General features: G+C 68.8%; 43 protein-coding genes and 2 pseudogenes. 17 read left to right on the top strand and 28 right to left on the bottom strand.

Annotation, left to right across the window (positions count from 1 at the left end; genetic code table 11):
- Window positions 1-635: 635 nt before the first annotated feature.
- Complete coding sequence (locus ACFVS6_RS38385) at window positions 636-1091, bottom strand: lamin tail domain-containing protein (protein WP_389711168.1); 456 nt, start codon at window positions 1089-1091, stop codon at window positions 636-638.
- A gap of 682 nt (window positions 1092-1773) precedes the next feature.
- The gene (locus ACFVS6_RS38390) at window positions 1774-1971 is read right to left on the bottom strand and encodes a hypothetical protein (RefSeq protein ID WP_389711169.1); all 198 of its coding nucleotides are present in this window, start codon (window positions 1969-1971) and stop codon (window positions 1774-1776) included.
- A 36-nt stretch (window positions 1972-2007) separates the two neighbouring features.
- Between ACFVS6_RS38390 and ACFVS6_RS38395 the strand changes: the two genes are divergently transcribed.
- The gene (locus tag ACFVS6_RS38395) at window positions 2008-4827 is read left to right on the top strand and encodes a hypothetical protein (protein WP_389711170.1); all 2820 of its coding nucleotides are present in this window, start codon (window positions 2008-2010) and stop codon (window positions 4825-4827) included.
- Window positions 4828-6197: 1370 nt separating this feature from the next.
- Here the strand turns inward: ACFVS6_RS38395 and ACFVS6_RS38400 are convergent.
- From ACFVS6_RS38400 to ACFVS6_RS38415, 4 genes and pseudogenes are all read right to left on the bottom strand, one after another.
- Entirely contained in the window at window positions 6198-7544 is a 1347-nt protein-coding gene (locus ACFVS6_RS38400; RefSeq protein ID WP_389711208.1) for a zinc-ribbon domain-containing protein, read from the bottom strand.
- 48 nt (window positions 7545-7592) lie between these two features.
- Window positions 7593-8489 (bottom strand): annotated as a pseudogene (locus tag ACFVS6_RS38405) (zinc-ribbon domain-containing protein); the annotation flags it as partial.
- Between the two features lie 360 nt (window positions 8490-8849).
- Window positions 8850-9110, bottom strand: a complete 261-nt coding sequence (locus ACFVS6_RS38410; RefSeq protein WP_389711171.1) for a hypothetical protein — start codon at window positions 9108-9110, stop codon at window positions 8850-8852.
- Window positions 9111-9186: 76 nt separating this feature from the next.
- Complete coding sequence (locus tag ACFVS6_RS38415) at window positions 9187-9618, bottom strand: peptidase inhibitor family I36 protein (RefSeq protein ID WP_389711172.1); 432 nt, start codon at window positions 9616-9618, stop codon at window positions 9187-9189.
- Window positions 9619-9837: 219 nt separating this feature from the next.
- Here ACFVS6_RS38415 and ACFVS6_RS38420 point away from each other — a divergent pair, with 219 nt between their 5' ends.
- Entirely contained in the window at window positions 9838-10191 is a 354-nt protein-coding gene (locus ACFVS6_RS38420) for a hypothetical protein (RefSeq protein WP_389711173.1), read from the top strand.
- 476 nt (window positions 10192-10667) lie between these two features.
- Entirely contained in the window at window positions 10668-11117 is a 450-nt protein-coding gene (locus ACFVS6_RS38425; RefSeq protein ID WP_389711174.1) for an SRPBCC family protein, read from the top strand.
- 153 nt (window positions 11118-11270) lie between these two features.
- Here ACFVS6_RS38425 and ACFVS6_RS38430 read toward each other — a convergent pair whose 3' ends face one another.
- The 3 genes from ACFVS6_RS38430 to ACFVS6_RS38440 form a co-directional block, all read right to left on the bottom strand.
- Window positions 11271-11636 carry a hypothetical protein gene (locus ACFVS6_RS38430; protein WP_389711175.1) on the bottom strand — a complete coding sequence of 122 codons (366 nt, stop codon included), beginning with the start codon at window positions 11634-11636 and terminating at the stop codon, window positions 11271-11273.
- 491 nt (window positions 11637-12127) lie between these two features.
- Window positions 12128-12424 (bottom strand): DUF6233 domain-containing protein, encoded by a 297-nt coding sequence (locus ACFVS6_RS38435; protein WP_389711176.1) that lies wholly within the window; start codon window positions 12422-12424, stop codon window positions 12128-12130.
- 38 nt (window positions 12425-12462) lie between these two features.
- On the bottom strand, window positions 12463-12807 hold the full coding sequence (locus ACFVS6_RS38440; protein WP_389711177.1) for an STAS domain-containing protein: 345 nt from the start codon (window positions 12805-12807) through the stop codon (window positions 12463-12465).
- Window positions 12808-13159: 352 nt separating this feature from the next.
- Between ACFVS6_RS38440 and ACFVS6_RS38445 the strand changes: the two genes are divergently transcribed.
- On the top strand, window positions 13160-13549 hold the full coding sequence (locus ACFVS6_RS38445; RefSeq protein WP_389711178.1) for a hypothetical protein: 390 nt from the start codon (window positions 13160-13162) through the stop codon (window positions 13547-13549).
- A gap of 299 nt (window positions 13550-13848) precedes the next feature.
- Window positions 13849-14880: an ATP-dependent DNA ligase gene (locus ACFVS6_RS38450; protein WP_389711179.1), complete on the top strand. Its 1032-nt coding sequence runs from the start codon at window positions 13849-13851 to the stop codon at window positions 14878-14880.
- 133 nt (window positions 14881-15013) lie between these two features.
- Here ACFVS6_RS38450 and ACFVS6_RS38455 read toward each other — a convergent pair whose 3' ends face one another.
- The 4 genes from ACFVS6_RS38455 to ACFVS6_RS38470 all read right to left on the bottom strand — a co-directional run bounded on the left by ACFVS6_RS38455 (window position 15014) and on the right by ACFVS6_RS38470 (window position 17098).
- Complete coding sequence (locus tag ACFVS6_RS38455) at window positions 15014-15136, bottom strand: hypothetical protein (protein WP_389711180.1); 123 nt, start codon at window positions 15134-15136, stop codon at window positions 15014-15016.
- A 172-nt stretch (window positions 15137-15308) separates the two neighbouring features.
- On the bottom strand, window positions 15309-15683 hold the full coding sequence (locus tag ACFVS6_RS38460; protein ID WP_389711181.1) for an STAS domain-containing protein: 375 nt from the start codon (window positions 15681-15683) through the stop codon (window positions 15309-15311).
- Window positions 15684-16045: 362 nt separating this feature from the next.
- Window positions 16046-16207: a hydrophobic protein gene (locus ACFVS6_RS38465; protein ID WP_267726032.1), complete on the bottom strand. Its 162-nt coding sequence runs from the start codon at window positions 16205-16207 to the stop codon at window positions 16046-16048.
- Between the two features lie 225 nt (window positions 16208-16432).
- Window positions 16433-17098 carry an HSP18 transcriptional regulator gene (locus ACFVS6_RS38470; protein ID WP_389711182.1) on the bottom strand — a complete coding sequence of 222 codons (666 nt, stop codon included), beginning with the start codon at window positions 17096-17098 and terminating at the stop codon, window positions 16433-16435.
- A 129-nt stretch (window positions 17099-17227) separates the two neighbouring features.
- Here ACFVS6_RS38470 and ACFVS6_RS38475 point away from each other — a divergent pair, with 129 nt between their 5' ends.
- The 3 genes from ACFVS6_RS38475 (at window position 17228) to ACFVS6_RS38485 (ending at window position 18707) form a co-directional block, all read left to right on the top strand.
- The gene (locus ACFVS6_RS38475) at window positions 17228-17662 is read left to right on the top strand and encodes an Hsp20/alpha crystallin family protein (RefSeq protein ID WP_389711183.1); all 435 of its coding nucleotides are present in this window, start codon (window positions 17228-17230) and stop codon (window positions 17660-17662) included.
- A 122-nt stretch (window positions 17663-17784) separates the two neighbouring features.
- Window positions 17785-18180: a DUF2267 domain-containing protein gene (locus tag ACFVS6_RS38480; RefSeq protein WP_389711184.1), complete on the top strand. Its 396-nt coding sequence runs from the start codon at window positions 17785-17787 to the stop codon at window positions 18178-18180.
- A gap of 74 nt (window positions 18181-18254) precedes the next feature.
- Entirely contained in the window at window positions 18255-18707 is a 453-nt protein-coding gene (locus ACFVS6_RS38485) for a DUF2267 domain-containing protein (RefSeq protein WP_389711185.1), read from the top strand.
- A gap of 94 nt (window positions 18708-18801) precedes the next feature.
- On the opposite strand, the gene ppk2 is transcribed toward ACFVS6_RS38485, so the two are convergent.
- Both ppk2 and ACFVS6_RS38495 read right to left on the bottom strand, forming a co-directional pair.
- On the bottom strand, window positions 18802-19788 hold the full coding sequence (gene ppk2, locus ACFVS6_RS38490) for a polyphosphate kinase 2 (RefSeq protein ID WP_389711186.1): 987 nt from the start codon (window positions 19786-19788) through the stop codon (window positions 18802-18804).
- 185 nt (window positions 19789-19973) lie between these two features.
- Window positions 19974-20147, bottom strand: a complete 174-nt coding sequence (locus tag ACFVS6_RS38495) for a CsbD family protein (protein ID WP_389711187.1) — start codon at window positions 20145-20147, stop codon at window positions 19974-19976.
- A gap of 1379 nt (window positions 20148-21526) precedes the next feature.
- Between ACFVS6_RS38495 and ACFVS6_RS38500 the strand changes: the two genes are divergently transcribed.
- Complete coding sequence (locus tag ACFVS6_RS38500) at window positions 21527-21883, top strand: MerR family transcriptional regulator (protein WP_389711188.1); 357 nt, start codon at window positions 21527-21529, stop codon at window positions 21881-21883.
- A gap of 167 nt (window positions 21884-22050) precedes the next feature.
- On the opposite strand, the gene ACFVS6_RS38505 is transcribed toward ACFVS6_RS38500, so the two are convergent.
- Window positions 22051-22524, bottom strand: coding sequence for a hemerythrin domain-containing protein (locus tag ACFVS6_RS38505; RefSeq protein ID WP_389711189.1), 474 nt, complete (start codon window positions 22522-22524; stop codon window positions 22051-22053).
- A gap of 653 nt (window positions 22525-23177) precedes the next feature.
- On the opposite strand from ACFVS6_RS38505, the gene ACFVS6_RS38510 reads away from it, so the two are divergent.
- Window positions 23178-23459: a hypothetical protein gene (locus ACFVS6_RS38510; protein ID WP_389711209.1), complete on the top strand. Its 282-nt coding sequence runs from the start codon at window positions 23178-23180 to the stop codon at window positions 23457-23459.
- A 251-nt stretch (window positions 23460-23710) separates the two neighbouring features.
- On the opposite strand, the gene ACFVS6_RS38515 is transcribed toward ACFVS6_RS38510, so the two are convergent.
- The 8 genes from ACFVS6_RS38515 to ACFVS6_RS38550 form a co-directional block, all read right to left on the bottom strand.
- A complete protein-coding gene (locus tag ACFVS6_RS38515; protein ID WP_389711190.1) occupies window positions 23711-24112 on the bottom strand; it encodes an ATP-binding protein in 402 nt (133 codons plus the stop codon).
- A 120-nt stretch (window positions 24113-24232) separates the two neighbouring features.
- Entirely contained in the window at window positions 24233-25411 is a 1179-nt protein-coding gene (locus tag ACFVS6_RS38520) for a PP2C family protein-serine/threonine phosphatase (protein WP_389711191.1), read from the bottom strand.
- A gap of 804 nt (window positions 25412-26215) precedes the next feature.
- The gene (gene tal / locus ACFVS6_RS38525; RefSeq protein WP_389711192.1) at window positions 26216-28027 is read right to left on the bottom strand and encodes a transaldolase; all 1812 of its coding nucleotides are present in this window, start codon (window positions 28025-28027) and stop codon (window positions 26216-26218) included.
- A 126-nt stretch (window positions 28028-28153) separates the two neighbouring features.
- On the bottom strand, window positions 28154-28867 hold the full coding sequence (locus tag ACFVS6_RS38530) for a HemK2/MTQ2 family protein methyltransferase (protein WP_389711193.1): 714 nt from the start codon (window positions 28865-28867) through the stop codon (window positions 28154-28156).
- A gap of 157 nt (window positions 28868-29024) precedes the next feature.
- Entirely contained in the window at window positions 29025-29255 is a 231-nt protein-coding gene (locus ACFVS6_RS38535; protein WP_389711194.1) for a DUF6479 family protein, read from the bottom strand.
- Window positions 29256-29416: 161 nt separating this feature from the next.
- On the bottom strand, window positions 29417-31687 hold the full coding sequence (locus ACFVS6_RS38540; RefSeq protein ID WP_389711195.1) for a catalase: 2271 nt from the start codon (window positions 31685-31687) through the stop codon (window positions 29417-29419).
- 1088 nt (window positions 31688-32775) lie between these two features.
- Window positions 32776-33219, bottom strand: a complete 444-nt coding sequence (locus tag ACFVS6_RS38545) for a hypothetical protein (RefSeq protein WP_389711196.1) — start codon at window positions 33217-33219, stop codon at window positions 32776-32778.
- Window positions 33220-33600: 381 nt separating this feature from the next.
- Window positions 33601-33873, bottom strand: a complete 273-nt coding sequence (locus ACFVS6_RS38550; RefSeq protein ID WP_389711197.1) for a hypothetical protein — start codon at window positions 33871-33873, stop codon at window positions 33601-33603.
- A 378-nt stretch (window positions 33874-34251) separates the two neighbouring features.
- On the opposite strand from ACFVS6_RS38550, the pseudogene ACFVS6_RS38555 reads away from it, so the two are divergent.
- From ACFVS6_RS38555 to ACFVS6_RS38575, 5 genes and pseudogenes are all read left to right on the top strand, one after another.
- Window positions 34252-34548, top strand: a pseudogene (locus ACFVS6_RS38555) (STAS domain-containing protein); the annotation flags it as partial.
- Window positions 34549-34917: 369 nt separating this feature from the next.
- Window positions 34918-35391 (top strand): DUF6296 family protein, encoded by a 474-nt coding sequence (locus ACFVS6_RS38560; RefSeq protein WP_389711198.1) that lies wholly within the window; start codon window positions 34918-34920, stop codon window positions 35389-35391.
- A gap of 275 nt (window positions 35392-35666) precedes the next feature.
- Entirely contained in the window at window positions 35667-36125 is a 459-nt protein-coding gene (locus ACFVS6_RS38565; RefSeq protein WP_389711199.1) for an SRPBCC family protein, read from the top strand.
- Between the two features lie 688 nt (window positions 36126-36813).
- Window positions 36814-37161, top strand: coding sequence for an STAS domain-containing protein (locus tag ACFVS6_RS38570; protein ID WP_389711200.1), 348 nt, complete (start codon window positions 36814-36816; stop codon window positions 37159-37161).
- A gap of 70 nt (window positions 37162-37231) precedes the next feature.
- Window positions 37232-37645 carry an ATP-binding protein gene (locus ACFVS6_RS38575; RefSeq protein ID WP_389711201.1) on the top strand — a complete coding sequence of 138 codons (414 nt, stop codon included), beginning with the start codon at window positions 37232-37234 and terminating at the stop codon, window positions 37643-37645.
- 231 nt (window positions 37646-37876) lie between these two features.
- On the opposite strand, the gene ACFVS6_RS38580 is transcribed toward ACFVS6_RS38575, so the two are convergent.
- The 4 genes from ACFVS6_RS38580 to ACFVS6_RS38595 form a co-directional block, all read right to left on the bottom strand.
- Window positions 37877-38230: an STAS domain-containing protein gene (locus tag ACFVS6_RS38580; protein WP_389711202.1), complete on the bottom strand. Its 354-nt coding sequence runs from the start codon at window positions 38228-38230 to the stop codon at window positions 37877-37879.
- On the bottom strand, window positions 38227-39564 hold the full coding sequence (locus ACFVS6_RS38585) for a SpoIIE family protein phosphatase (protein ID WP_389711203.1): 1338 nt from the start codon (window positions 39562-39564) through the stop codon (window positions 38227-38229). Before ACFVS6_RS38585 ends, ACFVS6_RS38580 begins: the two co-directional genes overlap by 4 nt.
- Window positions 39564-40367, bottom strand: coding sequence for an alpha/beta fold hydrolase (locus ACFVS6_RS38590; protein ID WP_389711204.1), 804 nt, complete (start codon window positions 40365-40367; stop codon window positions 39564-39566). The genes ACFVS6_RS38585 and ACFVS6_RS38590 overlap by 1 nt, the downstream gene beginning before the upstream one ends.
- 74 nt (window positions 40368-40441) lie before the next feature.
- Entirely contained in the window at window positions 40442-40801 is a 360-nt protein-coding gene (locus tag ACFVS6_RS38595) for an STAS domain-containing protein (RefSeq protein ID WP_389711205.1), read from the bottom strand.
- A 509-nt stretch (window positions 40802-41310) separates the two neighbouring features.
- Here ACFVS6_RS38595 and ACFVS6_RS38600 point away from each other — a divergent pair.
- On the top strand, window positions 41311-42189 hold the full coding sequence (locus ACFVS6_RS38600; RefSeq protein WP_389711206.1) for a SigB/SigF/SigG family RNA polymerase sigma factor: 879 nt from the start codon (window positions 41311-41313) through the stop codon (window positions 42187-42189).
- A gap of 612 nt (window positions 42190-42801) precedes the next feature.
- Window positions 42802-42927 carry a hypothetical protein gene (locus ACFVS6_RS38605; RefSeq protein WP_389711207.1) on the top strand — a complete coding sequence of 42 codons (126 nt, stop codon included), beginning with the start codon at window positions 42802-42804 and terminating at the stop codon, window positions 42925-42927.
- Window positions 42928-43317 lie beyond the last annotated feature (390 nt).

The following is a 43317-nucleotide window of genomic DNA, read 5'->3' on the forward strand; positions in this document are numbered from 1 at the left end:
CCGCCAAGACCGCGCAAGCAACGCCCGACCAACGCGCACGCCAGCTCATCCATGACTCCGTTCGCCCAATCCCCGGCCCGGCTCTGCCACTTTCCTGTGGTGAACCAAATACAGCACGACCAGCTGTCGGCAGCGGACCAGCGCCGTGGAGTCACCCGTACGGGGATTGACGGGGGGATTGTCCACACACCTACGGGGGGAGCGTTCCCCCGTCCAGGGTGTTTCGGGTGCGGCCGTGTTGCTGCCGGACCGTAGGGATGGACCGGTCCATGAGCTCCATGAAGCAGGCGGGCGTTGTGGCGGTTTCACCGGCCGAACCAAATGCGCTCCGGTTCCGGGCACTTCGTAACATTCTGGTACCAGGGTGCGGCGGGCTGGCGGGCCGGCGGGAACCGTGATCGTGCCCGCACGGCCGTGGCCTGACGGGCGACTGCAGAGCTTCGTGAGTCCGAGCAGCCTCTGGACCTCCGTCTCGTCGGTGCCGAGTTGCCCCTTGGTCACCCACGACCGGCTCAGGTCGCGGTGCGCGCATGCGCACCCGCGTTCGTGTGAGCGACATTGCCCGATCCTGTGCGGATCGTGCCCTCCGAGCCGAGGTGGGCCGGGCCTGGGCCGAGCCGGCCGGGCTGGCTTGGTCAGCAGGTTTTGTAGTCGTGCCGGGTGGAGTTGTATGAGCAGGTGTGGTGGGTGGTGTTGTTGGCGCGGCGCAGGGTTGCGGTGTCCTTGTCGTTGTTCCAGACGTAGGCGGCGCGCTGCTGGTGGAGTGTGGTGGCGGTGTTCGTTCCCTTGCCGGTTTTGATGGTGACGGTCTTGCCGGCGCCGAGGGTGAACGTGGGGAAGGTGTAGGTGTGGCGGGAGCCGTCGGTCAGGGTCCAGCCCTTGAGGGGGACGGCGGCGCGGGTGCCGTTGGTGATCTGCACCCACTCGCCGTTGAGCGAGGTGTTGGTTCCGGTGTCGCTGCCGGGGGAGTCGTACCAGATCTTCGCCACGCGCAGCGTTGCGGCGGCGTCGGCCTGACCGGGCAGCAGGAGCGCGGTCGCGGCGGTGATCGCGGTGACGGCGGCGACGTGGGAGACGCGGGGCATGAGCATCGGTGGGTCCGTTCGGGTCAGGGGCGAGCCGTCACGGGGGACGGCGGGGCATGACCGGAACGCTAGGGGTGAACGAGTCTGTGAAAGCGGGCTGTTGCCTGCCCGTGACAGAACGTCACCCTTTGGTGTGAGGCTCGCCTGGGGAGTGCGCTGCCGCACCGGGCCGCTTCGCCGGCAGCAGAAGGCGCACCCGCCGCAATGCTGCGTAACCTGGCCGCCGTGGTCGGCCGGCCGTTCCTGAAGAGAGGGAGAGCGCCTTCCAACTGCCTGCCGAACCGCGAACACTGCCGGCCGCCGTTACCGATTCGATCGAGGGACTTGGGCAGCAGTCTGTGACGGCCGCACCTGAAGGAGGTCGGCTCGCCTGATCCCATCGGCTGGCGCCCCCGGGGAGCTCGCGGCGCCCGGTGGCTGCTGGTGGAGGCCGCGGGCGGCGGATTTCGCGTTCGGGCTGAGCGTCGGCGATCCCCGCCAGCTAGCGGACGACGTCCTGGCTGATCGGCTATCGGCGGCTCAACCACCGCTACGAATGCGATCCCCGCAACCACCTGGCCCTTCTCGGACTTGCCGCCGCCATCTGCTTCTACACGCGGCGTGTCCGCCTCACCACATTGGACACGGTCTAAAGAGGTCTGTCACCAGCCGCAGACGAGGGCTGTGGGGACCGAGGGAGGGCTGGTCGTCAGGTTAGAAGGGCGGCGAAGGTAGCGGTGACGGCGGCGGTGAGGGTGATGACCGCGGCGAACGTGGCGGCGGCGCGAGTGAGGGCCGCGGGATAGCTGGCGTTGTCCATGCGAGCGAGTTTGCCCGCGCCGGCGGCGGCCATCATCGCGACGAGGATCACATAGGCGGTGGTCAAGAGTACGACGGCGACGGTCACGACAATCTCCAGGCATGTGTTGGGGTGTTGACGTGGTTGAAGGTCGCCGAATCCGTGTTCGCCGGGATCCGCCGGGAGGAAGATGAACACCGGCGAACACGACGGTCCCGGGGGCGGTGCACCTTGCACGACGATTTCAACGGTCAGGAACCGGCGCTGACCGAGCTGCGGAAGAGGCTGAGAGGCGGGACGGCCCGCCTGCGGCTGAACCAGACGGATCTCGCCCGGCGTGCCGGGTTGGGACGCACGACGGTGTCCGAGGCATTCTCGCCGGCAAAGCCTGCCCCTTCGCCGGAGACGGTGGCGGCCCTGGGCCGTGCGCTGCGGCTGCCGGTCGAGGAGCTGCTGGAGTTGCAGCGGAGTGCGGTCGAGGGCGCCGAAGCTGGGGTTCGGTCGGTGCCGGGACGCCCGATCGGCGAGTGGGATCCGCACGACCTGGAGGTCCACCCTGCCGGGACCGGTGACGGGCCCTCCGGTCCCGGCAGGTGGAGGGACCCGACGATGCCCAAGTACGTGCGGCGCGAGCATGACAGTGTCCTGGACGGGCTGGTGAAGGACGCCACGGTCGGCTCCAGTCGGGCAGTGGTGTTGGTCGGAGGTTCGTCGACGGGCAAGACGCGGGCGTGCTGGGAGGCCGTGCAGCCGCTCGCGAAGGAGGGGTGGCGGCTGTGGCATCCCTTCGACCCGACCCGCGCCCAGGATGCTCTGGAGGACCTGCCGCAGGTCGCGCCGCGCACCGTGGTGTGGCTGAACGAGGCCCAGCACTACTTCGGCGGCGCCGCGGGCGAGCGGATCGCGGCGGCCGTACACCGGTTGCTGATGACCGCGGAGTGCGGGCCGGTTTTGGTGCTGGGCACGCTTTGGCCCGAGTACGCCGCCCGTTACACGGCCCTGCCCTCGCCGGGTGGGGAGGATCCGCGCAGCCGGGTAAGGGAGTTGCTGGCCGGCCGCATGCTGAGCGTTCCAGAGTTGTTCGACGCTCCCGCGCTGGCCACCGCGGCCGCCTTCGCGGCTGGCGGGGACCGGTTTCTGGCCGACGCCCTCAGCCGCGCGGGCGCCGACGGGCGGGTCACCCAGGACCTCGCTGGTGCGCCCGAACTCCTCAACCGTTACCGGCACGCGAGCCCGGCCGCCGCAGCGGTGCTGGAAGCGGCGATGGACGCCAGACGCCTCGGTGTCGGACTCCATCTCCCGCAGGCCTTCCTCACCGACGCCGCCACCGACTACCTCACCGACACCGACTACGACCAACTCACCGACGACTGGGCCGAACAAGCCTTCGCCGAACTCGCCGCCCTCGTCCACGGAAAACAGGCCCCCCTGCGCCGCACCACCCCTCGCACCCGGCGACGTCCTCCCGCCCCGTCCCCGGCAGGTACCGGACAGGACACCTCGCCCGCAGGACTGATGTACCGACTCGCCGATTACCTCGAACAGCACGGCCGCACCGGCCGCAGGCACCTGTGTCCGCCCGCGTCGTTCTGGCACGCCGCCCACACCCACCTCACCGACCCCGACGACCTCGGCAACCTCGTCCGTGCGGCCGAGGACCGACACCGCGTTCAATGGGCCCACTCGCTCCGCCACCGCGCCGCCGACCACGGCAACACGACCGCCCTGGTCCACCTGGCCGTGCTGCGGGAGCGGGCAGGGGACCGGGACAGTGCCGAAACCCTGGCACGACAGGCAGCCGACCATGGCAGCACCACCGCCTTCGACCGCCTGGCCGGAATACGGGAGGAGGCCGGGGACCCGAACGGCGCCGAACCTCTGGTCCGGCAGGCCGCCGAGTACGGCAGTACCAAAGCCTTGGTTCGCCTGGCCAGGATGCGGGAGCGGGCCGGGGACCGAGGTGGTGCCGAAGCCCTGGCACGGCAGGCCGCCGAGCATGGCAACACCGACGCCCTGCTTGACCTGGCCTGGATGCGGGAGAGGGCCAGGGAACGGGAGGGATCCAAAGCCTTGCTTCAGCAGGCTGCCGAGCACGGCAGCATCCAAGCCCTGTACCGCCTGGCCAGGATGATGGAGGGGGCCGGGGACCGGGATGGTGCCGAGGCCCTGGTCCGGCAGGCTGCCGAGCACGGCAACATTGATGCCCTGGACTACTTGTCCGGGATGCGGGAGCGGGTCGGGGACCGGGATGGTGCCGAAGCCCTGCTTCGGCAGGCTGCCGAGCACGGCAACACCGATGCCTTGTTCCGCCTGGCCGTGATGCGTGAGGAGGTCGGGGACCGGGATGGTGCTGAAGCCCGGGCACGGCAGGCTGCCGAGTACGGCAGTACCAAAGCCTTGGTTCGCCTGGCCGTGCTGCGGGAGCGGGCAGGGGACCGGGATGGTGCCGAAGTCCTGGCACGGCAGGCTGCCAAGCATGATGACGCCGCTGTCTTGTACCGCTTGGCCGTGATGCGTAAGGAGGCCGGCGACCGGGATGGTGCCGAGGCTCTGATCCGGCAAGCTGCCGACCATGGCTACATCAGCGCTCTGTTCGACCTGATCGTGATGTGGGAGGAGGCGGGGGACCGGTCTGGTGCTGAAGCCCGGGCACGGCAGGCTGCCGAGCGTGGCAACACCACCGCCCTGTTCCGCCTGGCCGTCATGCGTGAGGGAGCCGGGTACCGGGATGGTGCTGAAGCCATGGCACGCCAGGCCGCCGATTTCGGCGACACCTCCACCTTCGACCGCCTGGCCGAAATGCGTGTGAGGACTGGGGACCGTGATAGTGCCGAAGCCCTGCTCCGGCGGGCAGCCGACCACGGCAGCACCAGCGCCTTCGACCGCCTGCGGGGAAAGCCGGGAATCTTCACCAGTCTGTGGCCGAATGGCCTCGACCCGGACGGGGCACCAACGCCTCCATAGCCGGCGTCGGCTCACCATCGCGGGCGGAACAAACAACCACCGCCCGACCCATCGTAGGAGGGATGCCGCCGGCGCGGTCGGCGACTGAACTCCTGCCGCTACCGCGCGTTGGCAATGGCAGGTCACCTGAGGCATGACCGCCGAACCGTGTGACCGCGGGACCCATGACACCGTACGGAGCCCGTCAGACCCGGTTCGGGTCCGGCAGCCGCAGCCAGCACTGCCCTGCTGCGCGCCGGCAGGAGCGACTGCGGCGGGGAGAGGCTGCCCTCTGCAGCACACCGCCAGTGCGCAGCAGGATGAGAGCGCAGTGGCACGCATGGTGTTTGGCAGCTGACCTGCCGTGTTTACGACACGTGCGATCGCGCCGCCGAACTGTGCAATCTCCCTCTTGAAACGCGGCTCTGTCGCTTGGCCACGTGACCCGCTGCCTGATGGAACCTCAGGCCTCTGGTGGATGGCCACCCTGTCTTCAGGCCGTTGGTGACGGGCGCTAGGCGAAGGGTGCATGGCGAAGTGAGCGAAGTCGCCACAGAAACGTAGGCGAGGGCTGTTGCTGGTTCCCTCTCGGACCGCCGACGGACCGTCACCCACGTATGAAAGCGGCCTATTTGATGATCCGTCAACAGTGCATATTTTGTGGGAACCTACGAGGTGCGTTATGTGGACGTCACGCGGATTATAGGGATCTAACAACGAAAGGGCGCTTAAACCATCCCCAATTGTCAGCTGCGCTACAGAAGATATCGCGGCAACATTGTGTGAACGAGGACCAGCAGGGCGGCATTTGGTCGGCTTGGCCAGCAGGACCCTGCACTCGTGCGAAAGGAGCCCTTGTAACTCCGACACGGTTCCTAGGCCTCCGTCGGAAGGGCTCCTTTGCAAGGCCCCGTCACTATCACGGAGCACGCTATGCAGGATAAGGCAAACCCGACCGCGCCCGAAAGCGTTGAAACGGGCCCGCGCGCGCTGTCCCGCATTGGGAGGGCGGGACGGTGGTTCACGCGCCGACGCAAGTCGCTTGCGTTCCATCTCGCCCGAGGCGCAGCGTACGGAGCCGGCGCCGGTGGTGTCGGGTTGATCGTCTGGTGGATCGAGAACCACTAACCCCTTGTGCCCCCGGCCAGCCAGGCCGGGGGCACAGCCTTGTCCTTCTCTCATTCCCCAGAGCCGCCCCGCCCCTCCCCGTGATCTGCCCACCGAACCGCACCGGCCGCGGCACGACTGTCCGGCCGTAGATGCAACCAGCACGGGGCAGTTGGCGTATCCGCAGGCCGCTTGTGGGGAGTACCGCTGGGTGAGGAGTTCAGAACGGAGCCGCGGCGGGCCCCGCCACATGCACGGGCGAGGGATACGGGGCGAAAGGCGTCCTACCTCTGACTCGGTGGGATGCGATGGGCGCGTGCGCAGGCTGGACATCGGGTCCCGTGAAGCGCGCGGTTTTTCACCGAGGTGACCCATGAATGACTGCAGGTGGCGCAGCGCCACTGGCAACGGTTGTGGCTGCCGGGTCGGAGTGTGTGCGGAGGGCGGTCGGGGCGATCGAGGTTTTCGACTGCTTCGAGAGCAAGCTGGGGGAAGAGGTCGGCAAGGTTCTTGCCGGCCGGTGCGCTTGCGCGTGCGGCGCTTGTCCGTGTGCGGCCGCATGGTGGGCATCCGTAGCCCGAGCTGCGGGTGGCGATCTGTGCGTGCCACTGGTGACCACAGGCGGCGCAGCGCCATCGGCATGTCTTGTTCGACTTGGGCAGTAGGTCTGCCGGTGTGCGTCCGGGTTCGTCGAGGCAGGCGACGAACTCGTCGGCGAGGGCGGGGTCGACGGTGAGCAGACAGTTGTCGGGGGAGGCGATGGTTCGTGATCGGCGGATGCGCTCGCGTGCACATGGGGGGCATCCCCTTCCGCGGAGGCGCGCTCCCGGACTGGTTTCCCACGTGTGACCGCAGGCGCTGCACCGCCAGGTGACCAGGAAGTTGCTTGATGGCCTCAGCTGGGCCGCGGTTCGGTCTGGATGAGTGACGCAAGCAACGAACTCTGCGGCCAGCTCGGGGTGCAACGCGGCGAGAGAGCATTCTGCTCGGGCGAGGGAGCGTTCTTGGGCTAGGCGCTTGGAGACGCATTTGGGGCAGCCGGTCTCCTGGCCGGCCCGGGAACCGACCACGGCTTCCCACGCCCACGCGCAGTGCGCGCACTTCCAGCGGACGCGGTCAGGCGCGTGAGGGGTCAGCCAATCCAGCCCGATGCCGGGTCGGGTCAGGTTCTCCACGAACTCGTTCTTCAGATGCGGGGCGGCGTCCAGGGCAGAGGTACGGGGCTTTCCGCTCTGGAAGTCGTTCCAGGTGCGGGCCGCGTCGGCAAGAGCCGTCGCCACCCTCAGGGAAGAGGGGCGTTTCCAGGGCAGCTTCCTCTGCTTCATCCAGACACCGATTGCCGTCGCCCACAGCACAGCGTCGACACCGCTCTCCGTACCGGGCACGCGACAGACTTGCCCACCCACCTCTTCGAGTTCCTGCGGCCGCACGCGCACGTAGTCGAGCTCGGACAACGCCGTGACCTTACGGCCGTCCCGACCCTGGTGGCCGTTGTGCCATCGCGCCGGATCGAGATCGATGTACAGACCGAAGGCCGGAACGAACAGGTCGACGCGCCACCGCCGGCCGCCGACGACGACCTCGACATCGACGTCGACATCGACGCCGCTCCCGGCGCGCAGCACCTCCATGACTTCGAGTTCGAAGCGCGAGCGACCGAACCCTCCGCACCTGCGGCACCCCGATCCTCCCGCCGTGCGCGAGGCCACGGTCGTCGTCCATTCGTGGCCGCGGCTGCACCGCCAACGACATCGATCGTTCACACCGGCGGGCATGTCACCGGCCATCCGCCCGGGATGAGTTTCATTGGATACCAACTGTCCGGCGACGCGCGGATGGGTATCGGCAAGAGACCGACCCTGCCGAGGCAGACGACGAGCTGTGGCATTCCGGGCCACTGCGCACCTGGGGCACCCACTCTTCCTCCCAACCCGGCTGACGATCGTTGCCTCCCACTGGTGGGCGCAGTCCCCGCATCGCCACAGGCAGCGGTCCACCGACGCCGGACGCCGTGCCTCCAGGCCAACACCGGGGGACGTCAGGTTGAGCAGCAACTCCTTCACCAGTTCCGGCGCCCTGTCCGCAGCCGACCCTCCCGGGGCTACTTCGCCTCGTGCGGCAGCCGCCCTACGTTGGTTCGCGCACGCCGGACACCCTCGTCCCGCAGTCCGGTTCGCCACAGTGGAGGCCCACTCGTGACCGCAACGCGAACATCGCCAGAAACACCGTTGCTTAGAGCCGGCACGGAACTGATCCGGAGTACTGCTCGGACGGGTCTCATTACGTACGAACTCCGCACTGACCGCGGGAAACAGGTCCGCGAGCGACCTGCCCCGGGGCGCCCTGGCCCGGCCGGCGCCCCGTACAGCCCGAGCGCACTGCGGACACCCACGCCCGCCAGCGCGATTGGACACCGCCGACACCCACTCGTGCTCACACGTTCCGCAATGCCAGCGAACCCTGCGATTGCTATACGTGGTCAGGTCGAAGAGCGAGTAGCCCTGCCCTCCGACCACCTCGACAGCCTCGGGGAAGACTTCCTTATGCGTGTCCCTGAACAGGGTGGGCGCGCTCATCCAGCAAGCATTCCCTGTGCCACTGACAGCCAGAGGCTGTGCCGGGCGCCCGTCGCGTGCTGATGAGCGCGCACGCTCGCCGAGTCGACTGAGACCTCCCAGTCCACGTCACCCACTGCATCGGCTACGGCTTGGACCCGCGGCCACGCGGCGGCGGGGGTCGGGGCGTGGGACGGTGCGGGTGGGAACCGTGGTCGACGACGGGCCTCTCTCGGACAGGACCCGGCTGGCAAGCCCCGTAGTCACGCCGGCCGGGTTCTGTCATGAGCGGAATCGAGCGACCTTGGGCAGCATGCCGTTGGCGAGCGGGCGGAAGGCAGGCATCAGCTTCGGCTCGGCGGCCGGCCCCAGTCGGTCCGACTAGCTTGCCTTCTTGACCGACACCGCGCTGTTGGTTGGGAGTCCGGCGACGACCTGGTGGTAGGCACCGTGCAGCGCTCCGTCGAGCTCGGCGAGGTGCGCGGCGGGCTCCGCCTCCAGGCCGAGCGCCGTCGGCACGGTGGTCTGGGCGTTCTCCCACCGGTCCTCGGCCGGCAGCTTCGCCCGCGGGTCCGGCCACCGGCCCCCGCCCCGCGCGTACACGTTGCGTCGGCGCAGGGACCGGTGGAGGTGTTCCAGCACGCGGCTTCGGCCGCCCGTATCGCGTGGGTGCGCCTTTTGTGGCCGAGGTCCAGGACTGGACCGGTGCGGGACCGGCTCAGTAGAGGGTCAGCGAGCTTGCCTTGTCGTTTCGGACCTGGGGAACGTTGCTGATCGGGCCGTAGGGGCTGTACTCGTCCAGGTAGCCGTCCTTGCTGTTGTCGTAGTCGAACAGAGTCAACCTGTAGGGGCTCCTGTTCCACACGGCGCTGATTTTGTTGTTGATGTCGTGGTTGGAGAGCTTGAACTTCCCGGTGCCGGGCACCACCCACAGCAGGCCGGTGCCGTTGGAGCTCTGCCACACGCATGCCTGGTTGTGCAGGCAGTTTTGCCAGTCTGTCGGCGAGTACGGAGTGCTGACCTTGATGGGGTGGATCACGGTGGGGGTGTCGGTGCTCCCGTCCGGAGGGGTCTGAGCCGAAGCCGTTCCGGCCGTCGCGGCGAGCAGCATGGCCGCTCCGGCCGCGGCCAGAGCAAGACGCTTACGCATGAGATGTCCTTTCATCGGTAGGAACATGCCGCATGTCCATGCACAGATGAACAGTCATCCGCCAGGGCGGCCAGAGAGAGGCAGCCCTTTACGGCAGAAGGACCGATTCCTCCCCTGTGGACGACCAAGAAGCTCTCCTTGACAGGGAGCGGGGGGACGGCCGGTGCCGGTTCGCCGGGTGGTACGCCAGGCCCGCGCGTACGGCTGGGAGGCAACGGAGTGATCCGGCTCAAGGCGCGCGGACTGCTGATCCTGGAGTGGATCTCCGGCTACATCACGGTGCATGGCTGGGACTCCACGATCCGGGAGATCGGCGTGATGGCCGGGCTGTCGAGCACCTCGTCCCTTATCCCGCCAGTGCTTGGATCTCCTCTCGCGGTTGTAGAGGCTTCTTCTCCTGCTGAGCGGGCCGGCGAGATGACCAAGCCTGCAACAGCGTTGTTGCAGGCGGCGAGTTCACGCACTCTAATGCTCGGGTTCGTGAAGCGGCAGATCACCGGGGACCTGAAGCGGTTCAGGGAGTACATCGAGGAGCGGGGGAGCGAGACCGGTTCCTGGCGCGGCGAAGTCTGAGCACCTCGCTCTTCGCATTCGTGGCGTTGCTGCGTCCCGGCGGTGGAGTTCGGCCGCCGCCGGGCGACTGCGGGCCGGGATGGAACGGCCGGGGCACAGACCAACGCGCGCACCCCCGGGATGGTCAAGACGATGTGGGCCGGACGCTGGCGGCCGGCGTTCGGCCGCCCGGTCCGACGGGTGTCGTCTCGTCGGGTGTGGCGAGGTCCCGGGCCTGGTGGGCGCGGTCCTCGATGAGCCGCCGAAAGCCGGGGAGAGCGTAGCGTTCCCCGGTCGCCGCGTGACGGCCGGGGATTTAGGCGAGGTCGGCAACACCTGCTGGCAGGGATGGCTGCCGGGTGGTGGGCGGGCGAGTTATCAGGCGGATCCGTTCGTGGACGGTAAGCGCGGGGAACGGGGGCAGGGGCGGGGGAGGGGAAGGTTTCCCCGGGTACGGCCGGGCGCGTGTCCGGGCGGCGGAACAGGAAGGACGCCTTATGTCGAAGGTCGAGGAGTCCGTCGAGGTCGACGTCCCCGTGCGTACGGCTTACAACCAGTGGACGCAGTTCGAGTCGTTCCCCCACTTCATGGAGGGCGTGGAGCGGATCGACCAGCTCACCCCGACCCTGACGCATTGGGTGACGAAGTTCGGTGGGGTGGACCGGGAGTTCGACGCCCAGATCACCGAGCAGATCCCCGACGAGCGCGTCGCCTGGACCACGGTCGACGGTGAGGTGAAGCAGGCCGGTGTGGTCACCTTCCACCATCTCGCCGACAACAAGTCGAAGGTGATGCTGCAGCTCGACTACGACCCCGAGGGCTTCGCCGAGAACCTGGGCGACAAGCTCGGGTTCGTGAAGCGGCAGATCACCGGCGACCTGAAGCGGTTCAAGGAATACATCGAGGAACGGGGCGCCGAGACCGGTTCCTGGCGCGGCGGGGTCTGAGCCTCTCGCACCTTCGCGTCCGCGGCGCTTGTACGGCGGTGGAGTCCGGCAGCCGCCGGGTGCCGCCGACGGGGAGGGAACGGCCGACCGCACGCGGAACAAGGTTCCCCGCGGATGGTGATGACGGGTGCGGACCGGCCGTTGGCGGCGAGGTCAGTGGGCCGGTGCCGTTCGGTCGGGTGTGGCGAGGTTGCGGGCCTGGTGGGCGCGTTCCTCGATGAGCCGTCGGAATCCGGCGAGCGCGTAGCGTTCCCCGGTGGCCGCGTGGCGACCGGGAATCCTGGCGAGGTCGGCCATGACCTGTTGGGGTTGGGCCCGCCATCCCATCGCCCGGACCCGTAGTCCTCGGCATTCCGCCCGGTGGTGCAGGTCCAGTAGACGCAGCAGCCCCTCACGGTTCATCGACGTCACGCGGCGCAGGTCGAGCATGAGGGCTCGCTCGAAGCCGGTGATCTGTTCCAGTACCCGGCCCAACGGCGTGCCGGCCCTCTCGTCGAGCACCCCGTCGACGCCGGCCAAGAGGGTTCGATCGTGGTGCTGAACACGAACAGTGATCAAATCAGGCCTTCCGTCACCGGGAAAGCCGTTTCCCCCGGTACATCATCCTGGCGGCAAGGTCGCATGCCGAGGTTTCGTGACGCGCTGGTAGGGCGCACCGGTTCCCCGCCGACAGGCCGATGGCCGCACGGTCGAGCAGGACGAGGGCATCGCCCCACACGTCGGTCCTCGGGCCGGCCGTGCAAGCTGTCTGCGCACCCCTATCGGCGGCACCGTGGACGCGCCGCACGCGCGTGGCCGGGTGCTCAGGTCCGGGTCTGGATGCGGAGGACGTCGACCTGACCGACGGGTTCGGTGAATGGCGCGGTGGCGGTCCGGGCGTCTGGGAGCCGCTGACGTGATGATGGTGGGCACCTGCACAGTGGGGGAGGAGCAGGTACCCACCGGGTGACGGCCGGGGCCGCTCACCGGCCGGCCGTCCCGTCCAGGGTAGGACGAGGCCGCCGCGGTGGTCAGTCGAGAATGTCGAGCGCGGTACCAGCCCGGCAGTGCGGACATGCGGGGACGCCCTCGGCGAGGGCCCGCCGCGCGGTGTCGGCGGTGGTCGGCGTACAGCCGGCACGGGTGTCCCAGCACTGCGCGGTATGCAGACGGACGGCGGGACGGCTGGTGCCGATCCCGTGCTCTATCAGCCACTCCGGAGGCGGCGGAGCCGCCTTGGGGCAAGGTAGGTCGGCGTGGGCATCCGAGGGTCGGCCCGCCGGGAGCCGCGCGGGCCGGCGAGGATCAGCGACCGCGCGACGGGGCACGCGACGGAGTCGGCGGGGTCGTGGGCCGGGGCGGTTCTTCAGTGGGCGGGGGTGCGGGTGTTTTTGGGGTGGTCGGTGATGTTGAACAGGCCGGCGGTGCCGGTGATGTAGAGGACGTGGAGTGCCGGGGGGCGCAGGCCGAGGAGTTCGAGGGTGCCGCCCTGCTCGCGGGCGCGTAGGCGCGTGGTGAGGAGCATGTTCAGGGCGGTGGAGTCCATGAAGGTCACGTCGGTGAAATCCAGGGTGAGCGTGTGGCCCCGCAGGTCGAGGGCGTTGATGGCCCGGCGGATGTGGGGGACGGTGTCGCAGTCGAGTTCTCCCGCGATCGTGATGACGGTTCCCGCCTCGTGTGTGCGTACGTTGATGCCAAGGGTGGGGACCATGGCCGGGTCCGCCCTTCATGCATGGGAGCCCATTACGGTCGGCTCCCATCAGGGGTGCGGAGGAGGCCGTGACGCGCGCGGCCGTCGGGGCTGCGCAAAGCCGAGCGAGACCCCCGCGCCGCCCCATGGTCACCTTCGGTCACCGCAAGGGGCGCGGGGTATTCCACCGGACCAGGCTTGATATCCCGTTTCTACCCGCTTTACGACCGCGCACCCGACGGGTACGCCGTCCGCGTCAACATGCGCAGTGACGTTTCGTGTCCTGGTGGAGTTGGGTGGCGAAAAGTGGTGGGCACGTCGGCGTCGGGGCGTGCTGAAACGTGTCAGGACCGGCACGCCCCGCTGGAGATCCGTGGACATCCTCACCCGTCATCGAACGGTGGGCACAAGCCTCGTCGTTCAGGTTCTCAGTCCGGTGGGTCCGGACCATCGAGCGGCCCGGACCCGGGAGATCGATCGTCTGGTCGGCGCGTACGCCCCCACCGTGCTGGTCATCGAGCTTCTGCCCGAGGCCGCGACCACCGCCGCGGTGTCGGCCGTCCTGCGCCTGCAGCGGCATGGCGGTGAGTTGCGTATTCCGGTGGCGGTGGCGACGCGTGTGGGGGCGGTGCGGCATCTGATCAGGGCGAACAGTCCGTCCATGCCCGTTCATGCGGAGGTCGGGGACGCGTTGTGGGCGGCACGAATCCTGGGCGCGGTGGTGGACGAGGCCGGCGGCACCGTCTCGGCCGAGCTGCCCTGACGAACCGGGCGCCAATCGGGGAGGGGGGCCCGGCGGTGGGTGCGGGGGACACCGGCCGCACGGCAGGCAGGCAACGGCTCTGGGGCCGGGATGGTCACGGGCGGGCGGTCGGCCGGTTGACGTTCGGCTCCGGACGCCCGGGCGCCTTACGCGTCCGTGGGGGTGGACTTGTCATCCGTTCGTCACCGCCACGCGGTGGTGGGGGGCGGGGCGTGGGACGGTGCGGGCGGGAAGCGTAGTGGGCCTCCCGGACAGGGCCCGGCCGGCAAGCCCCGTAGTCACGCCGGCCGGGTTCTGTCATGAACGGCTCGGGGGTGGTGCGCGGGTGGTCCGTGCTCGGGTGCGTACGGCTGGTGGAGGGTGGGGAGATGGTGTTGCGGCCGCCGGTGGAGCCGATGTTGGCGCAGGCCGCCGAAGCGATCCCGCCCGTACGTCCCCGCACCACCGCGGTGGCCTATGAGCAGAAGTTCGACGGACACCGGATGCTCGTCTTCACCCCCGACAGTCCCGGGGGCAAGGTGCTGCTCCAGACCCGCCGCGGCTCCCTCATCCAGGACGCGTTCCCCGATCTCGTCGCGGCGGCCGAGCGACTCCCGCACGGCCTGGTCCTCGACGGCGAAGTGGTCGTCTGGGATGTGGAGGAAGGCCGCTTGTCGTTCGAGGGGTTGCAGCGCCGGCCCACCGCCCGCGCCCGCACCGCCCCCGCACTGGCCGCCCGCATGCCCGCCCACTACGTCGCCTTCGACCTCCTTCAACAGGACGGCGTCGAGCTGCTCACGTTGCCCCAGGGGGAGCGGCGCCGGCGTCTTGAGGTGCTGTTCGCGGCCCGCGCGCTGACCGCCCCGTGGGCGCTGTGCCCGATGACCACCGACGTCGCCAAGGCGCGGGAATGGTTGGAGACCTGGACGGATGTGTCCGGCGTCGAGGGCCTGGTCGTCAAGAGCATGACGGGCCGTTACCTGCCCGGCTCCCGAGGCTGGACCAAGGTGCGCAGGCGGGACACCACCGAGGCGATCATCGGCGCGATCACCGGCACCCGCGCCCGCCCGCAGCTCCTGGTCCTCGGCCGCCACGACACCACGGGCCGGCTGCGGACGGTCGGCCGCACGGTGACCCTGCGCCCGGACCAGGCCCGCCACGTCGCCGAGCACCTGACCCCGGCCGGCCGGCGCCCGCTTCGCCGCCTGGAGCCGCCGCAACGTCCTCGACGCGGTGGTGGTGCGCCCCGACCTGGTGGCGGAGATCAGCGCCGACCGCTCCGTCGACCACGGCGGCGTGTTCCGCCACCCCGTGCGGTTCACCCGGCTGCGCCTGGATATGGGTGTCGATGACGTGCCCGGTTCGGGGCGGGGCCGGCCGCGGCCGCTTGATGACAGGTGAGCGCCAGACCTCAAGGAGGATGGGCCGAGGGCAGGACGTCGTCCGGGTCCTGCTTGCAGGTGGCCCGGGCGGGCCGGCCGTGGCCTAGACCCGCGCACTCCTGGCGTTGAGCCGTCGAGCCATGTGGCGGAGCAGGGCCCAGATCGCGGTGGCGTTGACGAGGGCGCTGACCAAGGTCGCACCGTAGAAGCCGACTTTGGACCACATGTCCGCATGACGGATCGAGCGGCGGCCGGCCTGCGGCTCCTGCTGCACACGGGCTGTGATGTGACCTGCTTCCACTGCCCGAAGGGCTGACCTGCCCTCACCGGCGGACCGGCCCCGGGCGAACGCCCCGGGCCGGTCCGTCCGTGACGGGGTATCCCCGTGCGCCGGCCGTTCAGATGGCCGTCTGGCGTTCGTCGGTGGTGGGGTGGGTGAGGGTGAAGATTTCTCGGGTGCCGGTGAGGTCGAGGACGTGGAGGGCTTGTGCTGGGGCGTTGTGGAGTTGGAGTTGCCAGCCTTCGGCGTGGGCACGTCGGCGGAGCAGGATGAGCATGGTGAGGCCGGTGGAGTCGATGAACGTCATGCGGGTGAGGTCCATGACCAGGGTCCGGCCGGTGAGGTTCAGTGTGCTGGTGGCGTGGGTGACCTGAGGACGCGTGTCGAGGTCGAGTTCCCCGACGACACGGATGATGGTGCGTTCGCGGGTCGGGCAGACGTCGACGTGGAAGGTGGTCATGGTGTGGCCGCCGATCCGAGGGTTGGAGCCCATCACGGTCGGCTCCCAGGTGGTGTGGGGCGGAGGAGGCCGTCAGGCGCACGACGTACGGGTCGTGCAAAGCCGAGCGAGACCACCCGTACCCGATGGCCGGCCACCCGTTGAGAGTGATTCGGTGGCATGGGGTCTCTCACCAGACCAGGCTGGTTGTTCTTCGAGCCTTACACGTCTTGGAGGAAAGCACCAGAACACCTGGTGGGACGGCCCTTGGCCTGGGCGGGCGTCAGGGGCCGGGCCGCCGGCCCTCGCGCCGACGGAACGACTGCGGCAGATGGCGGCGGCCCCTGGTCGCAGTGCCGCAGGACCGACGCCCTGGCTCGGGCATGCAACATCCGGCTGCGTTGTGCCGTGAACGGCTACCAGCGGTACCAGCGGCCGCTGCTGCCCTTGGGGCGGGCGACGAAGCCGACCAGCCACAGGACCAGGACGGCGATGGCGACCCACCAGAGAATCTTCACCGCGAAACCCGCGCCGAAGAGGATCAGTGCCAGCAGAAGAACGAGAAGCAGGGGAACCATGATTATCAACCTCCGAGGCACCGTGTGCCCCACCCCGCTCCGACCATGCATTCGATCTTATTTGCTTCTTATCCGCGCAGGTGGGCATGTGATCCCGCCGGTGTTCCAAGGTGGGGTCCCGTCCCCCGGGGAGGCCGCGCGGAGCTGCGGGCTGCCGCATCGGTGTCATCCGGCTCTTCCCGGACCGGTCAAGTGCCGGGCCCCCACGCATGGCCTGCCGACGGGTCAAGAGGCGCGCTGGTCGTGGCTGTTTTGGCGGAGCTGGTCGGTATGCCGGGTCATGTCGTCGATGCGGTCGGCGAGGGCTGAGTCCTTGGGGCGCAGGTGGGGTCGGGTGTCGGCCAGCGGCCGGACGAGTCGGGCCGCATCGTTGTCGCCGAGCGCCCGGTTGAGGTCGCCGATGGCGCTTTGTGCGGCGGTGGGCAGGTCGGTGAGGGCGGTGACCTCGCCGGCGAGGCGCCGGAGGTCGGCTGCGTGGTCGCGGGCCCAAGCGGTGACGGTGCGGTCGGCTGCGCGGGTGTCGCGGGTGGCCTGGACACGTTCTTCGCCGGTGGAGCCCGCCGCGCCGGGACGCAGCCGCAGATAACGGCGTTCCGCGGCCTGGCGGCTGGCGACTCCGAGAGGCCCGGCGAGCTCGGCCCAGCTGGCGCCCTCGCCTCGGGCGGTTTCGATCAGGCCGCTCTCCCAGCCGGCGAGCTGTTCGCGAACCTCGCGCAGCGTCAGCAGTGCGGCCAGGGCGGGGTGCGGGCCGGAGCCTGCACCCGAAGGTGCTGCGGCAGGCGTGTGCGCGGAGGCCTGCTGCGCGTCCCTCACGGACTGCTTGATGGCTTCCAGTGCCGCTGCGGCGGCGGGGAAGGGGACCGGTGTGGCCGGCGGGGCGGGTTCGGTCATGGGACTCGCCATCGTCTCGTCATCCCCAAGATGACTCCATACTTGTCATCGTGTCGATGACATGTTACAACGGATGCACGTTGAAGCGCATTGGCAGTTTCTGCCTGAACCAACTGGAGGTGTTTCGCGATGTTGATGCGCACTGACCCGTTCCGCGAGATGGACCGGATCGTCCAGCAGCTGTCGGGTACGTCCGGGACCTGGTCGAAGCCGTCCGTCATGCCGATGGACGCCTACCGAGAGGGCGACGAGTACGTGATCGCCTTCGATCTCCCCGGCGTGACCCCGGAGGCGATCGACATCGACGTCGAGCGCAACATGCTGCGGGTCAAGGCGGAGCGCCGTCCCGCCGCGAAGGCGGACACCGTGCAGATGGAGCTCTCCGAGCGTCCCCTCGGTGTCTTCTCCCGCCAGGTCGTCCTGGCCGACACCCTGGACACCGAGCGCATCCGGGCCGACTACGACGCGGGTGTCCTGACCCTGCGGATCCCGATCGCCGAGCGCGCCAAGCCCCGCAGGATCAGCATCGGTCGTGCGGACGGGCACAAGCAGATCTCCGGCTGAGCTTCGCCCGCCAGCCAGCGGCGGAGGGCGGAGGAGAGTCGATACCCCCTTCGGCACCCGCCCTCCGCACCCCCCTTGACCCCTTCACCTTCACCTTCACCCCTCTTTCCGGAGGTGACGTGATGTCGATGCGCAGGGAAGTGTTCCTGGCCCACGTCCAGGAACACGGCGAGTACGAAACCCCCGACGAGGCCGACCGCGTTGCCCGCGTCGTCCTGGCCCTGCTCGGCGCACACCTGGTCGGCACCGTGCGGGCCGAACTCGCCGCCCGCCTCCCCGAGACGTACGCCCTGATCCTCCTCAACCCGCTCCAGGCCGCGGAGCCCCTCTCACCGGAGCGGTTCGTCCGCGCGACCGCGGCCTGGATAGACGGCGCCACCGAGAGGACAGCCCTTTGGGACATCGGAGCGGTCCTGTCCACCGCGGCCGCCGCCGCGGGCGAGAACCTCATCCGCGAGGTCCTGCTTCAGCTCCCGCCCGGCTACGACCTCCTCTTCGGCCGCCCACAGCCCACCTGACCTCGACCCATCCGACCTCGGCCCGGCCGGCCATCGCCGGCCGCACCCTTCGCAGAGAAAGGCAACCGCCGGCCATGTACGACCAGCCGCGACCGAACCCGTCCCAGACGTTCATGACGTTCGACCGGATGCTGGAACGTGTGCGCTACGAAGGTGCCTACCCGACCCGCGAACGCGCCGCGGAAGCCGTCCACCACGTCCTGGCCGCCCTCGGCCGCCAGCTCACCGGCGACGAGTGCGCCGACCTCGCCCAATGCCTGCCCCCCGAAGCGGCCCTCACCCTGACCGCCCAGATCCCCGACACCGAGCCCCTCACCGGCTGGGGCTTCGTCAAAGACCTCGCCGCCCGCACCGGCGCGAGCCCGGCGATCGCCCGCTGGGACACCGGCGCCGTACTCGCCGTCATCCGCCGCCTCGCCGGACCCGACCTCCTCGCCCGCGTCATCGAGGGGCTTCCCAACGGCTACGCCCTCCTGTTCGGCCAGGTCGAACTGCGCCGGCCCCGGCTGTTGGCCGCGGCCGCCTGAGCCGTTGGCGAGGGCCCGCGGATGCCGTGCGGGGGGCCGGGGCGTGCGGCCGGGCCCCCCGCCCGAAGGGCCCGGGCAGCGGGCGCGAATCGGTTCAGGCGTCCGCGGAGGTCGGGTGGGGATGGAGGCCGGGGCCTGTGGGCGGGCCGGCCAGCGGCGTGGGGGAGAGGACGGAGGCGGCTTCCTCCCCTGTTTCCAAGAGGGTGTCGGCGGAGCCGACGATGAGGGGGTCGGGCTCGCCCACGGCCGATTCGTCCTTGCGGTCGTAGTCGATGCGCCACAGCAGACTTCGCATCGCCTCAAGACGCCCGCGCCGCTTGTCGTTGCTCTTGACCACCGTCCACGGCGCGGGCCCGGTGTCGGTCGCGCGGAACATGGCGACCTTCGCATCGGTGTACGCGTCCCACAGATCGAGAGAGGCGAGGTCGGTGGGAGACAGCTTCCACTGCCGGACGGGGTCGACCTGGCGAATCGCGAAACGGGTTCGCTGCTCGGCGCGCGAGACGGAGAACCAGAACTTGATGAGGATCAGACCCTCGTCCACCAGCATCTTCTCGAAGGCCGGACATTGGTCGAGGAACAGCTCGTACTGCCCCTCGGTGCAGAAGTTCATGACCTTCTCGACGCCGGCCCTGTTGTACCAGGACCGGTCGAAGAAGACGATCTCACCCGCCGCCGGCAGGTGCGCGACGTAGCGCTGGAAGTACCACTGCCCGCTCTCCCGTTCGGTGGGCTTGTCCAGGGCGACGATCCGCGCTCCGCGTGGATTGAGGCGTTCGGTGAAACGCTGAATCGTCCCGCCCTTGCCGGCCGCGTCCCGCCCCTCGCAGATCACCACCACCCGGGCGCCGGTCTCCCTCACCCACCGCTGCAGTTTCAGGAGCTCGATCTGCAGAAACCGTTTGTCCCGCTCGTACTCGGCGCGCCGGATCCTACGGTTGTAGGGGTAGTTCTCCTGCCAGGTCCGTATCGGGGCGCCGGAGGAGTCCAGCAGCACGGGTTGCTCCGGCCGGGAGTCGTCCACGTGCAGCCCGACCAGCAGGTTCTCGGCCTCGGGCCGCTTGATCTCCTCGCTGTTCACACCGTCCCTTTACCCTGCCTTGACCCTTGAATGCGGTCCGTACGCCACGGGTCGAGACAGGCCGACCGCCGGGTCGAACTGGGCTGGCCCGAGCCGGCCGCCGCCCGACCCGGATCGAGAGCGAGCCGGACATGCGTCGGGGCCGGGACCGCTCCTGCGGTCCCGGCCCCGACGCCTGCGAGCGGTCATTGCTTGAAGACGTCCTTGACCTTCTCCTTGGCCTCGCGGGCATCGCCCGTGGCCTGCTCCGTGCGGCCCTCGGCGGTCAGTCGCTCGTTGCCCGTCAGGCGGCCGGCAGTCTCCTTGAGCTTGCCCTTGGCCTGCTCCACCTTCGCCTCGGTCTTCTGCTCACCGGACACAGCTGATCACTCCCTCTTGGGCGGAAACGCCTTGCACAACCCCGTGTGGCCGCTGGAAGCGCTCGTAAACAGGCCGGCCGCAACAGGCCCTGCCGCCGCCTGGTGGGCCCCCGGGGTGAGGAGGAGGGCGTGTACGGTCTTACCGGCTTCGGGCCCGGGCGTCACGACGGGGTGGTGGGCGACGTCCTCGACCAGGCGCCGGGTCGAATCCGCCCAGCCTCTCGACCAGGTCGCCGCGGCTGGAATTCCAGACGGTGATTCTCGACGCCGCCCGCCGGGGCGGGCGGCGAGGCGCAGGGCGTAGGAGCCGCCACCGTGGCCCAGGGTGTTCGTCGCGAGCTCGGAGACGACCAGGACAACGGCGTCGGCCCCTCCCCGCCGATCACCGGGCGCAGGGTTCCTAGGAACGCTCGGGCGGCCCGGCGCGCCTCGGCGACGGCGGACAGGCGCGAGGGGCTGTGCGCTCGGGGTTCATCGTGGCATCACGGGCTCCGGGTTCTGCCGGCGGTATCCGGCTCCGCCGGCCCGGTCGTTGTGCCCCCGGCCCGCGACTGTTCAACCCGGCAGCACCCGATACCTCAGAAACACACACACAGAAATCTATGACGGCCGGAGTAGACATTGGGGGATCGCGTGGTTATGGTTTCTCTCGTAGCCCGGAGAGACCGAAGGGCCTGGCAGAGACGAACTGCCGGGCAGGCAGTACCAGCAGTACAGGCAAAACCCGTATGACGGTGCGGTGATGGAGTGTCGAAGCCAGAGCAGTTGCGGGTCGGCGACGGGACTGATCACCGGACCGGGTGGCCCGCAGTCATCAGGGGCGACCACAGGCAGTACGCAGTTAACGCGGTGGTGTAGTACCAGCAGTGAAATCAGTGAGCGGTACCTCGGTGAAGGCGTCGGGCTGCGGGCGCGCGCACCGGGAGGTCCGGCAGTGGGGTTCCAAGCCAGAGCAGACGCAGGATGGGCGACGGGGCTGGCTGCCGGAAGCGTGGCGCTTGGTCAGGCCGCGAGCAGTACGAACAGTTCGCAACATCCGCAGTACCGGCAGTTCCGAGTGGAGCAGTATCCGCAGTTCGCAGTATCAGCAGTTCCCGCAGGAATGCAGTTGATCATCCGAGGGATGAACGGAGGGATTGGGCGCCATCAGGATCGCCCGGACGGAGTGTCGAGTCCGGGTACCGCAGGACATCGTCAGTGAGGTGGTCTCCGGTCAAGCAACCGCGATCCCCGCACCCCGACAGCATCACCGTCGGGTCGGCGGACACAAAAGGCCGGCGCAGTACCAGGGCCGGTAAGTAGATGGTGTAAAAGTTCCTTCGGGGCCCTGGTGCCATAGGCACCAGGGCCCCTCCACGCGTTCCCGAAAAGGCGGTGCAATGACAGCAGAGAACCCCGACCACACCGGCCCGCTCCGAGGCCACCTGGACGACGACGACTTCCCCGCCTACACGATGGGCCGGGCCGCCGAGATGCTCGGCACCACCCAAGGCTTCCTCCGCGCCATCGGCGAAGCCCGCCTCATCACCCCCCTCCGATCCGAGGGCGGACACCGCCGATACTCCCGCTACCAACTGCGCATCGCCGCCCGCGCCCGGGAACTCGTCGACCAGGGCACACCGATCGAGGCGGCCTGCCGCATCGTCATCCTCGAAGACCAACTTGAAGAAGCCCAACGCATCAACGCCGAATATCGCCGCGCCACCGCATCGACGGGCACGACCACCGCAACCTGAGACGACGAGGACCTACGCCCTCCCGTACCGGTTCCGTCCCCCCGGTGGTCCGTGCCCTCACCCGGACCGTCGAGCCGACTCGAACCAACGCGGCCAAAAGCTCACGTCCGATGTTCTGGTTGCATATCCCCCGCGCCGATCGGCGCCGACCGCGGCGGAGTCTCGGATCACTTCTTGGCGCTGGGCACGGCCAAGGGTTCGCCCGGGGCCTTCTTCTTCGCCCGCTCCATCTGTTCGCCGAGTTCGGTGAGGCGGTTGCGGCCCATGGCCTTGCGCACGTCGGGGAACCACTCCTTCTCCTCCTCCTCGACGTGGTGGCGGACGTTCTCCATCAGCACGCTCATCTTGGCGTCGAATCGTTCGTCGGCCGCATCGAGGTCCTTGAGCTCGGAAAGCATCCACAGCACGACATGGTGCTCCTCGATGCTCTCCAGGACATGGTCCTTGGTGTCGGGCGCGGCCTCCCGGGCGGCCGGGTAGAAGATCTTCTCCTCGATCCAGGTATGCGTGGTCAGCTCGTCGATCACCTGGTCCGCGATCTTCCGTTTCTCCGCGTGAGCGCCATCACCGGCCTTCTCGAACTGCTTGAACAGCTTCTCGACCGTCTTGTGGTCTTCCTTGAGCAGCACGATCCCGTCCATCAAAACCTCCACGCCGTTCGCGGACCGGGGGCCGGATGGCCGCCCCGGCGCCATGTACCCGGACGTGGGGCCCCGGACGCGGCAGGGAAGGGAGCTTGGCCCGGACGGGGCATCTCCCTGCGCCGTACGCCGAAACCCGACGAAAGACGTCCCGTTCCGCTGATGCCCAAGCCCGGCATGGTGAACGGATTCGCCGGCCGCCCGGCGAAGTCTGTTCGCTTTCGCAGCGCGGCCCCCCCGTCGACATGGTCGCGTCGGCCGCCCGCGGTGACACGGCATGGCGGCATCACCTGGCACCCGCAACGGGCGGTACCCCCTGTACAGCGCCCACGTGGACGCCATTTGCCCACAGCGAAGTCGAAGCCGACCGCCGCGCAGTGCCCCGACCCATCATCGGAGCCGAGCGATCCATCCGGGGACTCGGTGCGATCGAGACGCCGTGCTTGCCCCATGCCGCAGGCCTTACGAAGGTGGTCGCATCCTCGACCGGGCCCGAGTCGTTGTTTTTCAGACCTTTGCCGCGATCGAAACGAGACACCTGAACACTCCGATCGAACTGCCACCTGCAGGCGTTGAGGCCCTCACTCACCTCAGGGGCCGGCGCGAGGTCAACACCCTTTCGCTGCCCTGATGGGGAAAGCCCCTTGACGCTCGTGCTGGAGGGCAATCTGACGCATGACGAGCTGCTGCAGACCCTGCCGCCGGACGCGACGCGCCTGATCGTGCACGAGCTGGCCTTCGCGAGTAGGGAAGGCGCGCGAAGGCACGAAACGCTGCTGATCCTGTGGGCCCCCTCGGAAGTCGCAGAGCGGCACGAGGGCTGCGCCGCCGGATACGCGGCCCTGAAGGAATTCCTGCCGGACGTCCGTGTTCATCTCATCGTTCGGCGCGGGCACGATCTGGAGTACGAACGCCTGGTAGAGCTCGCCGGCTGAGGAAGGGGGTCGGCATGGAGGTCCTGCCCGCGCGGTGCCGCAGAGAAGGAGCCGCATCCCACCCGCCGTCTGGGCTCGGGACGGTGATGGACAACCAGAGCCAACTCAAAGCGATCGCCGCGCTCACCGCCTTGCGGTCAGGAGCCGGCACCGCCTTCGTCTCGGACCTGCTGGCGGGGCTGCGGTGCCGGTCTCGTGGACGAGGCCCAGGGTGGGCTGGTCGAACCGGATTCGGTGGCTGGGTTCACGCTCTACCAAGGCGCGTGGGCGTGGATGGTTTTGCCGCCGGCGGGGGTGGGTTCGGTGTGCGTGTGGGTGGTGAGCCGATGGATGAGGTGCCATCCGTAGCCGCCGGTTCCGTCGGTTCGGGGGGTGTGGGGTTTCGGTGGGTGGGGGCTGGTGTCGGTGACTTGGATTTCGATGTGATCGTCGTGTAGTTCGAGGTGGAGGGTGGCCGGTCCGTTGGTGTGGCGGATGGCGTTGGTGACGAGTTCGGCGACGATCAGCAGGACCGCGTCCGGGTAGTCGGGTCGTGCGGGCGGTCGGGCCAGGGTGGCGTGGCGAAGGAAGTCGCGGGTGGCGTCACACGTCGTGCTGGTGGGCTGACCGGTGCGGGGGACTCTCTGGTCGAGGAGGGGCACGGGTGGGGCCACCGGGGCTCTCCTTCCGCGTCGCAGGTATGTACGGTCCCTGCCCTCTCTCCGTACGGATAGCCCCGTTCACCTCATCCGTCTTGGTCCTGCCCGCGCTCCTGGTGGGGTGTCCCTGCGGCGTCAGACGTTCCGGGGTCCACGCCAGTCGATGCACAGGACGGTCGCGTCGTCCCTTGGTGGCTGTCCGTCGTAGGCGTCGGTCACGGCGCCGACCAGGGTCCGGACGACTTCGCGCGGATGCTCGGCGGCTGTTTTGCGCAGGAGGCTGGGCAGATCGACGGTTTCGGCGTCGCGTTCCTGCATGCCGTCGGTGTGGAGCAGGAGGCGGTCGCCCGGTCGCAGGTCGAGGTCCTGAACCGTGTAGGGGCCTTTGAAGCCGGCGTAGCCGAAGGGCAGGTTCACGGTCAGGGGCAGCTCGGTGACCATTCCCTCACGCAGCAGGAGTGGCCAGGGGTGGCCGGCGTTGACGAGTTGGGCACCGCCGCCGTCCAGGGCGATGCGCAGGAGCTGGCCGGTGGCCGTGGTGTGCCGACCGTGGTCGATGAGGGCCTGGTGGACCTGGCGGGCCTGTTCGGCGAGGTCCGTCCCGGCGCGACGGGCGCCGCGGGAGGCGTTGACGAGGAGGGTGGCCATGAGCGCGGCGTCAACGTCGTGGCCCATGGCGTCGGTGATCGACAGGTGCAGGGTGTGGGTGTCGAGGCTGTAGTCGTAGGTGTCGCCGGCGATGGTGGAGGCCGGGACCAACGCTCCGGCGAGGGTGAACTGGGGGGCGTCGCAGGAGGGGGCGGTGGGCAGGAGCTGGCGCTGGATCTCCGCGGACAGACTGACCGGGGTGGTGCGGTTGCCCCAGTGGTAGAGGTCGGTGAACCGACGGTCGGTGACGATGATGTACGCCAGCGCGTGCGCGGCCTCCTCCACCTCGGCCAGCACCTGCGGCGTGACCTCGGGCAGGAACAGCTCCAGGACCCCGATCGGGTCACCGCGGTTGGTCACCGGCGCCAGGACCCGCTGCCCCTGCCCACCATCCGCGGCCAGCACCAGCCGCTGACCCCGCAGCACCTCGTCGTACACACTCCGACCGGACAGCCGGGCCTCCTCGGCACGGTCCTCGTGCCGCTCCGCCGCCGTGTCGTGAACGCGCAGCAGCCGCCGGCCGACGACATCGACGAACAGGAACGACACGGACCCTGCATCGAACCGGTCCCGCAGACTCCGCGCCACGACGTCGAGGGAGTCCACCGGCGCGGCCGCCTCCGCGGCCGCCAGCACCTCCGCCAGACCGATCCGATCACGCCCCACATCAGCCTCCACAGATCACGACCCGAACCCGGCCCGCCGGCACGGCACCCTTCATGCTGCGCCAAGGTCGACGTGAGTCGGCTTCACCAGGGGCTTCCCACTCGGGCCGCCCTCCGGATGCGCTAATGAGCTGTCTGCTCGAACGGCGTGCCCGAGCTGTCGAGGAGGGCGAGGAAGCCTCTCAGTGTCGCGGGTCCTGCTTGCACCATCGCGTGTCGACTGGCGGGCAACGCGTCGCGGAATTGCTCTCTGAGATTCCCGCCCGTCGCTGCGGTGGTGCTCGAAGCCTGCAGGGGCCCGCCCTGGCGCACATAGACGAGGTCGCGGCGTCTGTCTGCGCCTGCGTCCGCGGGGACCGCCTCGACACGCTGCATGCCGTGCGAGTTCGAGGATCCGGCTGTTGGTTGAGGTCGGGCATGCTCTCCAAGGAGCCGGTGATCGCCCGGTTGCTCTTCGCGGGTCTTCAATCGCAGAGGCTACTCCCGGGCGCGGGAACGCCCGTGGTAGGCAGCGCGGTGCCATCGCCGAAGTCGGCGAACAATCCGTCAGGGCTCGATCAGATCCGCCAGCCGGCCTTGTGCACGGCCTTGACCCGCCGGAAGCAACGCGGTCGAATCGCGGGTACATCTCCCCGTCCTACCCCGCGCACTTCGCGGCCGGGTCCGGTGCGGGAGTGTCGGCGGCGACGCATCGGCCTGCTTGGGCAGTCGTGCCGCCGCCCCTTTGCCGAGCGGACGGGCCTTGCGTGCGAACCGGGGGTGCGCTCTCCCGGCCTTGCCGACCGGCACACGCTGGCCCTGACCGTCACCGAGTGGTCGGAGGCCGGGATCCCATCGTTCGGTTCGCCGCGACGAAGCGCAATTCCTCAAGCGCGGTGCTCTGCTGCTCGGCTCGCTCCAGTAGTGCGTCCAGGTCCTCGGCGGGGAGCCGTTCGTCGGTCTCGGCGAGGACGCGGAGGGTGCGCCAGCAGGCGGCCTTGCCCTGGACCCCCATCAGCATGGACTCGGCTTCCAGGACGTCGCTGAGAGGGGATCGGGAGAGAAGGCGCCCGTTGGTCTTCAGACGTCCGGCCTTTTCCGCGATCCAGCCCATTGCCGCCTTGGACTGGCTGGTGGAGACGCCCAGGTCCGTCATGATTCGGGCCAGCGCGTCACGGTCCTTTTCGACCTGGTGGGCGAGGTCGGACAGAACGCGACCGGCCTGTTCGTGCTTGCGGGCATCCGAGGCGCGCCGGAAGAGCTCCAGACCTCCGGTGGCGGCGGCGTAGTGGTCGTTGAGGTAGATGGCCAAGAGCTTGTCGCTCTCGGACGTACCGTCTCGGGCTTCGTTCGCCGTGTCGGCCTCGGCGTGCATTTCGCGGGCTACCGACTCGCCGAGTTCGGTCCAGCTGCCCTCGAACTTCGTGAGCCCTTCGCGCTCCAGTGTGTCGGTGACGTCCGTGAAGTCGAGGCCGACCTGTTCCAGCGCGGCGAAATGGGCCTTGGCGGCAGTGAAGTCGTCCGAGGTCGGGGGGTGGTCGGGGACCGTGCCATGGTCGGCGAACGCGGTCAGAGTGGCGCCGGGCATGGTGTTGACAGTCCCCCCGATCGTGAGTTCGCTGACGTACATCGTGTCGGGGTAGGCCGGGTCCTTCACCCCGGTGGAGGCCCACAGGGGGCGCTGCGTACGGGCTCCCGCCGCGGCGAGGCGCTGCCACCGCGGGTCGAGGAGCATCTGCTCGTAGGCCTGGAACGCAAGCCGCGCGTTGGCGACCGCGGCCTTTCCCTTGAGCGCCAGGGCCTGAGGGGTGCCGATCGCGTCGAGACGGCTGTTGACCTCGGTGTCGACGCGGGAGACGAAGAACGAGGCCACCGAGTGAATGGTCGCCAGATCGCGGCCGGAGGCCCGAGCCTGCTCCAAGCCTCGAAGGTAGGCGTGCATCACGTCGCGGTAGCGGTCCAGGGAGAAGATCAGCGTGACGTTGACGCTGATGCCCTCGGCGGTGACATCGGTGATGGCCTGAAGCCCCTCGCGGGTGGCCGGGATTTTGATCAACAAGTTCGTCCGGTCGACCGTTTCCCAGAGCCTTCGCGCCATCGCGACGGTGGCATCGGCGTCTTGCGCCAACCGCGGGTCCACCTCGATCGAGACCCGCCCATCGATACCCGCGGTTCGCTCATGGACGGGGCCCAGGACATCGCAGGCGCTGCGCACGTCGTCGGTGGTCAGAGCGAAGACTGCGTCGTCGACGCTGCCTCCCTCCTCACTCAGGCTGCGCAGCTGCTCGTTGTAGCGCTCACCCTTGGAGAGAGCGGAGGCGAAGATTGTGGGGTTCGTCGTGACCCCGACGACGTGCTGGTCCGCGATCAGCTTCCTCAGCTCTCCGCCGGCGAGGAGTTCACGGGACAGGTCATCGAGCCAGATCGATACACCGGCTGCCGACAGGTCGGCGAGCGGGCCGGATTCAGCGGAGAGGGGCATGCGAAACCTCCAAAACGGTGCGGCACCGCGCACACTGAGGATGTTGTCGCCCGAAGGGCGCATTGTCGGCGGCGCTCGACACGGCGGTTCTTCCCGCCCCTGCCCGGATCGCCCGACGGCAAGCGCATTCCATCCGATGTCGAATTCGGGACGCATGCCGCAGAACCGCCCGGCGATGCAGGACGGACCCCATATCCCCCTCGCGGTAGGGGCAGCAGCGGTCGGGCCCGTGGACGGCGCCGCTCCATCAGGAGCGCGTGGGTCGAGCGCACCCACGGGTCTCTACCCGGCGCAGGGTTGTGTTCGCACCATTCCGGGATGCTGGGCACGGATAACCACCAGCTCCTCAAGTTCCTCCGCCTTCCCCGCCAGGCCCCGTTGTTCCAACCAGGTCCGGCGGGAGCGCAGAACAGGCCCCCAGGGCACGAGCTTGTGGGCCGTGATCTGCGCGGTCAGCCCCACCGTGGTCAACCGGTCGAGGGTGTCCTGCGCTCCGCACATGCCGGAATGGACCATGAGCAGGACACCTCCCGGACGCAGCAGCGTGGGGGCTCGTGCGCAGATCCGGTCGATGATCGCCCGACCGTCGTGGCCGGCATCCCACGCACGTTCAGCCCCCCGAACAGGAGGCTCGTTCTCAGGAGCGGGAACGTAGGGCGGATTGGAGACGATGAGATCGAACCCGCCGTGCCGGAGCACGGAGGCGAAGTCGCCGTGGATCAGGCGCAGGGGCAGTCGCTGCCGGATCGCGTTGAGGCGGGCGGTGACCACGGCACCCCAGGAGACGTCCACAGCGGTGACCCTGGCTCCTCGGCGGGCGGCCTGGAGCGCCAACGCGCCGGTGCCTGTCCCGATTTCCAGAACAGCCGCTCCGGGGGCCAGAGGTTCCCGGGCGAGCGCTTCTCCTATGAGGCGGGTGTCACCCTGCGGCTGGTAAACGCCCGGCAGGGCGATCAGCCCGGCGGGCAACGTCCTGGTCAAAGCCGTACTGGCCATGTCTACCTCCGGGCCGGGGAAACCCGCTCGCGGGTCGGCGACCATCAGCCGCTTCGCGCCACTGCCCCCTACCGCTCGGTTCATCCACGATCGGACGATCCTCTCGCACACCGGCCCTGGCGATGACTCCACGCCACTGCCACAGCGGTGGACGTGATCACGGGCGGGCGGTGCCGCCATCCGGCTTCTCCTCCGGGGTCTTCCACGATTGGGCGCGCTGCTGCGCCGCGGGGGGCTGCTGGCCGGGCTCGGCAGGAGGGCGGCGTCGGGCATTGCGTCGGCTGCCGTACCAGAAGGCGCCGATCAGGAGAACGGCCACCACGATGCCTACGATGATGAGGAGGAAAGAGGCCTGGCCTTCGGCCGCAAGACTTTCGAAAGTGTTCACGGCAGGCGCCTACCCACAGCGAGCTCGTTTACGGCCGCAACAGGGGGGTCCGCCCCGGAGTCGGGCAAGGGGCAGGGTCGTCAATCGTGGCGAGCCCCGGACCGCGGGGGGTCCGGGGCCCGTATCCGCCAGCGCGCTCCGTGGCGGGGCGCGTGGTCGGGTCAGGCTGAGGCGGGGAAGCGTTCCCAGACTCGGTGGGCCGCGAGCAGTTCCATGAGACTGCGGATTCCCTGGGCGCCGTCGCTGACGATGACTCCGGGTTCGCCGGCGGTGATTCCGGCGGCCTCGAAGAGATCTCCGGCGTCGCCGAGGCCGATCAGTGCCTTGCCGTGCTGGTAGGCCTCGGTGAGCAGTGCGAGGACGCGGGGGTCGCTGACGGGCTGTCTGGGGGCCCCTGCCTTGGCGTCGCGGGCGCCGTAGGCGTCGGCGCCCGCCGCGGGCACGCCCGCGAAGACCAGCGCGTCGAATTCGACGGAGCGTGCGGTGGCGAATGTGCGTTGCACGGTGACGGGTTCGGCGCCGCCGAGGACTCCGCCAGCCGCGGCGATGACCAGTGGGACCATTCCGGCGTCGAGGATGGCCTGGCGTACCGCCCGTACCCCGATCATGTCGATGTCCTGGCCGGCGACGATGCCAACGACCCGCCCGTCGAGCGGCCAGGTGCCGCCGATCTGTGACAGGCGGGGGCTCGGGCCGACTTCGGCAAGGGGCTCGGTGGCGGCCGGGACCGGCAGCCCGAGGCCGGTGGCGACCTGCGCGCACAGTTCGCCGTCGATGTTGGCGAGCACGGCCAGGGCGCGTTCCTTGATGGTCTGTTCGTAGCACTTGGCGAGTTCGAAGGTGTACGCGGCGATGATGTGCTCGCGCTCGACCGGGCTCATGCTCAGCCAGAACAGCCGCGGCTGGGAGAAGTGATCGGAGAACGAGGCCGGTGCCTCGCGGACCTTGCGTCCCGCCGGAATCTCGACCGGGACCTCGATGAACGCACCGGTGTCGGCGCCCGCGAAGAACGGGCAGCCGCCATCGAGACTGTTCGGCTTGTACGGGGCCACACCCCGGTGCACGGCCGTCTGGTGCATGCCGTCGCGGAGCATGTCGTTGACGGGCGCGTGCGTGCGGTTGATCGGGATCTGCGGAAAGTTGGGGCCCCCGAGCCGGGTGATCTGGGTATCCAGGTAGGAGAACATCCGCCCCGCCAGCAACGGATCGTCCGTCGCGTCGATACCCGGCACGAGATGGCCGGTGTGGAAGGCCACCTGCTCGACCTCGGCGAAGAAGTTCGACGGATTCGCGTTCAGGGTCAGCAGCCCGAGCGGCTTCACCGGCGCGAGCTCCTCCGGCACGATCTTCGTCGGGTCCAGGAGATCGATCCCCTCGAACATCTGGTCATCCGTGTCCGGGAACGACTGAATCCCCAGCTCCCACTGCGGATACGCCCCGGATTCGATGGCGTCGAAGAGGTCCCGGCGGTGGAAGTCGGGATCCATCCCCGCCAGCAGCTGCGCCTCCTCCCACACCAGGGAGTGCACGCCCAGCTTCGGCTTCCAGTGGAACTTCACCAGCGTCGTGGCGCCCTGCGCGTTGACCAGGCGGAAGGTGTGGACGCCGAAGCCCTCCATCATCCGGTACGAGCGCGGGATGCCGCGGTCGGACATGTTCCAGATGGTGTGGTGGGTGGCCTCGGTGTGCAGGGACACGAAGTCCCAGAACGTGTCGTGCGCGGACTGTGCCTGCGGAATCTCCCGGTCGGGGTGCGGCTTTCCGGCGTGGATGACGTCGGGGAACTTGATCGCGTCCTGGATGAAGAACACCGGAATGTTGTTCCCGACCAGGTCGAAGACACCTTCCTCGGTGTAGAACTTCGTCGCGAACCCCCGCGTGTCACGGACCGTGTCGGCCGAGCCGCGCGAACCCAGCACGGTCGAGAACCGTACGAAGACCGGAGTCTCGACGTCCCGGGCCAGGAAGGCGGCCTTGCTGACCGTCTGGCCGGTGCCGTAGGACTGGAAGACGCCGTGGGCGGCCGAGCCGCGGGCGTGGACCACGCGCTCCGGGATCCGCTCGTGGTCGAAGTGCATGAGCTTCTCGCGCAGGTGATGGTCCTGCAGCAGCACCGGCCCCCGCGAGCCCACCGTCAATGAGTGATCCGTATCCGCCAGGCGGACACCCTGCGCGGTGGTCAGGTAGGCGCCGCTCTGCGCCATCCTGGCCTGCTCCGCGCCGGTGGGCTGCCCGGTCGGGCTGACCGTCTCGGGGCCGCTTTGATCCGCCTTCGGCGGCAGCGGCTCGATGGGGGTCGTCGGCTCGACGAGCTGCGGGGAGACGGGAGCCGGCTTGCCCGGGACTCCCTCCTCCGGGCCCTCGGCCGGGCCGGTGTGCATGACGTCGGCGATCTTGTCGGCGACGGCCCTCACCGGGTTCTTCTCGGACATCTCATCTCCAGACGCAGGGGGCGTGCCCTCAGGCCCTTCACGTGTGACCCGAAGGGGTACATCCCGAAACCCGGACTAGCCTGTCCGGCCCGGTAAGGCGCTCAGATAGTCAGGTCTTCGGTGTTCTACGTGACAGCGCAGAGTCCGGGTGAAACGTGCGGCTGCCGCGGCGGCCGCGGTGGAGGGCAGCGGGACTGAGCCACCCCCTGCGGACAGGGCATCGGCACCGGCCCTGGAAACGCGTGAACGGAGTTGGTGCGGGTCATCGATAAGGCCCTTGTGGGCCGGGTTCGGGGCGAAGTTCCCACGCCGGCGCATTCTCCGCTCCCGGGACCCTGGCTATCGAGCCGTATGCCCGCAGACGCTATTGGGGGTGGGCGCGGAGCGATGCCGACGAAGCAGGAGAATGCGGGGGCTGTGGTGGCTGCTCATGCTGTACCAGGTGAGGCCGGGGTGGCGGAACCGCAGGTGAGCGAGAACGCGGGTGTGCAGGGGGCGGTCATTGGAAACATTGGGCTCGTGGATGTCGATGGCGGTGATCAGGCCTTCTCCGCATGAGGTGCATGCGCGGTAGCTGATCTGCCCGACTACCGTGCGTACGCGAACCAGGAGTAGGTACTTCCCGGTGACGACCTCGCCTTCGTTGCCCGGGATGTAGGGGGCCAGGATGTCGATGTCGCAGTGGGGTCGGATCCTGCGCCGTAGCCGTCTGCCGAAACCGGAGCGTCGTCCGCGCCCAGCACTGGCCCCAAGCCTCCCGGCCGCAGAGGCGGGGCGTGCGAAGAGGCTCCGGGGAAGTACGTCGACTTCGGACATGGCACTCCTGTGCCCACCCGACCGTTCCGAACGCGAGCCTTGACCGTTTCGACACCAGACCTGACGTACTTGCGAGCTTTTACACCGATATATTCCTGTCTTAGGGGTGGGTGTTGCGCGGGTGACCATGCCGTCGCGTGAGCCGTGACAGGGGTATTCCCAGATGCGTCTGGCGTTGTTGAAGGCGACGAGACATCACACGAGGTGGGTGCAGACGGCCGACACGGCGTGCAGCTCGCTCTGCGGGCCCTCCCCTCCATCCCTCGCAAGGCTCAGGGGCGCGAGGTGTGGTTGGGGTGGCCCGGGGTACGTCGTGCTTCCTTCATCTCGGCCTCGTACAGATGAGCCCGGCCTTCGGCGAGCTCTTGGCGTACCTGCCGCTCGACATCGGCGAACGGCGTGTAATAGGTGGCGTTGTATGCCTCGACGATCTGGAAGGTCCAGCAGCCGGGGATGACATTGCGGCCCACGATCTCCCGCTCCACCAGGTCCGCCTGCTCTTTGTGGCCTGCTGCCCGTAGTTGTTCGACTGCCTTGCCAAGGGTGAGGTCAGCGCCGCCGGTCAACTGGTGGAAGGCGTAGAGGTGCCCACGAGCCCGCTCGACCGTCTCCAGAGCCTCCGACAGCGTGCCCAGGGCCTCAATGGTTCCGTCATCGACGCCGTCCGGTCGGACATGACGGTCATCCGGACGATCCGTACCGTGCGTTTCGCTCATAACGACAATCCTGCCCACTCACCCGGAACCCATTGCGACCGGGCCGCAAAAGCGAATGTCGAGATTCAGGACGTGCGGATTACCTTACCCCCCGAGGCATGCGCCAGTAGTTTCAAGCAGGCTGATGGATGACCCCGCACCCGGCTCATACCGCAGCCGAAAGCGCCAGCTGGAGTTTCAAGTCGGTGCCTTGAGCTGTTTGAGGTGGCGGCCCAGGAGGCTTGCAGCCTTCACCAGCCACCACCGCGGCGGCGGACACCCTGCTGATTGCGTGTAAGGCTTCTTCTCGAAGCGATTGCGAAGCCCTCCCTCGGCGATCGGCGGACATAATGGACCGCACCCGCGCTATTGGCTCTGCCACTACCCGGTACAGCGCCGTCGTCATGAGCATGGGATACAAGGGTTGGATCCGATCCGATCCGACGACACGTGGCCGGAACCGCCGCCGGAGTACTGAAGGCGGCCTCCCTGCTGCGTCTGTCCGTGCGTGATGACCTGAATCTCGTTGGTCAGCTCGTTACGAATCCGGTAGACGGCATGCGGACCTGGGTCGCGCACTTCTTCGATGCGTCCGTGGTGTAGTTCGCCGCGGCCGTCGTGATAGCCGATACGGTCGTCCTTTTTGAAGTACATGGTGTTCCTGCTTTCGTTCACTCCGCGAGCACGCGCCGACGCCGACGACGCGAGGGCAGGCTCGCTTATTCAAGCGCCTTCCCGGACGCCGCGGCATCATTCGCGCAGCCCATCCCGGCGATGTGCACTGTTGCCGTCGCACGGATTTGGGCGCACGAGATAGGGGTAGGCGCGTTACCGATCAGCCTGGTCTGGTGGTGACCCCGCCCCACCTGTTGCCACGATCCGTGGCTTGATGTCGGGTGCGGATGATCTCGCTCGGCCGTGCGCGGCACCGGCCGCGCGCCTCACGGCCAGACGCCTCACAACGGGCGCGGCCGTGATGGGCTCTCCTGTGAACGGCGGGTGCGCCATGGGCCTTAAGGACTTTGTCGTCGGCGTCACGAACAGCCGGAGCGGGTCGTGGTATCCGTCTGCGGAGACCTCGATTACGACACCTGCTCCCAGCTGATCCGCGTCCTGGACATGCCCATCCTGCCCGAACGGACTCTGGTCCTCGACCTCGTACAGGTCACGTTCATGGGCACCTGCGCCCTCCACGTTCTGCTCGCGTTGCGCGCCCGCGCCATCGACGAAGAATGGACACTCGAACTCGCCGGCACCCCCAACCAGGCGCAATACGTCCTGGACCTCACCGCCACCCGCCGCCTGTTCACCCTCGTCCCCGCCCTCGCCCCAACCCCCGCCCTGCCATGAACGCCCCCAGCCCCCGGCACTGCGCCGGGTCGGGGCCGATAGGCCGCCGCATGCCGGATCTTCTCGGCGCGCGATCGTGCCGGTCGGACAGGTGCCCCACATGAGGACCTGCGGGCGGTTCCCGATCGGCGCCCGTGACGCCAACGCCTCCGCGACGGCCGCCGGGGAGATCCGGGACCACCTTGGGCACCCCGACGGTTGTCGTCGCGCCATCGGCGGAGGCCCTTCTGCAATGCGATCCGGAAGCCCTGGCGGTCGTGGCCGACATCAACATCCGTACGGGGGCAGAAGCTGCATCGTCCCCCACGTGGTCTCGCCCACACCTGCTGGGCTCTCCTGAGGGCACGCCGGTACAGAAAGGAAACAGACATGGGAGAAACGGATGGAGGCATGCCCCCCACCTTCGGCAGGCCGAAGCCGGCTCACCAGGGCGGCGTCGTCGACGAGCATGGGCGGGCCCCGGGCGCACCTTCCCGGGTTGGCACGGGTACGCCAGCGCCACCGGCCGACCCTGAGCGAGTTCGCGCGGCCAACACCGGACAACACGCTGATGGCGTCCTCGCCCCCGACCGCGCGAGCCGGCGTGTTGGGCGTTCAACGGGTGAGCCGGGAGACGGGCCGCAGGCACGGTATGAGCTGATCTTTTCCGGTGCGCCAGCCGATGGCCACGACCTGGTGGTGGTGACGGTCACCGGTCGGAAGGGCCCGGGAGGTCACCCCGTCTACGAGGACGCCACCGGCATCATCCAGGCTGAGATCAGCGACCACGCGGAAGTGCGCATCCTGGCCACCGGAGCCGGACAGCAAACAGCCCATGGGGTCACAGCACGCCCCCTGACCTGACTCCATAACCCGACATGGCCGTCCCACGGTCCTCCAGCATCACGCCCGCGTCACGCCGCGACGCTTCGGCCCACAACGGGCATGTCGCGCAGCAGCGCCATACGAGCGGTGATTTCGGTCGCACCGGGCAATGGGCAGCCAATCGCACCCTGCGTGAACGATCCGCTTGCCGCTCGGGGAAGCGAAGGGGCGGCGACAGCGTGGAAGCGCGCCGGTCGGGGCAGGCGCCTCCCCATAAGCACTCGCAACCCTCACCCTCGCCCAGGAGGACAAGCATGGCCGTGCGACACCATCTGATCCATGCCACACCGCACCGGGTGTGGGCCGTGCTCGCCGACCCTTCGCGTTATGCGGACTGGGTGGTGGGCACCAGCGACTCGCGGGCCGCTCGCGGCCTGTGGCCCGAGCTGGGATCCGCCCTTGAGTACACGGTCCGGATCGGTCCATGGACCGCGGAAGGGACCACCGTCGTACGCCACGTCGACACCCCGAGGGAACTGGAGTTGGAAGTCGACAGTGGCCCCATCGGTACCGCCCGGGTGGCCATCGAAGTCCGCCCCTGGGGAGACGAAGCTCTGGTCAAGGTCGATGAGCATCCCTTGCGGGGCATCGGCGGCACGTTTCACAACGCTGCGGTCGACACATTGATCCAGCTGCGTCACCGGAGCATGCTCGCCAGACTCGCGAAGGTTGTCGAGGAATCCGCCACGACCGAGGACCACGTCCGGGCCTGATGCGGGTCAAGGCGACCACGCGCGCCCGACCAGTCGCCCGCACCACCCGGATCGTCAGGGGGGGCAACGAATGACCGGGGTCGGGGACCTGTTGGACTGGCGGTGCGGGAAAGGTGACGATCGGCTGGGAGGCCTCCGTAGCCCTCTGGTGGTTCGGGGCGGCGCACATCCCGCTGAGCGCCGTGGCTGACCATCTGCCAACCATGTCGATCAGTTCGGTGAGCCGGTTCGGCGCAGGGGCGCCGGGCGGCCTGCTTCGCAGAGAGGCGGATTCCTACCGCTTTGGGGGAGGCCCAATACGGGCGGGGGGAGGCAGCGCCGATGGGGAGACGGTGGTGGAGTCGCCGAGGGTGGGGCGGTCCGAGGGGTGCGTGACCAAGGTGGTGTGCGCGGGGGAGTTCGACCGGGCTGCGGTGGGCCTGCTGGCGGATACCTGCGACTTGCGGGGCCGCCGACGCCGCGCTCGTGGATGTGAGGCTCCGCGAAGGAAAGAAGGATTCCGCCGGCGCGGCCGTTCAGCATGCGTGAGGCACTGGTTCAGTCACCGACCCGAGGTCACCACGGCGGGCGGCGTCGATCCGGCGCGGGGAGCTCACCGGTATTGCGGGGGTCGGACTGTTGGCCCCGGCCGTGAGGGAACCGCTGGTCCGCTCCGGCAGTGGTCTCCGGGATGTAGGAAGATGTCCGGGTGATCGGAGACGAATCGGTGGTGACGGCGACCACGCGCGAAGGCATAGCGGTCATCCATCTGCGTGGAGCCGTCGACGCGGACAGGGGGCCCGGTCTCGTCGAGGCGCTCGCCGAGGCTGCGGCGGGTGGGTCTTCGCGCACGGTGGTTGACCTCTCGGACACCAGCTTCGTGGACTCCCATACTCTGCATGCCCTGCTCGATGCCCAGAAGCTGCACCGGGCGGCGGGGAGGTCCCTGGTGCTGGCCGGACCGCTGCAGGTGGGCGTCCGCCGCCTGTTCGAGGTCACCGGCACCGGGTCCGCGTTCAGGATGACGGACAGCCTGGAGAGCGCGATGACATGCTGACCACAATGCCGTTCCTCCGAGCCGGCGCGCGCCGGCATGTCACTCATAAGCGGGGGCAGGCGATGACGGTATGAACCCGTCCACAGCCGACACCGCCGAAGGCCCGAGTGATGGCAGCTCTATGGCAGACCCCGCACCCCGATCCGCTGCCGCCGCCCGCGACAAGGTCGGCACTCTGCTGCAGCACATCGGCATCGACCTGGACAGCGTCACCGCTGCGGATGCCCTTCTGGTCACCTCGGAATTGGTCACCAACGCGATCCGCCACGGTGGCGGGATCACCGCCTTCCGCGCCGAGATCGCGGACAACGTCCTGTGTCTGTCCGTCAGCGATATGAGCCCGACCGTTCCGGCGGCGCGGACGCAGAGCCCGGAGCAGCCGGGTGGTTTCGGCTGGCCACTGATCCAGCACCTCACCACATCCCTTGACGTGCGGGAACATCCCGATGGGAAGACCATCACCGCCGTTCTGCGTCTCGCCTGAAACCCGACCAGGTCCACCTTCCCGGTAGCGGGGTTCAGCCCCAGCGGCCGCCGCGGCACGAACCCTCCTATGGAGCGTCAGGGCAACATCCGATCCAGCCGGCCCGGGGATGTCGAGGGCGTGAGCGTCCGCCGCTGGAGGCGGTCGAGCGTGTGACGAGGACCGGCGGAAGGCGAAGGGCCGTCCCGCGACCTGGGGACGGTTTAGTGTCGGGCGATGTGGTGCTGCCTGTCAGCAGGCGCGGGCGCCGGCGGTCATGGCTGTGGTGGTGTCGGGGTGGACGGTGAAGACACGGTCGAGGCCGATGATGCTCAGGATGCGCAGGGTGTTGGTGGGGACCGCGGCGAGGGCGATGTCGGCGCCTCGTTGGGTGGCGAGGTTGCGGGCGGCGAGCATGATGGTGATGCCGGTCGAGTCGCAGAAGGTCAGGCCGGCCAGGTCCAGGACCAGCAGTTGCCCCACGGCAAGTGTCAGGCTGTCGAGAGCGGTGCGGAGTTCGGGTGCGGTGGCGTAGTCGAGGTCGCCGGTGATCTCCAGAACGGGACCGGTGTGGGCGTCTCGGGTGGTGATCTTCAGTGGGCTCATGTCCGGTCTTCACTCACGGGGGCGGGGGCGGGGATGCCGAGGGCGAGGAGTGCGGTGTCGTCGTCGAGTCCGTCGCCGAAGCTGGCGAGGAGGCCGCTCAGCGCGGTGATCAGTGCTTGCGGGCCGGCGGACGGTTGTCGGGTGGTGAACGTGCGCAGGGCGTCGTCGCCGTAGAGGGCCCGGTCGGGTCCGACGCGGGCTTCGGTGAGGCCGTCGGTGTACAGGAGCATGGTGTCGCCGGGCAGCAGCCGGGTGTGGGCGGGCGTGAACTGTGCCCAGGGGAGGATGCCGATGAGCATCCCACCCGGGGTGGGGAGGTAGTCGGCGGTGCCGTCGGCACGTTGGATCAGCGCGGAGGGGTGCCCGCCGGAGGCGAGGTGGACGTCGACGTGCTCGCCGGTCGGTTCCAGGATGCCGAAGATGGCGGTGCAGTAGCGGGGGTCGCCGTTGGAGTACCGCTCGTGGAGCACGGTGTTCAGCGTGGTCAGCACGGTGACGGGGTCGGGATCGTGCAGGGCCGCGGCCCGCAGGGTGTAGCGCGCCAACGAGGTGACAGCAGCCGCTTGGGGGCCTTTGCCGCAGACGTCGCCGAGGAAGAACGCCCACCGGTCGCTACCCAGGGGGAACAGGTCGTAGAAGTCTCCGCCGAGGAGGTCCGGGGAGGCGGTGTGGTAGTACGAGCCGGCCTCCAGTCCCGGGACGGCGGGCAGCTCTGCGGGAAGCAGGTTCTGCTGGAGGACGGCGAGGGCCTCCTGCAGCCGTTCGCGGTCGGCCTCCGCCCGCCGGCGCGATTCCTCCGCCTGGCGGCGGGCTTCCTCGGCCGCTTGTCGGCCGCGCAGCAGCTCGTTCTCGTAGGCGCGGCGGTCGCGGGCGTCGAAGATCGTGGTGCGGATCAGCAGCGGCTCTCCGTCGTCGCTGGTCTTCACCTTGGAGGTGACCAGGACCGGCATCCGCTTCTTTTCGGCTGCCTTGATCTCCAGGGCGATTCCGCTGACCTCGCCCTTCATTTGCAGCATCGGGGCGAAGTGCGTTTCGTGGTAGAGCTTGCCGCCCACGGTGAGCAGGTCGGTGAACCGCATCCGCCCCACCACCCGATCCCGGGGCAGCCCCAGCCAGTTCAGCAGCGTGGTGTTGATCTTCGCGATGGTGCCGTCCATCAACGTCGACAGGTATCCGCACGGCGCCTGCTCGTACAGTTCCTCCGCGCTGTCCTCCAGGAGGGAGGTGAAGGCCGCCGCATCACCGCGGTCCCCCGCCGCCGCATCCTCCGCGTCGTCGATGGCGTGCGGGTCGGGCTTCTCGTCGGGTTCCCGGTCCTCCTCGGTTCGGCACATCACAGCGCGGCTCCGAGGAAGTCGCCGATCGCGCCCGCGGTGGCCTGTGGTGCGCTCAGCTGCGGGCAGTGGCCCGTCGCCTTCAGCGTGACCAGCCGGCTTCCGGGGATCGTCGCGTGCACGTAGGCGCCGACCTCACGGGGAGCGATCACGTCCTGCTCGCACTCCAGCACCAACGTCGGCACCGTCACCGTCTTGAGATCGCCGCGGCTGTCGGACAGGAACGTCGTGCGGGCGAAGACCCGCGCCATGTCGGGGTCGGTGGCGCAGAACGACGTCGTCAGCTCCTCGCCGAGTTCCGGACGATCAGGGTTGCCCATGATCACCGGGGCCATCGCCGCGGACCAGCCCAGGTAGTTCGACTCCAACGATTCCAGCAGCTCGTCGATGTCGTCGGCGTCGAACCCGCCGCGGTATCCGTCCTCGTCGATGTAGCGCGGCGAGGGAGCGACCATCACCAGCCGGCCGATCCGGTGCGGTGCCTTCGCCGCCGCGAGCACCCCGACCATGGCGCTGACCGAATGCCCCACGAAAGTCACATCCCGCAGATCCAGCGCCTCGCAGATCTCCAGCACATCCTGGGCGTACCCCTCCAAGGAGCTGTAGCGCCGCTCGTCCCAGGCCGAGGCGTCCGACTGTCCGGAACCCACGTAGTCGAAGAGCACCAGACGGTGATCCTGGGCGACGATCGGGACGATCAGCCGCCACATGTTCTGATCACAACCGAACCCATGCGCGAGCAACAGCACCGGCCCGTCCGTACGACCGGCGACGCTGACGTTGTTCCTGCGCAGGGTGTCCATGCACGGAAGTCTCCCATCACCCCGATCACCCCAGGCCAAGGGGCGGCCGTGCGAGCCCAGCGACCTGCTCCTGTTTATGGGGCTGCGTGGCCGAGGGCGGCGTCGAGGTCGTCGGCGAGGGTGAAGTGGTCGAGGAGGCCGGTGACGGTGAGGACCCGTCGGACGTGTTCGTGGAGGGGGCCGGCGAGGATGAGTCGGGTGCCGGCTTGCGCGTGGTCCCGGCGGGCCATGAGGAGCCAGTGGATGAAGCTGGTGTCGGCGAACGTCAGCGCGGACAGGTCGATGACCATCACGGGGAGGTCGGCCGCCGCGGTCTCCCGCATCGCGGACGTCAGCTTGTCCTCTTCGTCGTGGTCGGCGTGCCCGGCGACGGTGAGCACCCAACATCCGTGGCTCTGACGCACTTGCACGCTCACCCCGGGGCCGAAATCCATCGCAGCATCATGCCAAATCCCCGCAGGTCAGCAAAGGCCGGGGGTGGGCCCCTCCCAGCAGGGGGGAAGCCTGCGCGAGCCTGGTGCCTGGCACCTGGTCGTCATCGATGCCCCCAGACCGCACACGCGAGCTGTCCGGACGACCGTCACGATGGCGCATCGCGCGGACGGATGGATGTGAACTGCTGCTCAAAAGGATCGGACGGCCGCCGCCGAACAGTACGCCCGACATCGACGCCCGGCGAAGACCGCTTCATCGGGTGTGAGCAGGTCGGCGTGCTGGTCGCGGTCCAGGGCCGATCCGCGGCCTGCCCCCTACGCCGTGTCCGCCAGGTTCTTCGGCGAGGCAGGGTCCTGTCGGCGTCTCCGCATGTAGGCAGCAATCGAACTTGCGAAATTGGTTTCACGTATCGCTTGACGGGTGTGGGTGCTGGGCGCAATGCTCTGGGACAGCAGACAGCGACGCCCCGGATGACCGGGCGACGCAACCGAGTACTTGGGGAGATGAGATGGACACCCTCACCACGCAGACCGAGACCGCAGCGACCGAGGCGGTGATCGAGTCCACTCAACTCCCCATGCCACTGCCCCGGATCGCCGATCCCCGGGAAGTGGCTCCCGAAGATGCCAGGGCTTTGTCCAAGACGTTCTTCGAGCGGCTCCGCACCCTGGACGAGGGCACCCACGAGCGCCAGTACGTCCGCAACACGCTCATCGAGATGAACCTGTCCCTCGTCCAGTTCGCCGCGCGCCGCTTCCGCAACCGCACCGACGGCACGGACATCGAGGACATCATCCAGGTCGGCACCATCGGCCTCATCAAGGCCATCGACCGCTTCGACCCGTCCCTCGGCAACGAGTTCACGACCCTGGCCCTGCCCTACATCACCGGTGAGATCAAGCGGCACTTCCGCGACACCACCTGGGCCGTCCGCGTCCCGCGACGCCTCCAGGAACTGCGCATCGAACTGGCGCGCGGCAAGGAGGAACTGCACGCGGTCCTCGACCGCGCGCCGACCGTCCGTGAACTGGCCGAACACATGGACCTCACGGACGAAGAGGTGATCGAGGGCCTCGTCGCGTCCAACGGACACTCCAGCCAACCCCTGGAACAGGAGACGGACGAGTCCTCCGAGAAGGCCGCGCGCCCCCTGGCCGAAGTCCTCGGCCACGAGGACCCCGCGATGGAGCTCTTCGAGGACTTCCGCACCCTCGCCCCGCTGTTGGAGGACCTCGCGGGCCGTGACCGGCTCATCCTTCAGATGCGCTTCGGCCAGGAGATGACCCAGGCACAGATCGGCGAACGCCTCGGCATCTCCCAGATGCAGGTCTCCCGCCTCCTCACCCGCACCCTCAACCGACTCCGCGAAGGCATGCTCGCCGACTGACAACGCCCACTCCACACCGACGCCTCCGCAGCGACGAACCTCTCCAAACGACCGGGCGATCCCCTTGGCCGGGGACGTTTGGTCGGGGCGCCGTCGCTGGCGTGGAAGGCGATGAACGGGGCGTCCCCCATGTCCTCGTTGGTGACGGCACCCGTGGCGCCGTGGAAGCAGCACGGGGAATTGAGGACGAGTGGGCGGTCGATGTCGCCGCCGGAGGGTGCGGCTGCCGTCGAGGAACATGCGGGGCTTGATCGCCTTCCTCGTGAACTACCTTGTCGGAACGATCTACCTGAGGCAGGCCCGCGCGAGCCGCACCCGGGGTGCCGGCGCAAGTAGTGAATCCTGCGAGCCGTCCTCTTCATCGGTCGCTCGACACCGAAATCCCTGTTCCACACTTGACAGCACCCCTGTGGGGCCATGGTCGAGGGCTGGTTCAGGCGACCGCCGATTGCACGTTCGTTTCGATGGCGGGCGATGGTTGCAGGCCGGTCGTGCACACCCGTTCGCGGCTGGTCGGCTCGCGCCGGATTCAGTCGTCGGTCACGCAAACGAGTCGATGATTCGCTTTTCGGTGGGTTCACGCTGGACCCCCCGAAGGCGTGGGTGACGGCCATGCACACCGACCGCCTGGTCCCGGCCGGGCCCGTGCCCCCGCGGCTGGGCCGGCTCCTGGACCTCACCCGGGTCTTGCTCCTGCTCCTCACGATCGACGGCGTCCAGGCGGCACGCATCCTGTAGGCCGTGGCAGCGTGCCTCCCGCGGCAAGGTCCAGGATCTACTCGGCCCGGGATGCCGCGCCGTACCCCTTTTGGCCGACCACACAGGACCACAGTTCCCGGGGAGGCCGGAATCGGCGAAGGCGCGGTTGATACCGGCCAGCAGGTAGCTGCGCCGCCGGCCGGGACACGAACCCACCGAGCCTTTTCAAGGCGTGGTATGTGCCCCGACGGCCTGCCGGTAGGCCACGTGCCCGCCCAGCGCGCCGCTGACAGCAACGGCAGCCATCCCGCCCAGAGCCCACATCCGTCCCCTCGCCGGGCGGCCGCGAAGCCGAGTCGTCAGGGAAAGGGCATAGCAGGCCACCGCTGCCACGTTGGACGCGGCATGGGCCAGACCGACCCGGGCCTG

Origin of the sequence: Streptomyces sp. NPDC057939 (assembly GCF_042887545.1) — a bacterium.
Classification (GTDB): Bacteria; Actinomycetota; Actinomycetes; order Streptomycetales; family Streptomycetaceae; genus Streptomyces.

Coding starts and splice junctions, on each gene's coding strand:
- ACFVS6_RS38385 (WP_389711168.1), bottom strand. CDS start 1,091: ATGCTCATGCCCCGCGTCTCCCACGTCGCCGCCGTCACCGCGATCACC.
- ACFVS6_RS38400 (WP_389711208.1), bottom strand. CDS start 7,544: ATGGAGGTGCTGCGCGCCGGGAGCGGCGTCGATGTCGACGTCGATGTC.
- ACFVS6_RS38415 (WP_389711172.1), bottom strand. CDS start 9,618: ATGCGTAAGCGTCTTGCTCTGGCCGCGGCCGGAGCGGCCATGCTGCTC.
- ACFVS6_RS38425 (WP_389711174.1), top strand. CDS start 10,668: ATGTCGAAGGTCGAGGAGTCCGTCGAGGTCGACGTCCCCGTGCGTACG.
- ACFVS6_RS38440 (WP_389711177.1), bottom strand. CDS start 12,807: ATGGTCCCCACCCTTGGCATCAACGTACGCACACACGAGGCGGGAACC.
- ACFVS6_RS38450 (WP_389711179.1), top strand. CDS start 13,849: ATGAACGGCTCGGGGGTGGTGCGCGGGTGGTCCGTGCTCGGGTGCGTA.
- ACFVS6_RS38455 (WP_389711180.1), bottom strand. CDS start 15,136: ATGTGGTCCAAAGTCGGCTTCTACGGTGCGACCTTGGTCAGCGCCCTC.
- ACFVS6_RS38460 (WP_389711181.1), bottom strand. CDS start 15,683: ATGGGCTCCAACCCTCGGATCGGCGGCCACACCATGACCACCTTCCAC.
- ACFVS6_RS38465 (WP_267726032.1), bottom strand. CDS start 16,207: ATGGTTCCCCTGCTTCTCGTTCTTCTGCTGGCACTGATCCTCTTCGGC.
- ACFVS6_RS38470 (WP_389711182.1), bottom strand. CDS start 17,098: ATGACCGAACCCGCCCCGCCGGCCACACCGGTCCCCTTCCCCGCCGCC.
- ACFVS6_RS38475 (WP_389711183.1), top strand. CDS start 17,228: ATGTTGATGCGCACTGACCCGTTCCGCGAGATGGACCGGATCGTCCAG.
- ACFVS6_RS38480 (WP_389711184.1), top strand. CDS start 17,785: ATGTCGATGCGCAGGGAAGTGTTCCTGGCCCACGTCCAGGAACACGGC.
- ACFVS6_RS38485 (WP_389711185.1), top strand. CDS start 18,255: ATGTACGACCAGCCGCGACCGAACCCGTCCCAGACGTTCATGACGTTC.
- ACFVS6_RS38500 (WP_389711188.1), top strand. CDS start 21,527: ATGACAGCAGAGAACCCCGACCACACCGGCCCGCTCCGAGGCCACCTG.
- ACFVS6_RS38505 (WP_389711189.1), bottom strand. CDS start 22,524: ATGGACGGGATCGTGCTGCTCAAGGAAGACCACAAGACGGTCGAGAAG.
- tal (WP_389711192.1), bottom strand. CDS start 28,027: ATGCGTCCCGAATTCGACATCGGATGGAATGCGCTTGCCGTCGGGCGA.
- ACFVS6_RS38530 (WP_389711193.1), bottom strand. CDS start 28,867: ATGGCCAGTACGGCTTTGACCAGGACGTTGCCCGCCGGGCTGATCGCC.
- ACFVS6_RS38540 (WP_389711195.1), bottom strand. CDS start 31,687: ATGTCCGAGAAGAACCCGGTGAGGGCCGTCGCCGACAAGATCGCCGAC.
- ACFVS6_RS38545 (WP_389711196.1), bottom strand. CDS start 33,219: ATGAGCGAAACGCACGGTACGGATCGTCCGGATGACCGTCATGTCCGA.
- ACFVS6_RS38560 (WP_389711198.1), top strand. CDS start 34,918: ATGGGAGAAACGGATGGAGGCATGCCCCCCACCTTCGGCAGGCCGAAG.
- ACFVS6_RS38565 (WP_389711199.1), top strand. CDS start 35,667: ATGGCCGTGCGACACCATCTGATCCATGCCACACCGCACCGGGTGTGG.
- ACFVS6_RS38575 (WP_389711201.1), top strand. CDS start 37,232: ATGAACCCGTCCACAGCCGACACCGCCGAAGGCCCGAGTGATGGCAGC.
- ACFVS6_RS38580 (WP_389711202.1), bottom strand. CDS start 38,230: ATGAGCCCACTGAAGATCACCACCCGAGACGCCCACACCGGTCCCGTT.
- ACFVS6_RS38585 (WP_389711203.1), bottom strand. CDS start 39,564: ATGTGCCGAACCGAGGAGGACCGGGAACCCGACGAGAAGCCCGACCCG.
- ACFVS6_RS38590 (WP_389711204.1), bottom strand. CDS start 40,367: ATGGACACCCTGCGCAGGAACAACGTCAGCGTCGCCGGTCGTACGGAC.
- ACFVS6_RS38595 (WP_389711205.1), bottom strand. CDS start 40,801: ATGGATTTCGGCCCCGGGGTGAGCGTGCAAGTGCGTCAGAGCCACGGA.
- ACFVS6_RS38600 (WP_389711206.1), top strand. CDS start 41,311: ATGGACACCCTCACCACGCAGACCGAGACCGCAGCGACCGAGGCGGTG.
- ACFVS6_RS38605 (WP_389711207.1), top strand. CDS start 42,802: ATGCACACCGACCGCCTGGTCCCGGCCGGGCCCGTGCCCCCGCGGCTG.